Annotated in this window: 43 protein-coding genes and 4 pseudogenes; 36 read left to right on the top strand and 11 right to left on the bottom strand. The window is 41.5% G+C overall.

Annotated features, from left to right (window positions below; translation table 11 throughout):
• Nucleotides 1–379 precede the first annotated feature (379 nt).
• Nucleotides 380–973: a TetR/AcrR family transcriptional regulator gene (locus ACFSCZ_RS11660; RefSeq protein WP_380774102.1), complete on the bottom strand. Its 594-nt coding sequence runs from the start codon at nt 971–973 to the stop codon at nt 380–382.
• Between the two features lie 85 nt (nt 974–1,058).
• Between ACFSCZ_RS11660 and ACFSCZ_RS11655 the strand changes: the two genes are divergently transcribed.
• From ACFSCZ_RS11655 to blaOXA, 5 genes and pseudogenes are all read left to right on the top strand, one after another.
• Complete coding sequence (locus tag ACFSCZ_RS11655) at nt 1,059–1,766, top strand: GAP family protein (protein WP_380774101.1); 708 nt, start codon at nt 1,059–1,061, stop codon at nt 1,764–1,766.
• Nucleotides 1,767–1,806: 40 nt separating this feature from the next.
• A complete protein-coding gene (locus ACFSCZ_RS11650; protein ID WP_380774100.1) occupies nt 1,807–2,019 on the top strand; it encodes a hypothetical protein in 213 nt (70 codons plus the stop codon).
• Nucleotides 2,012–3,309: pseudogene (locus tag ACFSCZ_RS11645) on the top strand (ISL3 family transposase). The gene ACFSCZ_RS11650 and the pseudogene ACFSCZ_RS11645 overlap by 8 nt, the downstream one beginning before the upstream one ends.
• Before the next feature lie 508 nt (nt 3,310–3,817).
• The gene (locus ACFSCZ_RS11640) at nt 3,818–4,192 is read left to right on the top strand and encodes a hypothetical protein (protein WP_380774099.1); all 375 of its coding nucleotides are present in this window, start codon (nt 3,818–3,820) and stop codon (nt 4,190–4,192) included.
• Between the two features lie 140 nt (nt 4,193–4,332).
• Nucleotides 4,333–5,128: pseudogene (gene blaOXA, locus ACFSCZ_RS11635) on the top strand (class D beta-lactamase).
• A gap of 395 nt (nt 5,129–5,523) precedes the next feature.
• Here blaOXA and ACFSCZ_RS11630 read toward each other — a convergent pair.
• A complete protein-coding gene (locus ACFSCZ_RS11630) occupies nt 5,524–5,805 on the bottom strand; it encodes a CPBP family glutamic-type intramembrane protease (RefSeq protein ID WP_380774098.1) in 282 nt (93 codons plus the stop codon).
• 384 nt (nt 5,806–6,189) lie between these two features.
• Between ACFSCZ_RS11630 and ACFSCZ_RS11625 the strand changes: the two genes are divergently transcribed.
• A complete protein-coding gene (locus ACFSCZ_RS11625; RefSeq protein ID WP_380774097.1) occupies nt 6,190–6,942 on the top strand; it encodes an alpha/beta fold hydrolase in 753 nt (250 codons plus the stop codon).
• A gap of 302 nt (nt 6,943–7,244) precedes the next feature.
• On the opposite strand, the gene ACFSCZ_RS11620 is transcribed toward ACFSCZ_RS11625, so the two are convergent.
• Both ACFSCZ_RS11620 and ACFSCZ_RS11615 read right to left on the bottom strand, forming a co-directional pair.
• Nucleotides 7,245–7,397, bottom strand: coding sequence for an IS3 family transposase (locus ACFSCZ_RS11620; RefSeq protein WP_380774096.1), 153 nt, complete (start codon nt 7,395–7,397; stop codon nt 7,245–7,247).
• A gap of 3 nt (nt 7,398–7,400) precedes the next feature.
• Nucleotides 7,401–7,748: a transposase gene (locus ACFSCZ_RS11615; protein ID WP_380774107.1), complete on the bottom strand. Its 348-nt coding sequence runs from the start codon at nt 7,746–7,748 to the stop codon at nt 7,401–7,403.
• A gap of 112 nt (nt 7,749–7,860) precedes the next feature.
• Here ACFSCZ_RS11615 and ACFSCZ_RS11610 point away from each other — a divergent pair, with 112 nt between their 5' ends.
• From ACFSCZ_RS11610 to ACFSCZ_RS11565, 10 genes and pseudogenes are all read left to right on the top strand, one after another.
• Nucleotides 7,861–8,301 (top strand): DUF3231 family protein, encoded by a 441-nt coding sequence (locus ACFSCZ_RS11610; protein ID WP_380774095.1) that lies wholly within the window; start codon nt 7,861–7,863, stop codon nt 8,299–8,301.
• Nucleotides 8,302–8,344: 43 nt separating this feature from the next.
• Complete coding sequence (locus ACFSCZ_RS11605) at nt 8,345–8,761, top strand: DUF3231 family protein (protein ID WP_380774106.1); 417 nt, start codon at nt 8,345–8,347, stop codon at nt 8,759–8,761.
• 40 nt (nt 8,762–8,801) lie between these two features.
• Nucleotides 8,802–9,764 (top strand): agmatinase, encoded by a 963-nt coding sequence (speB, locus tag ACFSCZ_RS11600; RefSeq protein ID WP_380774094.1) that lies wholly within the window; start codon nt 8,802–8,804, stop codon nt 9,762–9,764.
• Nucleotides 9,765–9,922: 158 nt separating this feature from the next.
• Nucleotides 9,923–11,296 (top strand): Na+/H+ antiporter NhaC family protein, encoded by a 1,374-nt coding sequence (locus ACFSCZ_RS11595; protein WP_380774093.1) that lies wholly within the window; start codon nt 9,923–9,925, stop codon nt 11,294–11,296.
• Between the two features lie 195 nt (nt 11,297–11,491).
• On the top strand, nt 11,492–12,772 hold the full coding sequence (locus ACFSCZ_RS11590) for an amidase (protein ID WP_380774105.1): 1,281 nt from the start codon (nt 11,492–11,494) through the stop codon (nt 12,770–12,772).
• Nucleotides 12,773–12,900: 128 nt separating this feature from the next.
• Complete coding sequence (locus ACFSCZ_RS11585; protein WP_380774092.1) at nt 12,901–13,002, top strand: hypothetical protein; 102 nt, start codon at nt 12,901–12,903, stop codon at nt 13,000–13,002.
• Between the two features lie 56 nt (nt 13,003–13,058).
• Nucleotides 13,059–13,262, top strand: a complete 204-nt coding sequence (locus ACFSCZ_RS11580) for a hypothetical protein (protein WP_380774091.1) — start codon at nt 13,059–13,061, stop codon at nt 13,260–13,262.
• Nucleotides 13,263–13,279: 17 nt separating this feature from the next.
• Nucleotides 13,280–13,477: an ATP-binding protein gene (locus ACFSCZ_RS11575; protein WP_380774090.1), complete on the top strand. Its 198-nt coding sequence runs from the start codon at nt 13,280–13,282 to the stop codon at nt 13,475–13,477.
• Nucleotides 13,478–13,916: 439 nt separating this feature from the next.
• Nucleotides 13,917–14,123 carry a hypothetical protein gene (locus tag ACFSCZ_RS11570; protein ID WP_380774089.1) on the top strand — a complete coding sequence of 69 codons (207 nt, stop codon included), beginning with the start codon at nt 13,917–13,919 and terminating at the stop codon, nt 14,121–14,123.
• Nucleotides 14,124–14,480: 357 nt separating this feature from the next.
• Nucleotides 14,481–14,603: pseudogene (locus ACFSCZ_RS11565) on the top strand (site-specific integrase); the annotation flags it as partial.
• 527 nt (nt 14,604–15,130) lie between these two features.
• Here ACFSCZ_RS11565 and ACFSCZ_RS11560 read toward each other — a convergent pair.
• Nucleotides 15,131–16,542 (bottom strand): annotated as a pseudogene (locus ACFSCZ_RS11560) (MFS transporter).
• A 275-nt stretch (nt 16,543–16,817) separates the two neighbouring features.
• On the opposite strand from ACFSCZ_RS11560, the gene ACFSCZ_RS11555 reads away from it, so the two are divergent.
• The 8 genes from ACFSCZ_RS11555 (at nt 16,818) to ACFSCZ_RS20165 (ending at nt 27,472) form a co-directional block, all read left to right on the top strand.
• Nucleotides 16,818–17,921: an aromatic ring-hydroxylating oxygenase subunit alpha gene (locus ACFSCZ_RS11555; protein WP_380774088.1), complete on the top strand. Its 1,104-nt coding sequence runs from the start codon at nt 16,818–16,820 to the stop codon at nt 17,919–17,921.
• Between the two features lie 496 nt (nt 17,922–18,417).
• Nucleotides 18,418–21,615: a sigma factor-like helix-turn-helix DNA-binding protein gene (locus ACFSCZ_RS11550; protein WP_380774087.1), complete on the top strand. Its 3,198-nt coding sequence runs from the start codon at nt 18,418–18,420 to the stop codon at nt 21,613–21,615.
• A 2-nt stretch (nt 21,616–21,617) separates the two neighbouring features.
• Nucleotides 21,618–23,651, top strand: coding sequence for a DEAD/DEAH box helicase family protein (locus tag ACFSCZ_RS11545; RefSeq protein ID WP_380774086.1), 2,034 nt, complete (start codon nt 21,618–21,620; stop codon nt 23,649–23,651).
• Nucleotides 23,648–23,821, top strand: a complete 174-nt coding sequence (locus tag ACFSCZ_RS11540) for a hypothetical protein (RefSeq protein ID WP_380774085.1) — start codon at nt 23,648–23,650, stop codon at nt 23,819–23,821. The genes ACFSCZ_RS11545 and ACFSCZ_RS11540 overlap by 4 nt, the downstream gene beginning before the upstream one ends.
• The gene (locus ACFSCZ_RS11535) at nt 23,818–25,845 is read left to right on the top strand and encodes an AAA family ATPase (RefSeq protein ID WP_380774084.1); all 2,028 of its coding nucleotides are present in this window, start codon (nt 23,818–23,820) and stop codon (nt 25,843–25,845) included. Before ACFSCZ_RS11540 ends, ACFSCZ_RS11535 begins: the two co-directional genes overlap by 4 nt.
• 3 nt (nt 25,846–25,848) lie before the next feature.
• Complete coding sequence (locus ACFSCZ_RS11530; RefSeq protein WP_380774083.1) at nt 25,849–26,301, top strand: hypothetical protein; 453 nt, start codon at nt 25,849–25,851, stop codon at nt 26,299–26,301.
• 215 nt (nt 26,302–26,516) lie between these two features.
• Nucleotides 26,517–27,164, top strand: coding sequence for a DUF1643 domain-containing protein (locus tag ACFSCZ_RS11525; RefSeq protein ID WP_380774082.1), 648 nt, complete (start codon nt 26,517–26,519; stop codon nt 27,162–27,164).
• Nucleotides 27,165–27,262: 98 nt separating this feature from the next.
• Nucleotides 27,263–27,472, top strand: coding sequence for a hypothetical protein (locus ACFSCZ_RS20165; protein WP_465270188.1), 210 nt, complete (start codon nt 27,263–27,265; stop codon nt 27,470–27,472).
• Nucleotides 27,473–27,475: 3 nt separating this feature from the next.
• Here the strand turns inward: ACFSCZ_RS20165 and ACFSCZ_RS11515 are convergent, their stop codons facing one another.
• On the bottom strand, nt 27,476–27,727 hold the full coding sequence (locus ACFSCZ_RS11515) for a hypothetical protein (protein ID WP_380774081.1): 252 nt from the start codon (nt 27,725–27,727) through the stop codon (nt 27,476–27,478).
• 194 nt (nt 27,728–27,921) lie between these two features.
• Between ACFSCZ_RS11515 and ACFSCZ_RS11510 the strand changes: the two genes are divergently transcribed.
• Both ACFSCZ_RS11510 and ACFSCZ_RS11505 read left to right on the top strand, forming a co-directional pair.
• The gene (locus ACFSCZ_RS11510) at nt 27,922–28,107 is read left to right on the top strand and encodes an RpnC/YadD family protein (RefSeq protein ID WP_380774080.1); all 186 of its coding nucleotides are present in this window, start codon (nt 27,922–27,924) and stop codon (nt 28,105–28,107) included.
• 120 nt (nt 28,108–28,227) lie between these two features.
• Nucleotides 28,228–28,572 carry a hypothetical protein gene (locus tag ACFSCZ_RS11505; RefSeq protein WP_380774079.1) on the top strand — a complete coding sequence of 115 codons (345 nt, stop codon included), beginning with the start codon at nt 28,228–28,230 and terminating at the stop codon, nt 28,570–28,572.
• Between the two features lie 263 nt (nt 28,573–28,835).
• Here ACFSCZ_RS11505 and ACFSCZ_RS11500 read toward each other — a convergent pair whose 3' ends face one another.
• The 4 genes from ACFSCZ_RS11500 to ACFSCZ_RS11485 form a co-directional block, all read right to left on the bottom strand.
• Nucleotides 28,836–30,026 (bottom strand): aminotransferase class V-fold PLP-dependent enzyme, encoded by a 1,191-nt coding sequence (locus tag ACFSCZ_RS11500; RefSeq protein WP_380774078.1) that lies wholly within the window; start codon nt 30,024–30,026, stop codon nt 28,836–28,838.
• A gap of 11 nt (nt 30,027–30,037) precedes the next feature.
• Complete coding sequence (locus ACFSCZ_RS11495) at nt 30,038–31,507, bottom strand: Na+/H+ antiporter NhaC family protein (protein WP_380774077.1); 1,470 nt, start codon at nt 31,505–31,507, stop codon at nt 30,038–30,040.
• Between the two features lie 22 nt (nt 31,508–31,529).
• The gene (locus ACFSCZ_RS11490; RefSeq protein ID WP_380774076.1) at nt 31,530–32,654 is read right to left on the bottom strand and encodes an aminotransferase class V-fold PLP-dependent enzyme; all 1,125 of its coding nucleotides are present in this window, start codon (nt 32,652–32,654) and stop codon (nt 31,530–31,532) included.
• Nucleotides 32,655–32,915: 261 nt separating this feature from the next.
• A complete protein-coding gene (locus ACFSCZ_RS11485; protein WP_380774075.1) occupies nt 32,916–33,206 on the bottom strand; it encodes a hypothetical protein in 291 nt (96 codons plus the stop codon).
• A 130-nt stretch (nt 33,207–33,336) separates the two neighbouring features.
• On the opposite strand from ACFSCZ_RS11485, the gene ACFSCZ_RS11480 reads away from it, so the two are divergent.
• The 8 genes from ACFSCZ_RS11480 to ACFSCZ_RS11445 all read left to right on the top strand — a co-directional run bounded on the left by ACFSCZ_RS11480 (nt 33,337) and on the right by ACFSCZ_RS11445 (nt 43,212).
• Nucleotides 33,337–34,188 (top strand): glycerophosphodiester phosphodiesterase, encoded by an 852-nt coding sequence (locus ACFSCZ_RS11480; RefSeq protein WP_380774074.1) that lies wholly within the window; start codon nt 33,337–33,339, stop codon nt 34,186–34,188.
• A 397-nt stretch (nt 34,189–34,585) separates the two neighbouring features.
• The gene (locus tag ACFSCZ_RS11475; protein ID WP_380774073.1) at nt 34,586–34,801 is read left to right on the top strand and encodes a hypothetical protein; all 216 of its coding nucleotides are present in this window, start codon (nt 34,586–34,588) and stop codon (nt 34,799–34,801) included.
• A gap of 1,363 nt (nt 34,802–36,164) precedes the next feature.
• A complete protein-coding gene (gene dapF, locus ACFSCZ_RS11470; protein ID WP_380774072.1) occupies nt 36,165–37,022 on the top strand; it encodes a diaminopimelate epimerase in 858 nt (285 codons plus the stop codon).
• Nucleotides 37,023–37,025: 3 nt separating this feature from the next.
• Nucleotides 37,026–38,345 (top strand): diaminopimelate decarboxylase, encoded by a 1,320-nt coding sequence (gene lysA, locus ACFSCZ_RS11465; protein WP_380774071.1) that lies wholly within the window; start codon nt 37,026–37,028, stop codon nt 38,343–38,345.
• A gap of 59 nt (nt 38,346–38,404) precedes the next feature.
• Nucleotides 38,405–38,575: a hypothetical protein gene (locus ACFSCZ_RS11460; protein WP_380774070.1), complete on the top strand. Its 171-nt coding sequence runs from the start codon at nt 38,405–38,407 to the stop codon at nt 38,573–38,575.
• A 161-nt stretch (nt 38,576–38,736) separates the two neighbouring features.
• Entirely contained in the window at nt 38,737–39,756 is a 1,020-nt protein-coding gene (cuyA, locus tag ACFSCZ_RS11455) for a D-cysteate sulfo-lyase (RefSeq protein ID WP_380774103.1), read from the top strand.
• 199 nt (nt 39,757–39,955) lie between these two features.
• Nucleotides 39,956–41,212, top strand: a complete 1,257-nt coding sequence (locus ACFSCZ_RS11450) for a dicarboxylate/amino acid:cation symporter (RefSeq protein ID WP_380774069.1) — start codon at nt 39,956–39,958, stop codon at nt 41,210–41,212.
• A 611-nt stretch (nt 41,213–41,823) separates the two neighbouring features.
• Entirely contained in the window at nt 41,824–43,212 is a 1,389-nt protein-coding gene (locus tag ACFSCZ_RS11445; protein WP_380774068.1) for an amino acid permease, read from the top strand.
• Nucleotides 43,213–43,538: 326 nt separating this feature from the next.
• On the opposite strand, the gene ACFSCZ_RS11440 is transcribed toward ACFSCZ_RS11445, so the two are convergent.
• A complete protein-coding gene (locus tag ACFSCZ_RS11440) occupies nt 43,539–44,414 on the bottom strand; it encodes a dimethylarginine dimethylaminohydrolase family protein (protein WP_380774067.1) in 876 nt (291 codons plus the stop codon).
• A gap of 753 nt (nt 44,415–45,167) precedes the next feature.
• Here ACFSCZ_RS11440 and ACFSCZ_RS11435 point away from each other — a divergent pair.
• Both ACFSCZ_RS11435 and ACFSCZ_RS11430 read left to right on the top strand, forming a co-directional pair.
• Nucleotides 45,168–45,911, top strand: coding sequence for a conserved phage C-terminal domain-containing protein (locus tag ACFSCZ_RS11435; protein WP_380774066.1), 744 nt, complete (start codon nt 45,168–45,170; stop codon nt 45,909–45,911).
• 295 nt (nt 45,912–46,206) lie between these two features.
• A complete protein-coding gene (locus tag ACFSCZ_RS11430; RefSeq protein ID WP_380774065.1) occupies nt 46,207–47,514 on the top strand; it encodes a M28 family peptidase in 1,308 nt (435 codons plus the stop codon).
• Nucleotides 47,515–47,642: the final 128 nt, after the last annotated feature.

Raw genomic sequence — 47,642 nt, 5'->3', positions numbered from 1 at the left:
GCATCTATTGCTTTTTACGGGCGACAGCTTCCGTTACAAAGAGTCATTATTACATTCATAAGGCCGTTGGCGAGTGGCATGCATTTTTAAATGCCATTTCATACATTTTTTACTTGCCAAATACAGCTTACGACTTATGCGATCGTATAATTTGGTTTAGGGATTGGTGACCTACCTATAGATGGTGTTGACCTTTGAAATTTGTTCACAAGGAAATTAAATGATAAAAGTAATGGCTAGTATCAAAAATCGTGACTGGAGACAGTGGTGACACTGTTTCTTTTTTTGGCTCTTCCGATTTTATGGTGGGATTCTACTTTTTTTCATTGTCAGTCATTCCACAGGGTTTATTTAAAAAACAAGTGTTTAACTTAATATATTATTGATTGCAAAGTTCATTTAAGTGGTGAGTAATAATTTGTTCCGTTTTTTCAATTGTGAATATATCCGGTCTTAATAGAGCATGTATGGATAAACCTTCAATGACTACTGAAAGCCTTAATTTTTCTATTTCAATATTTATGTCTTTATTTACATAGCCTGCTTTTATCAATATTTCAAGCAGTGCTTCCATTAAAATATATTCTCCTTCAGTTAGTTCATCTTTTTTCGTGTTCAAAGCTACACTTGTAAGTGAGCGAATGGCGAAAACTAGCCAAACGCAAGTTTCAGTTTGTTTATCCCGATCCACAGGAACTAATTCTAACAACGTTTCCTGTACTGCAATCAGAGGGTTTTTTGACCATGATTTATTCTCCGACCGTTCTTTCCCACGAGCAAGAAAATATTCCATGATAAATAATAGTAATTCATCTTGGTTTGAGAAATAATGTCTTAGTGCTCCGGTAGACATTCCAGCTTCAGATGCAATTCTTCGGATAGATGCTTTTTCAATGCCTTCCGTTTCAATAATTTTCCAAGCTGTTTCAACGATAATTTTCCTTTTGTGATCATGATCAACAATTTTTGGCACTCAAATCACCTCTTGTTTTTATTTAGCACACTGTGTTATTATGATTTTATCACAGTGTGTGAAATAAATGAAGGGGGATGTTTAGGTGCTTGAAATCATTGAATCATTAGTTCCTACCAACATAGATTTCACAACAGCACTTCTCATTATTGTGCTCTGTGCTTTCATTGATATCTTAAGCCCCGGAGTATTGGCGATCACAGCTTATATCTTACTAATACAAAAAGAAAAATTGAAATCGCGTTTGATTGTGTTTTTATTATCGACGCAACTTTGCTATTTTATCATAGGAATTTTGGTTTACCTAGGAGTGGGGCCGATTCTTGGTTTTATAGAAAGTATGACCAAGAATCAAATTTCAAGTTGGTTTTATACGATTATTGGTGCCGCCCTTGTACTAATTAGCTTTTATAAGCCTGAGAAAGGAATGGAATCACGATTTATGGAATGGTTACCAAGTCAAGTATCTTTAAGGGCGATGATTATACTCGGTATCATTGTGTTTACGATCGAGTTTGCCACCGCTTTACCGTATTTTTACTCGATCTTACTAATGGATGGTTTAGCGTTTAATACGGGGGTGTCCATAAGTATTTTACTTGGCTATAACGTGATTATGGTACTTCCTTCATTCTTACTATTGATCATTTTTATACTATTTAGAAGATGGTTACAAAACAAGCTTGAAAAACTAAGAAAAAAATTAGTAAAAGCTCCATTGTCTTCTGTATTAATGGCATTCACAGTTATTGGGGCGGTTTTATTCAATATTAGCATTAGGGGAATTTTATAGTGATTTCATCAGTTAATTTTTTGAAAGGGGATGTAGTGTTGTGAAAGAGATTGCAAGCGGTGTAAGTCTACTTCTATTCATTCAAGGAATTGGGGGTATCATAAACCGATTAACAAATGGCGGACCAAGTTGGTTTCTGGTAAATTACATCGAAGCTTTGCAAGGGAATGAAATTATAGCCAGTATTGTTTTAGTTATACTGGGAGCAATTATTGGTGTAGGTTCTCTCAAAATAAAAGGTATAGATGACTAACCTATTGTCTTTTTAAGACTTCAAAGTTACTGAACCACCACAAGAAAATGAAAGCGATATGTTGTTTAAAGTGGAAGCAATCAATCCATCAGAAAGTTGTCCTGAATGTGGTTTTGACAAGTTATATAAGCACAACTCACGATAGCAATTGATTATGGATTTGCCCATTCGTTTAAAGCGAGTGGGCTTACAATTGAATCGTGGACGTTATTTGTGTTGTGAATGTGATTCTACTTCTGGGAACGCCTTACATCCATTGACGAAAAGCGTAGTATGACCAAAAGGCTTGTAGAAGCTATCGAAGAACAATCCATGTCAAACACAAACACCTTTGTAGAAGTTGCAGAAAACGTTGGTGTTGACGAGGAGACCGTCAGGAACGTCTTTTAGGACTACGTATCATTTAAAGAGCGAGAGTACCAGTTTGAGACTCCTAAATGGCTTGGGATAGATGAAATACACATTGTCCGTAAACCTTACCTTGTATTGACTAACGTTTAACGTAGGACTAACTATGACATCAAGCCCAACTGTAACAAGGAAACAGTCATTCAACGCCTTTCAGAGATCAGTGACAGGACCTATATTGAATACGTCACAATGGATATGTGGAAGCCTTACAAAGATGCTGTTAATACCGTCTTACCACACACGAAAGTGGTTGTAGATAAGTTCCATGTTGTCCGCATGGCTAACCAAGCCTTAGACGATGTTAGAAAGGCTATCAAAGCTAAAATGACAGCTTTGGAAAGACGTACCCTTTTGCGTGAGAGGCTTATCCACCTAAAGCGTAAACACGAATTTAATGCGTGAAGCATTTCTCTTAGATACTTGGTTAGGTAATCTGCCTGATCTAAAAGAAGCCCATGAACTCAAAGAAGAATTTTACTGGATATGGGATGCCGATGATCCTGAAGAAGGCAGAGACCGTTACAGAAAGTGGAGAATACAAGTAACTCCAAAGACACTTATTAAGACCTTATGAGAGCTGTAGACAACTGGCAAGAGGGAATATTCAACTACTTCGATAAAAAACTTACAAACGCTTATACAGAATTAATAAACAGTATTATTAGGCAGGTTACTCTTTTGAAGTGTTACGAGCCAAAATACTGTTTAATGAGAACCTCCATAAAAAAACGTAAGCCACGATTTAATTCAAGTGCTTTCAGCAAGGCTATATTATACGACACTTTCAATTAACATGAAGTAACAGCCCACGTCATAACAGGTAACTATGGTGTCCATTTTCCCGCACTAATTAAGAAATTGGAAAAGGGTGACTTGTAAGCCCTTTTCCACCATAAAGTCCGAATACCCCTTTTTTTATACATTAAAGAAGAATAAAGGATACTTGTTAAATAGGAGTGTTCATGAATGCTCGAAACAATCTACTTAAGCAAAACGTTTAAAGAGAAGAAAGCCGTTGATGGACTTTGATATATATTGGACATAATGAATCGATCGTTTGCTTGGACCGAATGGAGCAGGTAAGTCAACATCAATTTCCAATTGCCTCGTTAGTAAAACCAACGTCAGGGGATGTTCTATTGAATGGGAAAAGCACGAGATGGATTAATGATAAGAAACAAATGGAATACATTCATTCACTGTTTATGCGAGAACTCTTTTTTAGGGACTACGAAAAATACAGAAATTCAGCGGGCATGATGATAAACAAGTGGCAGGGCAAGCGATATTCAATAATTGGGAAAATAACAAAAATAAGCAAATTGACTCATGTAAGGACTATTAATTAATGTTATTATTTCCCATAAATGTAAAAAGGAGGAGCAAGATGAAAAAAAATAAGTTTTTTATTTCCTTGTTACTAGGTGTAATTATGGCCGTTTCTGTGAGTGTAGAGGCTAATGCTGCAAATAATTATAAACATGTATATTTATCTGGTTCTGGTCCAGTATATTCGAATTGGTTGAATCCAAAAGATCATTTCAAACTATATATATATAATAGTAATAACCTCAATGTTGGATATGATGTATTTGATAGTAAAGGAAGAATTGTTGCTAATGGTACAATAAAAGATGCTGGTACCATTACTCGTTCCGTCACAGATAATGGACTCAAATATAGAGTTCGCCTACGTTGTCAAGAACCTTGGTGGAACAAGACAAAATGTAATGCTTTTGCATATATTAGGGATTATTATTAATCCGTAAACATTGACATATAGGGTCCCGAAAATGCGGATTTACAACGATAAACCCTATTTATATATTAAACCCTATTAATACAAAGCTCTCTGTCTTAATGTTGTAAATCCTCTTTTAAAAGGAAGAGGCAAAAATGAAGATGACTAAGGCTGCTGTCATATTATTATTCTTAGTTGCACTGACTTTTGGTGGGGCCACCATGGCGACGGAAGCGCAACAGGGAAAAACAAAGGAATTGAATATTGAAAAGTTATTTAACGGGAAAGAGGGTACGATGGTTCTTAAAAATCTAAAAAACGATAAAGTTTATGTGTATAACAAGGAAAGAAGCACAAAAAGGTTTACGCCTGAATCGACCTTCAAAGTACCTACTGCCTTAATTGGTCTGCAAACGTCAGCTGTAAGGGATGAATATGAAGTCAAGCGCTGGGATGGAGTAGTAAGAGAGTTCGAATGCTGGAACCGTGATCACTCATTGGCATCTGCTATGAGAGGGTCTGCAATTTGGTTTTATCAGGATATGACACGAGATATCGGGGAAACAAGGATACAAGAAAATATTAGAAAAATGGGATATGGAAATCAGGATATTTCGGGCGAATCGATACCTTTTGGCTGGACAGCAGCCTGAAAATTTCTGTGCTTGAGCAAATAAACTTCATGGAAAAGTTAGTCAAGGAAGAGCTCCCATTTGTAGAAAAACATCAAAAAACGGTTAAACGGATGATGATACAGGATGAACAGGACGACTACACGCTTATGGAAAAACTGGAACAAGGCTTTCGGATCTAGGACTGGGATGGTACGTTGGCTTTATTAATACAAAAAAGGATACTTGGGTTTTTGCAGTGAATATCAACGGCTCTGGAACCGAAGCAAAAAATATTACACATGAAACATTAAAGCGGATGGACATTATCAAAGTGGTGAAATAGGACCTTCTTGAGCAATTGAATCATTTGTAAGGTACATTAAACTTCCTTTTTAACCGAATAAGTTTAATAAATGGTTTTATGAAGGTTACCACCCGCCTCATGAAATGGAGCATGTCCTTCCGGATGGTTCTATGGAATTGGTTTTCAATCTTGAAGAAGACATGATTAACGTATACGACTCAAAATAATCATGATCGGTTTAAAAGTTTTCGTAAGAGCTTAATCCCTGGTCCACATTTAGACTTTATAGTTATCGATACAGCATGACAGGCTGAATAACTCTTAGATTTGCAACTTTATTGTCATTTTTTTAGCACAATATAAAATCCATAAAAAACTTTATCTAAACCCCATCTTGAAACCGAAACGGGGTTATATGGGTATGTGCATTGAAATTAAATCATTATTATTGTCGCTTTACAGGTTGAATGGAATTCGTTGATTTCATTCAATAGGCGACCTATTAAAAACCAGAAAATCCAATCAAAGAAAAGATGGACGCAATAAGCTATAAAGATGTTTCTGCTTAAACTGTAAGCACATTTATAGCAGGGGATGCCAATAGCAAAAACAGATTGTGACCAATATTCATAGGTGGGTGAATGAAGTAGCCCGAACAGTATAGATGCGATCACCATTGGCAAGAGGACAGTCCCCAATTTTCTTTGTAAAGTCATAGGGCATCTACATTTCTGCGATAGGTCAATTTCAATCGGAAATGTGCAAACTCTTCAGTAACAATAAAGTAATCGGCACTGTCATTGGACAAATTAGGCTCATCAATCCATCTTTAAAAACATCCTTTAAATAGCGTACAGGCATCAATAGATTCATAAAAATAGTTTAGCTTGTTGCTCTGCAATGGGCCGTTCAATCTTGGTCACATCCCATTTATTATCTACAGGTCTATATTGTTGTTTATTTACAAAAAGGTCATTTAATTCATATGTCTTTATTCCGCAATCGGGCCAGTTTGGGGAATAAGGGAAGGAATCTTAGAAATGAAACGAAGATAGTCATGAGCAGTGCCCACTTTTTTCAGGGAAAGGAGATTGAAATAGATGGATCTTCATTACGAAATTAAAGGAAACGGAAAACCGGTTATATTACTTCATAGTGGAGCTATGGATTCACGTGACTGGGAATTCATCACACCACATCTTTCAAAGTCGTTCAAAGTAATCACTCCTGATGTCCGGGGTGCAGGGAGGTCACCCGTTCCGAATGAACCCATTGATTATGTTGAGGATCTTAGAAAACTCTTGGATCATCTTAAAATTAAGAAAGGTGCCCTCGTTGGACATTCCCTAGGTGGACAAATTGCAACTGATTTTACTCTGACCTATCCGAAAAGGGTTTCTCAACTGGTATTGGTCGCTCCAGGCCTGTCGGGGTTTAAATTTTCTTCCGAACATGCGGAATTAGAGAGCCGAGTTTCTAAAGCTGCACCAGATGTCGAGAAAATGACTAATATAACATTAAGCGAGCCTTCCTGGACCGTTTCTTTCGGAAAAGCATACGATTTATTGCGTGAAATGATGATACATAATATTCAAAAGACTTTTGATTGGAAAACATTCGAAACTGTTTCCTCTAGTTCAGCGATGGAAAGATTGGGAGAAATTAAAACGAAGACACTTTTTATCATAGGCGAGAAGGACTCAGAAGATCTCTTTAAAATCGCACAATTATATAAGGAAGTTCCCAATATTAACTTTGTACGTATACCTGGTGCTAATCACATCATCACTTTGACCCATCCTAAGGACGTTTCCGACCACATCAGTCATTTTTTGAGCTTACCAGAATGGTAATCAGAAATGAGAGTCTTGTCACTTGTTCTGTTTCTTTAATGGAAAAGTAGGAGATTACTATAACGAAAGAATAAGGTTTTCCACTAGAAACTCTATATGATGAAAAAACATAGAATAGATTTATACTGACCCCATTGGCTTGGGCTGGCTTTACTAAGAGGGCTTGAAATGGACCCTAACAAATCGCTTCAATAAAGGCAAATTTTAACTAGATTATTATCAAATATTTGGGACTGTAAACTAAACTGTGTAAGTGAGAGAGCGTACGGCTTCGTGGTTACCCCCAAAAGTTAAAATTTTTATTATGCAGCTGATTGGCTGGATTGAGCTCTGTATTCAACTGGACTTAATCCAGCCAATTTTTCTTTTGGTCGTACATGGTTATACCAGTAGATATATTCCTCAATCCTCTTTTTTAATTCTTCATAGCTTACTAATTCTTCAACGTAATACATTTCTTATTTTAAAATGCCAAAGAAATTCTCTATTGAAGGATTGTCCGCACAGGTTGCTTTACGAGACATGCTTTGGAATACTTTATTTTTGTTTAATGTCTTCACCCATTCTTTGTGCTGGTAATGCGACGCTTGATCAGAATGAATGGTGGTACGGTAGGTTGCGCAATTCTTTATTATCTCTATCGTTTCCCTCAAAGGTTCCATGACAAGCTCTAACGTTGGACGCTTCTTGGTTTCAAACGCAATAATTTCCCCGTTATAAAGGTCAAGAGTCGGATTTAAATATAACTTCTCTTCGCCTAGACATTTGAATTCTGTAATGTCGGTTACTAACTTTTGAAGAGGAATAAAAAAATAGTGAGGTGTAAAAGTGGATACAGTACATACAGCTAAATTAACTTCTGCTGAGATTGCTGCATTATGGACACAATGAAACAGCCAGTATTTGCTTTCATAAACTATGATGGAACAAATAGTGGATAGGGATATATTAGATTTATCTGAATACGCAATGTCTCTAAGTATAAAACATGTAGAAAAAGCAAAAGAGTTCTTTAGGAGTGAAGGTTATCCCATTCCTATAGGATTTAAGGATAATGACTATACACCAAATTCCCCGCAACTTTTTTATGATGTTTTTTGTTTAAATTATTTAAACATCATGTCTTTACATTGTTGTCATGGATATAGCGGAGCAATTACGACAAGTTCACGATTGGATGTTCGTAATTATTTTACTGAATGTCTGGCTAGTTCGGTTGAATTATGCAATCGTACTAAGAATGTATTACAAGAAAAAGGTCTATTTCATCGCCCTCCAAACATAACTCCACCCGAAAGAGCAGAATATGTAGTGGACAATAATTTTTTAGTGGATGGCTTGGAGAGACAAGAGCTTTAAGTTGTATTGAAATAACAGATATTTATTTTAATCTAAAAAAAGCATATTCGCAAAAGCTTTAGTAGTCGCATCAAATCAAGTTGCAAAATCCGATAAAGTAAAGAATTTCTTACAAAAAGCAATTAAGATAAAAGAGGACCATGTAAAAATGTTTTCTGAGCTATTAACCACAGGTAATCTTCCAGTACCGCCTTTATTTGAAGATGGGATAACTAATTCTACGGTCTCACCTTTTTCGGAAAAGCTATTGGTGTACCAAATTGGATTTTTATTCTCAAACGCAATGGTTTATTACGGTACAGCTTGGGCATCATCACCAAGACGAGATTTAACATCATTGTATATGATGGTTGTTATGAAAGATTTAAAAATAGGAAATGATTGGATTAAACTAACGATAAAGAATGGCAGGCTTGAGCAACCACCATTAGCAGCAGATAGCAGTAAGTTGGCAAAGTAAATTTACTGAAAGCGCTTTAGTTAAAAAGGAGGACATAGATATGTACAGACCAAAAGACTCATCTCAATCCCCACGCTTTGTCGGCAACCGGACTTTTATGAGACTGGAGCAGGTAAGGACCACGGATGACATAGATTTCGCTGTTATTGGTGTACCGTTCGACACGGCCGCATCCAACCGTACAGGGCAGCGTTTCGGCCCTCAGCACATTCGTGATTTCTCTGTCTTGCTTCGTCCGTATAACCCTGACATGTGCATCGATATTTTTGAATACTGCTCTGGTGTCGATTATGGCGATATTAATGTAATACCGGGAAATGTCCTCCGGACATACGACAGCATGATCGAAGGATTGACTCCGCTGCTCGAGAAAAACGTCATCCCTATAATCATGGGCGGAGACCATTCAATTACCCTGGGTAACCTCCGTGCTTTCCATAAAAGATACGGGAAGATCGCGCTTGTTCATTTTGATTCGCATGGCGACACATGGGATCATTATTACGGAGAAAAATATATGCACGGCACACCTTTTAGGCGGGCTGCTGAAGAAGGCCTGCTTGATATGGAACATTCCATCCAGGTGGGCATGAGGGGACCGCTGTATGGTCCCGGTGATATTGACGACGCACGTGAACTCGGATTTGAAGTCATCCCCATGAAAGAAGTCCGTCAAATCGGATTAGACCCGGTGATGAAAAAAATTCATGAGCGGGTACAAGACCGGCCGGTATTTGTTACGTATGACATCGATTTCGTAGACCCAGCGTATGCTCCGGGTACAGGTACCCCGGAAGTGGGCGGGCCGACAAGTTATGAAGCACTGGAATATGTACGCGGATTGGACGGCTTAGATGTTGTTGGCTTTGACTTGGTCGAAGTTTTGCCGACATATGATGCAAATGAAATTACCGCAGTACTTGCTTCGTCCGTTATGTATGAAATGATCACACTCATCGCTCTGAAAAAGAGGCGGCAGCATGAAAAAGGCTCGGGTGAATAAACACAGAACCGGGAGGAGTGGATAGCAAGGGTTTCAAACGATTATTATCACTGTCTATCCAGAAGTGAAAGCGTTATGATTGACAATCAGCGTCATTGAACCTTTTGAATAAAAGAGGATTCAGGAGAAGTATAGCTAATGTTAGGAGGTACAATGTGATGGATGAAACATTTGGCATATTATCTTTGTTGCCTATAGCAGTTGTAGTCATTTTTGCCTTGATTACAAAAAGGGTTATTGAACCATTGATTTTAGGTACGATTGTCGGGGCTGTTTTGCTTTATGGGTTTTCATTTTTTCCCAACTGGGTAGGCGATTTATTGGCAACCATGAGTGACCCGGATGTTGTTTGGACAATGGTCATACCAGCCTTGTTCGGGGTATTGATCGCTATGTTCGGGAATTCAAATTCGGGTACAGCTTTTCGCGAATTAGCCATAAAGTATGTAAAAAGCAGAGAAAATAGTTTGTTCGCCACCTATATCTTTGGAATCATCATATTCATGGATGAATATATGAACGCGTTACTGATAGGTGGGACGATGCGGAACTTGACGGATAAGTTCAAAGTGCCGAGGGAGGTCCTGGCATATGTCACGAACTCTGTTGGTACACCGGTGTCTGTACTCGTCCCATTTTCCAGCTGGGCTGTATTTTTAATGGGACTTTATGGGGCAAGTGAACTACTGGGGGGCAATGGGTTTACTTCTTATGTATCAAGTATACCTTTTATGATTTATCCTATGGTGACGTTAATCATTCTTCTTTTATTTATTTTTAATAAAGTGCCAAAGACAAGGTATGTAAAAGAGGCAATGAGACGAGCTGAAGGAGGAAATGTGTTCCCTGATGGAAGCAATGTTGCTGCTAATGATTTCAATGAAGAACTGAAAAAGGATGAAGCGAATACAAAAAAGCCAAGATTGATCAACTTTATCCTGCCTATCATTACCTTAGTAGCGGGAACCGTCATTTTTGATATGGATCTGATTATCGGTGTTATCATTGCAATCGCCACATGCTTCATACTATACCGTTTTAATGGCACGATGACTTACTCGGAATTATTTGAGACAAGCATTAAAGGAATCCAAGATATGGTGGAATTGATCATACTTATTGTAGCCATATTCTTACTGGTCAGGGTGAATGAGAATCTGGGAACGATTGAATTTGTTATTCACTCAGTAAAACCGATCATTACACCTATATTATTACCAGGTATAACGTTATTAGTTGTAGCCTTTTTAGGGTTTACTACCGGCAATTATTGGGGAACAATGGGAATTGTTCTGCCAATTATTCTTCCACTTGCACAAATAAGTGATGTTAACCTATCTTTAGTGCTTGGTGCAATGGTGTCCGGTGGGGTGTTTGGTAGTCATGTATGTTTCTTTGGTGATGCTGTAACATTAACAAGTGCATCTACCCAGGTAAGTAATATGGCGCAAATCAGAGTGTCACTTCCATATGCCTTAGCAGGGCTATTGATTTCTTTCGTTATTTTCCTGGGACTTGGCTTTATTGTGTAATACTGTTTGATTTTCTGCAAAGGATTGCATGAATTACATTGGATTGGATTTAGCTTTGTAAGGGAGGGCCCACAGCAATGATTTATTTTGTAGGATAATGGAACTGTAAAGAGGAGGAATTGAGAAAAATATGCATGAATTAAGCCTTGTACAAGTCGCATCTTTGATTAGAAAAAAAGTAGTTTCACCTGTTGAATTAACAACCAAAATATTAAAAAAATTGAAGAGAAGAACGGAGAAAATAACGCTTTCATCAGTGTAAGTAGCAAAATTGCATTAGAAGAAGCAAAAAATGCTGAGAAAGAAATTTTGAGTGGTAACTACAGAGGACCCTTACATGGCATCCCGTTGGCTTTGAAAGATAATATTTCAGTAAAAAGTTTATTTTGTACGAATGGTTCCATCATAGATAAAAACAATATGGCGCATAACGATGCTTTTTTAGTAAAACAACTGCGCCATGAAGGTGCTATTATCGTTGGTAAAACAAATCTAGACGAATACGCGAATCACGTAATAGGTATGAACAGGCATTATGGAATAATAAAAAATCCAATAAATAATAACCATACTGCCGGCGGCTCAAGTGGGGGAAGTGCGGTTTCCGTAGCCTTGAATTTATCTTATGGTGCAATTGGAACTGATACATCCGGCTCTGTTCGTATTCCGGCTGCTTGTTGTGGCATTGTTGGATTAAAACCAACCTACAATCTGATCCCTACAGAAGGTGTGACCCCTTTATCATGGTCTTTAGATCATGTAGGTATCTTAGCCAAGGATTGTAATGACGTATCCATATTATTACGGTCCCTTCTTGTGGGCTCAAAAGAAACATCAACCAACTTAGATCCACCCATGGATATTAGTCAATTGACAATCGGGGTTCCTGAAAACTATTTCTTCGAAATGGTGGATGAAATGGTAGAAAAGAAAATTAGAGAAGTTATTAATATATTTATAAGTCAGGGTGCGAGAGTAAAATATATAAATATCCCAAACGTAGAACAAGCGTTGATGGCACAAGAAGATATTATTGGGGCAGAAGGAGCTTTTCTCCATAAATTTCAATTGGAAGATCATAAAGGAAAATATGAAGAAGGAAATTACGAGTATTTTAAACATGGATTAACGATTACAAGAAGCAAATATGAGGAATCATTGATTATCCGGCAAAGATTAAATAGAGATTTTCAACAAATATTTAATAGCGTTGATATCCTTCTTACTCCTACTCTTCCAATAACAGCTCCAAAGCTTACTGCTGAAAAGGTAACTTGGGGAAATTATGAAGAAGATATTTTAACTGCTTTATCCCGTTTTACAGGGCCTTTTAACGTTACTGGTTTGCCTGCTTTAAGTGTTCCACTAGGAATTGATATGGATGGTTTACCAATAGGTCTGCAGATCGTAGGCAATATGTACAGTGAGAATAAAATAGTCTCTGTCGGAAAATGGATTATGGATCAAATGCGATGACAAATTAAAGATCAAGTCTTATTTTAGTTAACGGAGCATAAGAAAGCGGAAGAAACGATGGCCCGGACAGAAAAGTTATCCGTTGTTGGCCAGCTTGCAGCTGGTTCGCCCATGAAATCAGAAACCCCTTGACCGCGTTCAAAGGGTTCACGCAGTTGTTAAGCCAGGAGGGAAAGAACCGCTATCTGGAAGTCGTTTTGGATGAATTGAAGAGAATTGAAGAAATTTAAAAAGCGATTTATTGATCCTCGCCAAACCTCAGCCCTTGAAGCGGGAAAGGATTGATTTGAAATCATTGCAATCTAAAGCCCTACTTCATCAGGTAGACATTCAGACCGACATCAATCTAACCGACCCTTATATAGAAGGGGAAGCCAATCAATTAAAACAGGTTTTGATTAATATCCTTAAAAATGCAGTGGAATCTATGCCGGATGGCGGTAAGGTCCATGTTTTAGCTGAAAATATAAGGGGGGTAAGGTTGCCATAAAAATCCAGGATCATGGAATGGGCATTCCCGAAGAACGAATCAAAAGATTGGGTGAGCCGTTTTTCACCACAAAAGAAAAAGGAACGGGATTGGGATTGATGATCTCCTACCGCATTATCAAAGATCATGGCGGAGACTTGGAGATTGACAGCAAGCTTAAGGAAGGAACGACTATCCGTATTTTTCTCCCGGTAAAAAGTACATGTCCATCTTAGCATCCACTAATTGGGAAGGGAGGAAGTCTTTCCCTCAGCAAGTTCTTAGTGTTCCTCCCCTCAGCCATTATTTGTTTGTCTTTGGCATTACAGTGGGCTTCGCATCAGTGACCTTCTTCTTTTTCATTGGTGGAGGCCCGTAATGTGGAACACATACGATTGAAAGAAAAAAAGCCCGTAAAGCTAGGCGCATCAAAATGTCTGCTATCTTAAAAAACGATATCGAAAAATACACCTGATCGATGGCTGATTCCAATTATTTATTTCCGTCAAGAAAAGGGGATCGTCCGATTGGCCGGGGGCAAGCGTGGCAGATTTTAAATGAAGCAGCTGCAGCATGTAATATTCCGGGACCGATTGGAACGCACAAATGTTGAGTAACAGTTAATAAATTTTAACGATCAAATTGTGATCGTTAAATCATGACAGGAGATTAAAAATGAAAACCTTTTTATCCGGCTTTAGATTAACAGCATTAAAAGCGCATTATCCTGAATTAGAGAAGGGGGAACGCAATCCCTATACAGAAATAGGGAATCCATACGTGAAGGACATAGAAATTAAAATTGAAGATGAAGTTGAACATGTAAAAGAAATTTTAGAGTTTTTGCAGCAACAGGGAAATGATGTTTCAGAAATGAGATAGTATGGGCTGAAGGAACAAATTATTTTGGGTTTTTCAGGTCACTAAGAAATAAAACTTTACTTAGAGGCTTCATATCAGAATGTATTTGTGCCTTTATAATAGGGTTCTCACATCAATCATTAAGCGTTTAAGTTCATAGCAAACAAGCTCTATTGGCATCAAAGTTAGCCCTCCTTTTGTTATTATTATGAAACGAATTTGTAACAAAGGTAAGGCTTTCGTCAAAAATCCTTTTATACAAAAAATCACTTTTTATCGACAAAAGGTATTCCAGCTATCTCTGGAGGAAAACAAGAATGATAAAAACAAGGGCAAAATGCTGTTGAACCAATCCGCAGTAAAGAGGATATTAAAAACATGAAAGAATATCTTTTGCATCAATCGTACCGGGATTACTTCCCGTTTGTCTTTGGCATGAATAGCGGGCTTCGCATCAGTGACATTCTGCCTTTGCGTGATGTCCGGAATGTGGATCACATATCGGATGATATGATTGACGATGTGCTGAACGACTTTTCCTTGTAAACCTTAAAGGCTTAAGCCTTTCTTTTTCGCTTAAGCGAAATGGTAGTTAAAAAAGTAATGGTAAGTGCTTTGTGACATAATGTTGTTTAAAACGCAGCCGTTTTATTCAATTAAAGGGCCATTATATGTAAAGCAACAGCCCTGGTTGACTGTACCCTTCAAACCATTAATTGTAACTAAATTAGGCCATATCCATCCTCCCATATTAGTAGATATTGCCTATTTTATTCACATATCTCTTAATTTGGGTGCAAATATTCATAAATTGATTCATTCCCCTATAGATCCAAAAACTCCTTTTTTGAAATAATATAACAAAGTATGTATTTCCAGCAATATTGAGCTTTCATCAATGACAATAGGCCTATTAACATCTGTACAAAATATAATGGCCTGTGATTACCAAATAAAGTGAAATCATATATTCCTATGCGGCAACATGAAGGGATGAATTGGCAATCTAAGTTTGGTATTTCAGTTCTTTATTTATCCTTACCTGATTCCTCAATTTTCTTCTCAATCCTATGCTTTTCTTCGCCCCACCATAGAACATTATCCGTATCCTCAATAACATCTTTGATTTCATGTTTTTCAGCAACTGCGGGCGGAGAACCACGGAGTGGTTTTCCGGATGTGTTTTTCAAGAATAAAAGTCACAACTACAATTCCAATGAGAGAAGCGAATATTAAGTAATATGCTGGTATCAGCCGGACCGCGGTAATATTAATCAACCAGGAAATCAGTAAAGGGGCCGTGCCCCCGAATAACGATGCAGAAATATTGTATGCAACAGCCAAACCTCGGTACCTGACTTCTGTAAAAAATAGAGCTGGCAATTGTGAAGTCATGGTACCTTTTATGTGCTAAGTGCGCCCCTAAAATCAACAAACCAAAGAATACTAGCCAATTATTATTACTTCCAATGAGTAAAAACGATGGAACGGACAACAAAATAATGCCAATCAAACTTACTTGAATAATCCGTTTATTCCCGACTCGGTCACCTAAATACCCTATGGTTAATACAATCGGAATCATAATAAACATCACAATCAAAATTAACAGGAGTCCTTTGGTTTCTCCATATCCTAAAACCGCCGTTAAATGTGATGGCATATAGGTTAAGACTGTATAATCAATCACATTATAAAAGAAAACTAAGACTAAACACATTAACAGCGATCGTCGATGAAATTGAAATAGTTCTTTCATGGAGACATGCGGCTTTCTTTCCATGTCCTCCAGTTTCCCTTCCATCGCTGCGAAGGCGGGTGATTCCTCAAGATGGTTCCGAAGATACAAACCTATTATTCCAATTGGACCAGCAATCAGAAATGGCACTCTCCAGCCCCAATCATACATTGTTTCTGTTCCCAAAACATAGGTGAGTGCTGTAACCAACCCTGCCCCAGCAATATATCCGGCTAGTGTCCCCACTTCCAACCCACTTGCCATAAACCCGCGTTTTTTATCTGAGGTGGATTCAGCAATAAAAGTCATTGCGCCAGCATATTCTCCGCCTGTAGAAAACCCCTGCACCAATCTCGCACACAGCAATAGAATCGGAGCGGCTATCCCAATAGATGCATAACTTGGAATTAGGCCTATACTAAATGTAGCAACGGCCATCATAATTAATGTGACAGCTAATATCTTCTTTCGCCCTAATCGATCACCTAACATACCAAAGAACATCCCGCCAATTGGCCGAACAAGGAAGGCAACCGCAAATGTTCCGAAACTAAATACCAACTGTGCAGAATCACTTACACCCGAGTAAAACACTTTCCCTATGATAGCAACCAAATAAGAATAAATCCCGAAATCAAACCATTCCATGGCATTTCCCAGTGCAGTAGCAACCACAGTTCTTTTCGCTATATCCGAGTCTATAACAGTTACGGATTGATTTACAGAAAAATGTCAACTTAAACCATTGTGGTAGGTAATGAGTCTGTGGTATAGCTCCGACTGACAATATGAACTGAGTATTGGCAAGCCATTCCTGGAAAGGATGCGACTTGCCTTTATTTACGGCCATTTAGTAGAAAATTCCCAATAAATTTAATTGTACAATAGATGAACAATTTAATCCATTGAATCTGTGATAATATGAAAACAAATCAGAAAGACATAGAAAAATCATGGATGGATGTGGAGGGAAGAACATGAAAAAGCAGGATTGGGATTACTTGGTACAAGAAGACCGTGTTCACCGTTCTGTCTATACGGATCCTGAAATATATGAAATGGAAATGAAAAAGGTTTTTGGTGATACATGGGTCTATTTAGCACATGAAAGTGAGATTCCACAGGTGAATGATTTTAAAACTGCATATTTGGGTCCCCGCCCGGTCATAGTGACCCGTGACAAAAATGGAGTGCTACGGGCTCTATTCAACCGCTGTACTCACCGTGGAGCAACCATCTGCCGGCTTGAGAAAGGGAACGCAAGGAATTTCGCCTGTCCGTATCATGGTTGGAACTTTTCCAATGAAGGGAAGTTGAATGGTGTTCCATGGGGACAGGGTTATGGAAAAGCTTTTGATAAAAGCGAATTAAATTTGAAACAGGTTCCAAGGGTCGAAAGCTATCGCGGATTCATTTTTGGAACATTGAATGAAGTGGATGCGCCTAGTTTGGAAGATTATCTCGGGAATGCCCGGGATCTGCTGGATCAATGGATTGACCGGTATGGAGGAAATCTGGTTGTAAGAAACAGTGCTCATCGCATGACTTTGAACGGGAACTGGAAGTTTGTTTTTGATAATGCGGGAGACGGCTATCATGTATCGTTCTCACATCGTTCTTTACTTGCGGTCGGGGAGCGTTATGAGGAGAAAGAGGATAAAGATATGACTTATTTTGGTAAAAACCCGGATGGATCTCCCATGTACGTTCAATATTTGGGAAACGGCCATGTGTTCCTGGATCAGCGTCCTATGTACTTGGAAGTCGGTGATATGTGGAAACAACAGCGCCCCCAGCCTGGCCGCGAGTCTTATGAGGAAATGATCAGGGAACGTTTTAAGGATGAGGCCGATAAATATTTGGATTGGTCAGTAGGAGCACAAATGAATCTATCTATCTTCCCCAATTTGCTGATCATCGGAAATCAAATTCAAGTAATAGAACCGATTTCAGTAGATAAGACAAGGTTAACCTGGTATGCAACCATGGTTGATACTTTGCCTGATGAAGTGAATACCTTACGAATGCGGTCACAAGAAGATTTTCCGGCTTTTGGCGAACCCGATAATGAAACGACGTGAGGCCCGCCGAGGATTGGCAACCATGTGTATCGGTGTTGGACAGGGAATTTCACTGGCTGTAGAAAGTATGTAGGAAAGGAGAAACTTAAATGCCATAAGATAAACAAATTAAATCAAATCCACTTTATAATCACGATCTATTTTTACCGCCCTTTAACAGCGCCGCAGAATGAGGATATGTCCCTGTGCCATGTACACATCCTATCTCCCTAAAAAAGGAGACTCAGAAATGGTCAGTGATTCATACGATTTTTACGAGAGAGGAAAAAGTACATTCCTCTCTTTTTTGCTGGGCTTTGTTCGTTATCTAATTGCTGACAACAAGAAAAGTTGCGTTACGCTTGCAAACATATAGAACAGTCCACCATCCCCCTTCACCCGCTAAGAATAGATAAATTTTGACAATTTCCATGAACCTATAATGGATTTTGCATCTTGTGGTACTATTAAGTTAACAGCTTATGCTTAAAGAAGCAGGACGTTAGAAGGTGGAAAGATGCAAGATTATATCGAAATGCCACGAACAATTCAGGAACTAAGCGAGATACATAGTGTAAAGCTGGATGCTCTCCTTCACGATCAATTGTCCATCCATTATTTGCGTGATTTATATAAAAGCGACCGGGACGCTTTTTTTCTTATGGTTGATGAATTGTCGCTGAGAGGTTTTCAGTTTAAGACTGAGAAGCCGAATAATATTTTGCCGGCAGACAGTCCGCCCCCTATTCCTTATATCGCTGTAGAAGCAGATGAACAGCGCTTCCGAAAGATTAATTTTGCCTTATTGGGTATTCCTGGTTTTATAGAAAGGTTTCAAGTGGAGACGGATTTGTTTTTTCACAAAATTCCTCTTGAGGGCTTTCAGCGGTTAAATGCCGGGATCCGTGTAGAAGAGTTGGAGGAAATATTTAGGGAGGCCGGTTTTATGATCAAGCATGGTTCAGAACAACAAGCGGAAATCGAGAATAGCCAAGAACGTGCGGAACATGGGCGATATGCCATTGAGGATCTTTTCCATGAAAACAAATTCAGGCTGTTTCGGAGGTTCTGCAAGCAAAATGGAATTACTGTCCTTGATGACATTACTTCAGCTGTCATAGAAGAGTTCAGCTTCTTTCCACAGGTCGGTGTGGGGAAGGTTCAGGCAGTGAAGGACCGCTTGGAGGAAATCGGTCAAAACCTACAGGGAATAGAAGAAAACATTCCAACGGGCCCCGTTTTAGAAATCGCCAATCCATTGGCTTTGGACTATAGTGTTTCAGAGCTGTTTAATGAAAATAAATTTAATAAATTCCGTAACTTTTGTATCCAACACCAAATTGAGACCGTGGGCCAAATTGAACATACACATATAGAGATGTTCACCCAATTTCCCGGAGTCGGCAAAAAACGAGTTGATGATGTACAGCAAAAATTAAAAGAGTATGAGAATACATATGAAGATATCTTTCCTACCTGTTTTGAATCAGGCGGTATATTTCCGTATATTCAAACCTCGGCCATTGCCGATCTTCTGGATGTATATGACATAGAGTCCGATTGGGACAGCACCCTGACGATCGGAGAAATAGAAGGAAAGCCGTTTGAAGGTGTGGAGGAAATTCCAGGTGATACGCTGTTAACATTGTCTGTGAAATTAAAAGCACAACAGCATCCCAAAGACATTCTGGAAAACATCGGGAGCCAGTTATCCGACAGGGAAGCGACCGTCCTAAACTCAAGATTTATTGAAAATCTGACCTTGGAAGAGACAGCCGGCATCTTAAGTGTGACACGGGAAAGAGTCAGGCAGATTGAAGGAAAGACGATTAGAAAAATATTTACACACCTGAAGGAAAATCAGTTTGTAGAGGGGATCAAACTGATTTTTCCGAAGAAGAAATTTTTGTCTTCCCATGAGATGGAAATGCTCGTCAGCGACGGGTACGATTTTCTCGTTCCCATCTTTAAACATAAAGACAGTCTCTTATTCTATCTTCCGATGCTGGATGTGTTTTACTGGGATCCTCAGCTGGAGTCCGGTATTGACAAGCTGTATGAGTTAATCAATGAATTGCCGGACGTTTTCTATCTTCACGAACATGAAGAAACGCTGATGGAGGGATTGGAGGCCGCCGGTTTTGAACATCCGACAGCCGAGCAAATCCATTTGATGCTGAAAAACAGCCTGTTTCATCAGTATGGCACGCTGTACTCAAGATATAAGCTGGCAGCAACAGATGTGCTGGAGCAGATTTTCCGAAAGCATGTAAAAGAACCGCTGAGGCTGGATGAAGAAGGCTATGAAAAACTCAAGCGGATTGCCGAAAAGCATTTGGATTACGAGTTCGATGGAAATCTCCGCTCCATCGATGCAAGGCTGAGGAGTACAAGAAATGTGATCCTTGTGGATCGGCTGACGTTTCAATGGTTTGACGGAGAAGCATTTGACGCATCTATCCTCCATCAGGTCGAGGAATATTTGGATAAGCGTTTTGAAGAAACCTCGGTCATTAATGTAGAAGAAGTGTTCCAAGCCTTTCAATCCCAGCTGGAAACCTATGATATCTGCAATAAGCATCATCTGTATTCCATTATTAAATATTTCCTGGGAGAAAAATACAGCATCGGCCAAGGGAACACGCTCAATATCTTTAAAGACGAAAGCGGAAAAATGAGCCTGCATGAAGCGATCATCGATGTGATCGAAAGAGCCGGAGGCCTTTGCACAAAAGACCACCTGGAAGAAACTCTGAGATGGCAAAGATACAAAATTGATTTGGCGATCTCCAGTTCCAGCCGGCTGATTCCGTGGGGAGAGAATCAGGTTATTTTATATGAGCATATCGGTTTGACGGAAGAAGAAGAGAACAGGCTCCGTACCCTGCTTGCGAAGTCGATGCCAAAAGGCTATACCACTGCAGGTCTGCTGTATAAGGAATTGATGTTTGATCCGTCCTTGTCGGTTTTGATCAGCCAAAGAGGCATAGATGACCATGCGAAACTGGCCGGGATTATGAAGGTGCTGGATCCTGAGCTTCGCGGCCATACGAATTTTATCTATAAAGCGGACAGTCCGTATACCACCTTTGACCAGGTGATATTGGATGAGTTTAAGCAAGAATCATCGCGCCAGGAAATCAGAGAGTTTGCCATGAAACATGGCTACTCATATGTCATGGCTGCCGGGCTTCTCGCCAGCCTGATGGAGAGCGGCCAGCTGCTGGAAATTGACTATGACACGCTGTACCCGGCAGCGGAGCTGAAGATCGAAGAAGACGTCATTCGGCAATTGAAGGATTTTATCGGGGAACAAATGGAAGGAACCGCCTATATTTGTCTGGAGAATGTAAAAGGATACAGAAGAAAACTTCCGGTGATCGATTATCGCTGGAATCCTTACCTGATGAAAAGCCTGCTTGTGAGAAATGGCTACAGGCAAATTCACAAAGTCAACCGCGACTATCGGTATGATAAGGCGATCCTAGTGAAGGAAGATTCAGAGATTCAAACATTTGAAGAGCTCGTTCATTGGATATTGACGAATGAATTTGATGGGAACATGCACGAAGTGTTTGTCTATGATTTTCTGATGAAAAAAGGACTGCTGGCGGAGCAGGCCTATGATCATGAAAAAATCTTGCCGCATGAGCTGAAAACAGGCTCATTGGTGAGTGTCAATGAGATCGGAATTGTCTCCGTAAGGCAGGGATAAATATGTCATTTCGAGAGTTGGATATAAAATATAAATATCGTTCGGACCATGACCAGATCCATCGCGATTTTTACGAAAAATGCCTGGCGCACGCCATCCGGTATGACCGGGCAGTCGGGTATTTCACGAGCGGCAGTTTGTCGGTAATTGCCAAAGGACTGGAAGTGTTCCTGGAGAGGGAAGGAAGAATCAGAATGATCGCCAACCCTCATTTAACAAAAGAAGATGTCGAAGCGGTCCGTCTCGGCTACAAGGCGAAGCACGATGTGATCGTCCAGTCCATTCTCAGAGAACTGGAAGTCAGTGAAGATTCTATCCGGAACGATGCGCTGAACGTACTGGCGTGGCTGATTTACACAGAGAAGCTGGAGCTGAAAATTGCTTTTACAAATAACAACAGCCTCTATCACGAAAAGTTTGGTATCTTCTATGACGAAGAAGGAAAGCAAATTGCATTTTCGGGTTCGGCGAATGAAACACTCGGCGGTATCCGTGACAACTTTGAAAAAATCGATGTGTTTTGGAGAGACACCGAACAAGAGCGGATTGAGGATATGGTTCATGACTTTGAAAACCTGTGGAATGACGCGACAAACGGACTGACCGTCATTCCGATTCCGGATATCATTAAAGAAAAAATTGTCGGCTATAAACGGGAGGTGACCGGCATACCATCGTCTGGATTGAAAGGTATTAAGCCCCGCCCGTATCAGCAGGAAGCCATTGATGCGGTGAAAAATAACAACTGGCACGGCATTTTGGAAATGGCGACAGGTACGGGAAAAACGATCACTAGCCTGCTCATTTCCAAGGAATTTTACAAGGAGAAAGGAAGAATCTTCCTGGTCATTCTTGTTCCTTTTACCCATTTGGCCGACCAGTGGGCGAAAAACTGTCAAGACATGGGCTACCGGAGCATCACCTATTGTTTTGGCAGCAAAAGCTCCTGGGTGAACAAGCTGCAGGGGGATGTGAGGGATTATAATCTTGGACTCATTAAAGACCATGTGGCGATTACCACCTATAAAACAGCAGCTTCCCCTGAATTCAACCAAATGATGTCAAAATTAAGGGGGAAGGATTTTCTGATTGCGGATGAATGCCACTATTTTGGCGTGAAAAGCCTGAGGGATAATTTACTCGGCGGCATGGAGGCCAAAATTGGGCTGTCCGCCACGCCGGAACGCTGGTGGGATGAAGAAGGCTCCCAGTATATTGAAGACTTTTTCGGTCCGCCGGTGTATGAGTATGATATGAAAAGCGCGATTGCCAACGGTGCGCTGACGGAATATATTTATAATCCTTTAATAACAGGGTTGACAGATGAGGAAATCGAGCGATATGAAAAACTGACAAGAAGGCTGATTTACCTGTACGGAGATGAAAAAGGAAACAGGGATGAAATCAGCGAAGTGAACCGGAAGAGAAGCCTGATTATCAGCAAGGCAGAAAGCAAGAAAGAGCTGCTTTTTTCCATGTTTGAGAAAAAAACACGTGAAGAAGTATCGCATACTTTGGTCTACTGTGCGCCCGGCGAGGTGGATATCATTACTTCCAGGCTGGCGGGCATAGGATACCGGGTCCACCGCTTTGACTCCAACGTTCCGCTGGAGGAGCGGATGAAAATCTTGGATGCCTTTGATATGGGCTCTATTCAAATATTGGTGGCCATTAAATGCTTGGATGAAGGAGTGGACGTTCCGAGTACGAAAGCTGCCTATTTTTTGGCGAGCACGTCCAATCCGCGTGAATTTGTCCAGCGCAGGGGCCGGATTTTAAGAAAGCATCCGGGGAAAAACCTGGCGGTCATTTATGATTTTATCGTGCTGCCGGCAGGCGCATCCGATCCCATGTACCAATCGATTGCATCCAAAGAACTTCCGAGGTTTGCTGAATTTTCCAGATTTGCGATAAACAACTTTAATGCAAGAGAAATCGTTGGAAATGAACTGAAATTTTATTCGCTTGAATATTTGATGGACAAACTTCCATGGGAGGTCTATCGCGAGTTTCAGAAAATGGAGGCTGCAGAATGAAAACAAACAGCAATTTGGATCAAAAAATTGAGGAATTCCCAGAAGACCTGGCTTATCTTGCCAAACTTCTCCTCAGAGAAGTCGAGCTCGGCAGGCGTTCCAATGCCCAAATTGAAGAGTTGATGAGACAGGAAATCAGGGAACTGGTATTGGAGGACATCGAAGAATGAAACTGTTAAAGATCTCGATGAACAACTTCAGGCAATTTTACGGAGAACAGACGATTGAATTTGCCCATGGGGAAGAAAACATCACGATCGTCTTTGGTGAAAACGGAAAAGGAAAAACAGGAATATTCCGTGCCTTGATGTTTGCCCTATATGGCGCCAGGCACATCCAGCAGGATAACGAGAAGGACGACATCCACCTTGTCAATTTCCTGGCGCTTGATGAACATCTGAACATGCCTGTTGAAGGACACGTCACGATCGTGTTTGAATCAGGCGGAAAAACCTATGAACTGAAACGGACGATCGTCGGATTCAAGGCCAACGGAACAGTGGAAGAACGAATTCAGGGAGCGGAAATGCACCTGATTGACGAACAGGGCAACTACAGTGCAAAGCCGATCACCGATCAGGAAGAGATTAACCAGGTGGTTAACAACATGCTTCATGAAAATATTAAAGATTTCTTCCTGTTTGATGCGGAAAAAATTGAGACGCTCGCCAAGACCGATGCGAAAGTCAAGCAGGAAGTTAAAACCGGGATCGTCAAGCTGCTGCAAATAGACAAAATTGACAAGTCCATTAAGCTGCTGCAAAAGCTGCATAATGCCGAGAAGAAGCGTGTGCTGCAAAATTCCCAGAACCTGGACTTGAACCGCAAGCAAAATGAAATTGAAGCATTGACCACAGACATCAGCAACATGGAAGAAATGATTGTGTTAAAGGAAAACAACAAAGATTCCTGTGAGAAAGAAATTGAAGATATTAAAGATAAGCTGGCAGAAAACGAAGAAGTGCGCAAAATTCAGGAAAAGTACGACAATGAGAAAGAAAAGCGCAACCTGGAGAAAAGACTGGCAAGCTCCAAGAAAGAAGAAATCAAAGGCCAGCTTGTCCGCCATGGCTATCACCTGATCATGAAGGATTCTTATGTTTCCGTGAAAAATTACCTTGATCAAATTTTAGTCGATCAACAAGACCTGATTCCGCTGGAAGTGATTGAAAAATCCTTGAGGGAGCATCGGTGTGCCTGCTGTAACAGCGACTTGACCGAGCATCCCGAATATCTGCAGCATATTGAACACTTAAAGAGCAATTACAAGCGTTCAGAGCTGACACCGCTCATTTCCATGATCACATCCAATATTCATGATGCCACCATCGCGGAAGAAGAAGTTATTGAAACGATTAACAAAAACTTGGCGGAATACCGTGAAATTAAAAACAATGTGGAAGAGCTGAACAAGCAGCTCCAGCGCTATAACGAAGACATGATCGGCAAAGCACAAGAGCAGGAGAACTTAAAGCATTTGGAATCCACGTTGAAAAACAAGGAGCAGATGCTGCAAAGCCTGGGTGTGGAAATCGAAGGCCTCAAGCACCAAATCAGGGAAAAGGAAAAGCAAAAAGAAGCGCTGGAGAAAGAATTCAGCCGCCTGATGAGAGCCAACGAAAGCCTGCTTATCGACTCCAAGGTGCTTCAATACATCGAGGATTTAAAATCTCATCTGGAGATTGTCTTTACGGAATACAGCGATGAGATGAGACACCGGCTCACTGCTGAAGCAACCGCTATTTTTAAAGAGCTGATTGACCGCAAGGACAAAGACTTGATCAATCGGATTGATATAAATGAAAAATACGAGATTGATATTATCGGCTGGGATCAAATCAACATTACGCAGGATATTTCCCAGGGGCAGAGGCAAGTCGTCGCTTTATCCTTTATCACCGCCCTTGCCAAGCTGGCATCCGGAGGTTCCGAAGACATCAACTTCCCGCTCTTTATGGATACGCCGTTCGGCCGGATCAGCGGAAACAACCGGGACCACTTAATCGACAATATTCCGAACTTGACGTCGCAATGGATTCTGCTGCTGACGGATACTGAGCTGTCCAGAACCGAAGAAATGCGCTTCAAGAAAACCGGAAAACTTGGAAAGTGGTACAAGCTTGAACAAATCACCAAAGGCCATTCAGAGATCGTGCCGATGGAAATCAACGAAGCAATGGCAACGAGGGGGTAAACTATGGACTTCTTAATGGACCAAGCGCTTTTATATACAAGCAAGAAATACGAAGAAATTTATATTTATTTCAACAACAAGCTCGACATCAAATACCAGGACCTGTTCCTGCTCTGTGCCAGCATCGGGTTTAAAAACAACCGGAAGACTCCACGTGAAGGGCGCGGCCGGGAGTTCCGTACGAACTACCTGAACTCCCAGCAGAAAACAGCAGCCTACTCTATCATTTTAAGTGACCCGGAACTTGGCAGAAACATTGAAGCCTTTGAAACAAGCGAATTTAAACTAAAGGCAAGAAAAAGGCTGGAGGAGTATGCCGAGGGCGGAATGGACCTGTTGGTGGAAGAAGTTTTCGGCCATCGCTGGGACGGAAATACGCTCGATCCGACATACAGTGAATATGAAGTGGATGTAATCGGGTATATTTACGCGGATGCGCATGAGGTGCCGTTTTAGAAAGCTGTTTTTTAATAGATGTAAATTAAGCCCGGCAGCCCGTTAATTCGGCTCCGGGCTCCATTTTGTAGACATGGACAAATGGGTCTACAGAATTTTTGCCCCTGAGAGAAAGTGGAAGGGGTGGAGGGTGGATCCGGAGAGGTCGCCAAGGATTGTTCAAGCAGCCCAAAACCGCTGAACATCAAACTTTTTACAGAAAGGAGAGGAGGCCCGTGGCATTTATTCCGGCAGAGGTGTTGAGGCAATCCTTTGAAGTCTACGGTAAGTTTTATAAATATGATTTGAATGGACAAATCATGAACATGCGGTCTCATGTGCAAATCGTCAGGAAAGAGATACAGGCGGAGAAACCGGACTGTACGGTCATCATGATCAATCCGGGAAGCTGGAATCCGTCAGCTCAAGATTCCTGTCAGGAAAAAGGCGGGTTGATACGGGCGAAAGACAACCAGACCCAGCACCAGCTGATGCGGCTGATGGATCGGATGGGGTACAACCGATTGGATGTCATTAACCTTTCTGATATTTGCGAAGGAAACCTCAAGAAGTTCTTTAATCGGATGGATAATTTCCAATCTTTGGAAGGCGATCGTCATTCTATTTTTACGAAAGAAAGAGAAGCGGAGCTCCTGGAACACATTGATCACGAGATCCCGATCATTGCAGGCTGGGGAACCGACGCCCGCATACAGAGATTAGCCCAACAGGCTTTAAGGATACTTGGTGAGCGCAAACTCTATGGAATCAAACACGAAAAGCATCCTTATTATTACCACCCCAAACCTCCCGTGATCAAAGACAGGATCCGCTGGCTTAACCGTATGGAGGCGCAGTTAAAGGGGGAGGCAGTTTTGGTATAAAAGCAGCTAGAAAGCTGCTTGACACAAAACATATTGACGGAATCTTACGGTTATTATATAAAAGGAACATATGTTCTAATTGTGAAGGAGGAATGAATTTGATTCGCCATGAACGAATGTTCAAGATGTTGCTTGAAGCATTCTTCGAAGAATTTGTGATGCTTTTTCCCCGAAGCAGCCGAAGCCATCGACTTCACAACGACCATATTTTTGATTTAGTGGAGGGAGAAAAAAGGGTCGTTGATCTATTGGTTAAAACAAGGATACGTGGAGAGGAGTCCTTGATGCTGAGCCATATGGAGACGTAATCATCATACCAGCAAAACTTCAATGAACGAATGTTCATCTATCACAATCGCCTCTACGAAAAACACCGCTTGTCCATCCTGCCGATTGCGCTGTTCACCTATGAGGGAAACAAAACAGAGCCCGAGGAATTTTCTATTCATTTTCCATTTAAAAAAGTGGGTGCCTTCCATTATATTGTGATCGAATTGAAAAACTTCCATGGCGTCAATACATACTGCAGGACAACCCAATTGCTGCAGCATGATTAAGCACATAGGGGTATACTGATAATGAGAAAATACAAGTCAAAAAAGAGTTTTTGCGCATGTTTCTTCGCCTTCAGCTCGACCCGGCAAAAATGCAGTTGTTGCCCAGCTTTTTTGAAACCTATTTGGAACTTACCAATAAAGAAGAGCAAACCTTGATGGAGTAAATCCGTATGACAAACCCAAAAGAGGAGGAAAAACTGATGGAACTTATGACCTCCTGGGAAAAGAAAGGTTGGAAGGAAGGTATTAGTGAAGGAAAAAGGGAAGGTATAAAAAAAGGACTTCAAAAAGCAGCAAAAAGCATGCAGGAAAAAGGTGTAGACGAAGAGTTTATCTTTGAAGTAACGGGTCTTTCCAGAGAAGAGCTGGAGGAGATAAAGAAATAACCACGGAGGAACACTGAAACCACCCTGTTATTGATAAGTGCCTGTTTAACATGCCAGGGTGAAGACACTGGTTGAACATATGTATGATATAAAGATCCTAATTCCTAAGGAGGTGAGAACATGGAGCAATCAGGGGTTCAGGAAATTTTAAGAGCATTGGCCATGCATTCAGAGCATATGGACCAAAAGCTTGACGGTTTAGAATCGCGTCTAAATGGCCGAATTGATGGGATTGAAGGCCGCATGGACAAGTTGGAAGGTCGGATGGATAAGTTAGAAGGTCGGATGGATAAGTTAGAGAACCGGATGGATAAGATGGAGGCCAAGTTTGAAGAGCGTTTCGACCGTCTTGAAAAAAAGTTCGACGGGTTTAGGGTGGAACTTACCGAAACGCAGGAAACTGTAGATTACTTGGCGACGAAAAGCGCCCAGCACGAACGAAAACTGCGGAATTTTACCTCTTAGCCCCTCAGAAAAGGAAATTACCTATTTACTCTTCAAACAAAAAATCTTCAAAGATAAACCTATTCCCTTATAGAGGCAGGCGCCAAAGCGTCTGCCTGTTTCTATAATATTTTCTTGTTTTTCACCCGCGTAAGCCCAAAGATAGGCCCATCAAGATGATGTGATCTATACGTACGTAAAAATGGATCTGGAGGTCATCTACGATCACGGGGGCCCTGGTACCTATACGCCGATAGAACATCAAAAACTCCCGCCTGCCCTCCTCAGTGCTTTGGTAGAGCCATCTCCCTGATCCCGGCGAGGATGCTGTTTAATTCTGTTGCGAAATATTCGACGTCCTTTTTTGTGGTCGTATAATGAAATCCGAACCGTACCCCTCCGATCGATTCGACGGATCTAAGGCTCACCTTAAAACCTCTTTTGGCAAGATTCTCTGCCAAAATCCTTTCAAACTCCACACCTAATAGGGAGGTGATCGTAAGAATAGAGGACCAATTTTTTTCGTTTTTTGGCATCAGACGGAATTCATTACCCAGATGGACCCGTTGTTGAAATAACTCACGCAGCTCCAGCACATGATTCTCCGCATTGGAAATGCCGAATTTCTCCCAATTGTCCATTGCTTCGCCAATCATCATCGCACCGATAGCATTCACCATCCCGCCTGGTTCAAAGACGCAGGCACCATCTTGTAATGGCTGGTCCAGCAATTGTGAACGCTGATGATTCCGTGATTCCAGATAGGCAACCCAGCCCCCGTCAGGTTCCTCAAGGTTGAAGTAGCCTTTAAAGGGCGGCTCAATGACTTGGAGCAGTCGATCGCTCATGTACATAAACCCCAAGCCAAAGGGGCTGTTCAGCCATTTATGTCCTCCAACAATATAAGCATCTATTTGATCCTGCTTCATATCTCTCCATAAAACCCCAGCTTCCTGAATTCCGTCAATAATCCAAAATTCATTCTCTTTTTTCTGATATCCACCCAATAGATCTTGAAACGAAAAACGGTAGCCGCTCACTTCCTGAACGGAACTCATGGAGAGAATGTTGTTGGCGCCCTTAGTTAATTCCCGGTAAATACCAGTTGGATCCACCTTGCCATCTTTGGTTACCACGAAATCAATCTGATTCGCGTGACCGCTCCACACGAGCGAACTGGAGATAAATTCAATGTCAGGCACAAGGACATTCGTTTTGATCCCGGAGGACTTTATTGCTGAGGCGATAAGCCCCAGCCCCTCCGTTGTATTATTGATAAAAGCAATATTTTTTGAAGATACACCATATATTTCGGCTATCTTCTCCCGGACGTCTTCTACGCATTGAACCAATTCTATCGCATAATCCTCTGCTGCTCCTTTAATATTTACGGGAAGTTTCTCGATAAAACTCGATATTTTTTTAAGTGAATCGCTATCAGGCACTCCCATGGAAGGGTAATTGAGATAGAGCATATACTCCCCCCTTAATTCGTTTTTGTCATAGGAGGAATCGTATCCTGGGGATCCCCATAAATGTCTCTGTATTCCGCTTCATACTCTTCTTCACTCATGGTTTCCAATCCCCAGCCGCTGACTGCAGCGAAGACGATCACAAGAACCATGGCAATACAATAAAATACATAAGGAGCGACGCCGACGGGGTTGAAATTGGGGTGGGCGGCCATATCCACCATGCCCCCAACAAACGCAAAAGGAATGAGTAAACCGACGCTATACGGCAAGAACCCGATGATGGAGGTAGAACAGGCATCCAACAGATTTCCGCGTCTCCATGGCTGAATTTTAAACTTATGCCCGAGCCTTCTGACAAAGTCTCCCAGCATAACCATGGAAGGAGTTCCAGCAGTTGTGAGCGCATTCAAAAGGAGAGTGGAGAAAACGATGACGATCTCGGCACGTTTAGGTGTGGTGGCGATGCTTTCTGCTTTCTCGATCAGCCAATCAAGAAATCCGCCGGCCTGCAAGGTGCCAATCATCCCCATGATAAAAATGGTAAAGATGGCAATCCCCGACATGCCGAAAATACCATCCAGAATAATTCCGCCTGCAGAAAACTCTTCGCGGTTAATGCTCAAAATATTGCTGAATCCAATTAAACCGCATACCAATCCCAGCACGATCCCGATGGCATTCGAATACAATAAGCTCTCTACCAGGTCTTTTCCTCTGATCATGAAGAAGAGAAGGATGATGGGCACGAGAAGCATGATAAGTCCCAGCGGGTTGATTTCATCTGGAGGAGTCACCGTCGAACTTCCGGATTGAATCAGGGCAAAGATGATATAAAGTCCAATCGTAATCACCCCGGCTGCCGCTGCATATTTTAAACGGCTGCGAACGACTTTACTGATTTCTGTTCCTTGGGAATACGCCGAAACAATGGTCGTGTCTGATATGGGAGCAAGGTTATCTCCGACGTACGCCCCTCCGATAATCGCCCCGATAATAAGAACGGGATCTCCGCCCAGCGTGTAGCCGACAGGAAACAAAATCGGGCTTGCGGCAATAAGTGTACCTACGGAAGTTCCTGTGGCCATCGACATAATCGCAGCAATAATAAAAGCAAGTAAAGGGAACCAGGCAATGGACATTCCGGTTTGAAGGAACCCCCACACAATCCCTTCCACGAGTCCAGTAGACTGCAAAAGCTGAGCCATAATACCCGCCAGGAACCAAGCAAGCAGCATAATCGCAAGCATCCTTGAGGTAATCCCGGTAATCAATGCCTCGATATAGGTCTTTTTATTCTTTGCCAGTAATAATCCTATGAAAATACCGAATAAAGCCATCGGCCAAAATGCTTCCGGAAGCGCAGCACCTGTCACACCCAGCCATAGAATCCCGACAAACATGACCCCGAAAGGGACCAGCAGAACGGGCACCCCTCCATAAAATTCAAGCTTGCTCTCAACCTTGGAATCAGTCAAAGCCATACAGATCCATCCTCCCTTATTGTCATATTTTTGCTAATTCACTCAGGGCCGTACGAACATCTTGTTCCGTATTGTAATAATGCGGGGCAATCCGGATCACATCGTTTCTTGCAGATACGATGATCCCTTTTTCCAGTAATTGCTTCTCCACTGCTGAGGCGTTCTCAACATAGATGGCCGTGTTCGAGCCTTTTGCTTTCACATCCTTCGGGCTTTTTAGGACCAACCCGTAATGTTCTGCAGCGTCTATCGCCACCTGCGACAAGGTCTCCAAATAAGATTCAACCTGCTTGATATCCAGCTGACTCAATATCTTTAATGCGGCTTCTGCTGCAAACCCATTGATCATGGGAAACGTTCCTGAATCAAATCGTTTGGTATGTTCACCGTATTGAAGATTCTTGATATCAAAAGCAAATGGATTTTCCTGCCCAAACCATCCTGTGATCCGAGGTTGCAGCTGCCGGGAGATTTTCTTGTCTATATATAGATAGGCAAACCCGGGGATCCCCAATCCATACTTTTGCATGCCGGTACAAAGCATATCGATCCCCATTTCTTTCACGTTAATGGGAGTTTGTCCAAACGACTGATACGCATCAACAAACAAATAAGCCCCTTTTCTGTGGACAGCCTCTGCCACAGCCTTAATATCCTGTTTGTTTCCGTTATAAAAGGAGACATGGGAGGTGGAGACCAATAACGTTTGCTCATCCACTGCTTGCTCATAATGATCCGCCTCCAGCGGATTGTTCTCATCACTCTTGATAAAATCGATGTGAAACCGGTCTCTGTGTGAAAGCCAAACATGCCCGATGGTGGGGAAATCAAATTCTGTAATCAGCACTTTTTTTCTGCTTCGATTGTCTATACTTGCGGCAATACTGGAAGCTCCGTGAGAAACACTGGAAACGATGGCTATTTCACTCGGGGAAGCATGGATCATACGGGCGAAAAGGTTCCTGGCATGTTCACAGGCCGCCATCCAGCCTTCCCAGTCCATTCCTTGTTCTTCCCATGTTTGTACATAGCGCGCGATCGCACCCTTGACGTCCCTGTGAAGGGCACTTTGGGAACAGCTGGACAATTGGATTTTCCTTTGCAAGATAGGAAACTCACTTCTCGTATTTTCCAGGGTTGCTAACATATAATCTTCCTTTCTGTTAGAAATCATCTCGGACGATTTATCGTTTTCAGAACAACTGCAGGGAATACATTTTCAAACAAGAAAGACAGGATCATCCCCGCATTCAGAATGTATGAAGTAAGAGTGTCTTCATTGTATAGTCCATTCTGATTTTAATCTGTAACATACTTTACAAAATTAAAAAAAGAGGAGAATAAAGTGGCTGTGGCCCGGCGTGGGTGGGGAAAATCGGTGCAGGCAATGATTCATCCTGTGCTATTTCTAAAAACGGAGATGTCTATGATCAGGAGGATCATCGAGTTGGACGGCCAGGCTGAGGTGTCGAAACCAAAGGAACTCCCCGCGTAATTCCATGAGTAGGATGCAGAGAACAATTAATCTGCTTGTGTTGTAATCAAAAGCTACTTCTCTCAGCCAATGTATCCTGAAGGTATACTCAATGGGATCCTGACATTGCTGCTTGATGATGATCGAACCTGTTTGAAGTCCCCATGGGACTCCTTCAAGGATGCCTTCCGGTGTTCTGTGGTCATTACAGGTGACTAATGCCAAAGTCTATTCCTCCCAGCCGCATGTATACCATTTTTTTACAGTTTATTAATGAGCTTTTTACCGTCTATCCATATACGCTTCATATCTCTCTTTGGTAATAGAGTTAACACATTGATAAAGGAGTGGTTGTATGAAGCATCTTTTTTCTTTATTGGCTTTGGTGGGGATAGGAGCAGCTATGGGTACCCAGCCTGCTCTTGCCATGGAGGGCAGCGAAACTTCCAGGCAGCAGCAACAAAAAATGATGAATATCGCACATCGCGGAGCATCCGGACATTCACCGGAGAACACCATGGCAGCTTTCCAAAAAGGGTTCGAAATGAAGGCAGACTATATAGAAATGGATGTACAGATGACAAAAGATGGGGAACTTGTCATTATTCATGACACCACCGTAGATCGTACAACAGATGGAACCGGGAATGTAGGGGAGTTGACTTTTGAGGAAATGAGACAACTTGATGCCGGCAGCTGGTTTCATGACAACTATGCCGGCGAGAAAGTTCCTTCTTTTGTTGAAGTATTAGATGCATTTCGTGGTAAAACTGGTATTTTAATAGAGATTAAAGCACCGGAGCTTTACCCGGGAATAGAAGAAAAAGTTGCCGAAGCATTGAAAGAACGAAATATGCATCAACCAAATCATCAAAAAATTATTATCCAGTCCTTTAACCATGAATCAATGAAAAAATCAAAAGAGCTGTTGCCGCAGGTACCCCATGGTGTACTGGCCGGACGCGGCTGGGCAAAAGTTACAGACGAACAGTTAGCGGAATTCGCATCCTATGCAGATTATTTCAATCCCAATATGACCATTGTGACGCCTGAATTGGTTGACCGGGTTCATAAAGCGGGTATGATGATGTTTCCATATACATCCAGAACCCAGGAACAGGCGGACCACTTATTTCAATTGAATGTGGATGGAATTGTTACAGACTTTCCAGAGCATGTCTATTACCATCCCGTACATAATCATTAAGGCAGAGGGACAGCGGCAAATTGATTGGGGAGATGCTGATCAAGGGGAAACAGGAGCCAAGGCGTTCTATTATTTTAGTAAAGAGAACACTTCACGCTCATGCATGCCGACTTCTTTGGATGAATCCGGAAGAATCTGTTTTATATTAAGTGCCAAAAATTTCAAAGAGCGTCTATCCTCCTACAGGACAGCTCCTTTTTATAACTAAAGAGCAAGAACGCCAAAGGAGAAACAGTCTGCTAAATCATGCAGAATCATATACATTCTATTCATTCACGCTAATAAGTAAATGAATAACAGGATGAGTAAATTTTTCAAAAAATTAACATTCCCTTTATTTGGAATTAATGAAAATGAATTATATTTGTGGAGAACACTAAAGTGAGGTGGTTGGGATATGGATATGAAGAAGTTAACTTTGGGTGTGTCTACTGCGATACTTTCCACCGGCCTATTGTTTGGGTGCAGTGCCGAAGAGGAGCCACAGGACCCTGCAACTGAAGAATCAACAGAACAGCAAGATCAAACAGAAGATGCATCAGGCGGTACAGACGAGACAGAACTTGAAGAAGATGCCGAAAATGAAGATGGAACAGACTCCGAGGAGTATTAGGACTCAAGATGGAACAGGAACTGAGGATGAAACAACAGAAGGCTGTAAATGGGGGAGATTTATTCCCCGGATGACCGCATTGCATCGATTGAAGGGCAAAGAAATTATCCGGTCCCTGGGAAGTTCATGAGAAGTGGAACGGCTAATTGCCTATTAAAATGCAAAAATCTTAACAAAAGCAAATTAATAATGAAGGGCCCTCTAACATGGGCCTAAAGCAAATCAGGCGCAGGATAAAACTTCGCCTGATTTTGCATATAACGGAAACTTGTTTACCGGGGGTTATGTACCTATTCATAGATTCCAAACAGATGTACAGGATCCGGTGGAAGCTCCGCGTCATGAAACAGTTTTGGCACCGCCTTCGCCAAAACCCATGATAGCCACACCTGCTATCCAACCTGAAGCAGTTTAGGCCCTGCTGCCCATAGTCTCTACCCTGCCCGTAGAGCATTAAAACGTCTCTCCTGAATCAATTCTGAACTTTTTACGTGCGTGATCATGAGCGCTTTCCCGGCTGTTACATGGACAGAAGTGCCGCAGCTCAGAGAAAAACAGGTAGGATAAGCCGATGTGATAACAAGCCCGCCGGCTAAATTTTTCCATCAGCACAGGCACAAAAAGTAGTACTATCTGCCTAAATCACACTAAAATAGCACATTGCCGGTTTTTCGGCATGGAATCGACAAAAATTCGGCATGTTTCTTGGAAAATGTCGTTTGAGCCATAACCCCCAGTCCCAAGCGGCAGATCTGGTGGTTGTCCGGCACGATAAAGATAGATTCGACAACGGATGCTGTTTCATCGGAGGTAAAGTCATAATTTCACGGTGTTCGAGGAAAGTCCGCACCAACGCTAACGGACCGTCTGTAACCTGTAGTCAGGTTTTATACTTTCATATTGGATTACCGCTTCTCCGAAAGAAAAGGTGATTTCGCAGTTTTTCAGTTATGACAATTGCTGCTTCGGGCATTCCGGGAACCCCAGAAAAACATCCGCGGAATAAGCATATCCCGCCATTGATAGGCCTGGATGGCATTAGAGATGATAGTCAGTGAGAATGACAGATGGGTGCTTTCCCTCGACAAACTGCCGGATCACAAAACAAATAAAAGAAAAGTATACTGCTGAATTTTCGGCAGTTTTTGCTTTGTTTGTATATTAAACTACTCCTGTCAGGAAAGCAGTATTGTACCAAAACACCAGTACATACGGGTTTTTTATCAAAAAACATAGAGCTGGCATGAAACTTGCAAATAGTAAAATTTACCTGTGCTTTGAAAAAAGTTGTTGTAAACGGTACCACCTCTGCCTGTAAAATAAGAGAGGAACACACCATGAGAGTAAAAGGAGGGATTCACGTTTGAGAAAAGTTCCATTTAAAAAAATGCATGGCTGCGGGAATGATTTTATTATCATTGATAATCGGGAACCGATCATGAACAATTTGGAGCTTTCCCGTTTTGTTCAAACTGTTTGTACCAGAAGGTTCCATATTGGTGCGGATGGTCTCATGTTATTGGAAACATCCCATATAGCAGATTTTAAAATGAGATATTTTAATTCAGACGGCAGTGAAGGGGAAATGTGCGGAAACGGAGCACGCTGTATTGTAAAGTATGCCTATTTAATGGGTGCAGCTAGTGACGTCATGGCATTTGAAACTTTAAATGGGGTGTACGAAGGAAAAATCCTGGGTGAGAATGTCCAAATTAAATTTCCGTCCATCCCGATAAAAGATTTCCATCTTCATCAACCTTTTCCTTCGGATGAAAATGATTTCTATCATTTTGCCTGGGTAGGCGTTCCCCATACGGTAGTGATGGAAAAGGCTATTGATCACATTCAGGACGAAGATTTTATGAAGTGGGCCCGAAAGATCAGGTACAATCCGGCCATCAGTCCAAGCGGAACGAATGTAAATGTAGTTGAGATCTGTGATGAACATCAAATCAAGATGCGAACTTATGAACGCGGAGTAGAAGATGAGACGTTTGCCTGCGGTTCGGGTGCAACCGCTTCGGCCATCATTTCAGGCTTGTTGGACAAAGTATCGTCTCCTGTGAAAGTTCATACCAAAGGAGGCGTTTTGACGATCAGCTTCCGTATTACAGAAGACGAGGTTCAAGATATATGCTTGGAGGGGAATGCGGTTGTTGTTGCGGAGGGAGAACTTATGTCAGAAGCACCGGTGAATGTATCAAGCAGGGAGGAAGGATAAAAAATGTATTTACACGGGACATCCAGAATCAATCAACAGGGTCACTTAGAAATCGGCGGTTGTGATGCAGTAGAATTGACGAAACAATATGGTACGCCTTTATACGTATACGATGAGGAATTGATTAGAAATAAATGCAGATCCTACGTGGAAGCTTTTAAAGAAACAGGCCTTCAGTTCCAAGTAGCATACGCGAGCAAAGCCTTCTGTACGATGAAAATGAGCCAGGTGATCATGGAAGAAGGCCTATCTTTGGACGTGGTTTCCGGTGGTGAGCTGTATACAGCGATACAGGCCGGCTTTCCGCCTGAACGTATTCATTTTCATGGGAATAATAAGAGTATCGAAGAAATTCAAATGGCATTGGATGTAAACATCGGCTGTTTTGTCGTGGATAATTTTTATGAACTGGAACTATTGAATGAATTGGCCGGAGACAAAGGAGTCATCGCCAATATTTTGTTAAGAGTGACACCGGGTGTAGAGGCTCATACACACGATTATATTTCAACAGGACAGCAGGATACCAAATTCGGATTTGACATGGGAAGCGGGATGGCCTTTGAAGCTGTCAACCATTCCTTGCTATTAAACCATATCAACTTACTTGGGCTGCATTCGCATATTGGATCACAGATATTTGATACAACCGGTTTTAAAGCGGCTGCAGAAAGACTCTCCCATTTTCTGATCGAAATAAGAGACCGCCTGCAATATACGGCATCCGTGTTGAATCTTGGAGGAGGATTTGGAATCCGCTATGAGGAAGAAGATCAGCCATTGCCTGTAAAAGCGTATATTCATGCCATTGCTTCTGCGGTAAAACAGTTATTGGGAGAAAGGTCATATCCTTTACCGGAGGTCTGGATTGAACCGGGAAGAAGCATCGCAGGGGAAGCAGGAACGACTCTATACACGGTCGGGTCCGTAAAAGATTTGCCAACCATCAGAAAATACGTTTCCGTAGATGGAGGAATGACAGACAATCTTCGTCCTGCACTCTACCAGGCCAAATATGAAGCGCTTCTGGCTAATCGGGCCGACGAACCGGCCGCTGAGGTGGTGACGATTGCGGGCAAATGTTGTGAGAGCGGTGACTTGCTGATTAAAGATTATACACTCCCCGCCGTTCAACCGGGAGACATTCTTGCTGTGTCGTGCACAGGCGCTTACGGGTTTGCCATGGCAAACAATTATAACCGGATTCCAAGACCGGCAGTGGTCTTTGTCAGGAACGGGCAATCTGACATTGCGGTGGAACGCGAAACCTATGAAGATATTATTCAAAGAGACCGCTTGCCGTCTCATTGTACGACAATATAATTAATGGGTTTTTTTAAAAAAAACCAGATTCAGATATACCATAAATACGGTCGGTCAAGATGTCTATGCATATCCCGAAAGCAGTGATTCCTGGGAAGGCAGCTCCGGGGATCGTCTCCAATCGGGAAGATCGGACCAATGGATCTGGTTATGAAAAATTTGGCGTAGTAACATCTATTTTAGAAATGCTTGTCTTGCATATAAAAAGTTCTGTCAATTTAAAAGGTTAATAAAAGAGAGAAACCTATGGGAATGTCCTTAAAAAGGATGGAAACGAGACAGAGGCAGTAATTTTTGCAGCTTATAAGTCAAGCATGGAACCATGAGGAGTATGGAAGCTGCCTGTTCGCACCGGGCGGTTCAGCCATACAAAAAAGGCAGGGATATTCAAATGTTATTAGCAAACATACCAAGAAGAAAATACACACCGGGACCAACACCCATTGAAAAATTGGACCGGCTTACGGACGTACTGGGCGGGCCTGATATTTTTATCAAAAGAGATGATATGTCGGGACTTACCGGGGGCGGCAACAAAACACGGAAATTGGAATTTTTAATGGCAGATGCGATCGCCAAAGGGGCAGACACGATTATCACTAGCGGTGCGCTTCAATCGAACCATTGCCGCCTGACATTGGCAGCCGCCGTGAAAGAGGGACTAAAATGCCGGCTTGTATTAGAAGAGGGTGCAGATACAGCCTATGATCCAAACGCAAATGGAAATAATTTTCTATATAAATTGCTTGGAGCCGAAGAGATCACAGTTGTAAACAATGGATCAGACTTACAGGCCGAAATGGAAGCATTAAGTGAAAAGCTGAGGGAATCAGGAAGAAACCCCTACGTCATTCCTGTCGGCGGATCCAATGAGCTGGGTACTGTTGGTTATGTAGCTTGTGCACAGGAAATTGTTCAACAATTATTTGAACAAAGGCTCGTGATGGACCATATTGTTGTAGCCAGCGGGAGCGGAGGGACGCAAGCAGGTTTAATTGTCGGGTTACATGGAAACCATGCGCCCATTCAGGTGACCGGGATCAATGTTTCCCGATCAAATGAATTACAGATTCCCAAAATCTATCAACTGGCACAAGACACAGCCAAATTTCTGAACGTGCCGGCTGATATTCCCGGCGAAAGCGTGCAATGCAACGACCAGTTTGTCGGCGGAGGTTACACAGTTCCGACAGAAGGCATGATTGAAGCCGTACAAATGCTGGCCCGTACAGAAGGGATCCTTTTAGATGCCGTCTATACCGGGAAAGTCATGGCCGGACTGATTGAATTGATTCGAAATGGAACGTTCAAGAAGGACGAAAATGTTCTGTTCCTGCATACAGGCGGTTCTCCTTCCCTATATGCAAACCATACGTTATTCAATGAAGACCTGTTTGTTTTGCAGGACTGAATGTGACGGCAGAAGAAAAAATAAAAGCCGTTTTGTTAATATCGGATTCCGAATAGTAATTGGTTTCGTTTCAGCTGAAATATAGCAATGACTGGCTGTCAGCAGCAATCTAAAAATGACAAGAGCCACGGAGACCAATGACAGGCAACATAAGCGTGGAATAAAACAAGCAGTTAAACAAACATAGGGGGTAACAACTGTGGCAAAAAAATTAAAAGCGTATCGATTTCCATTAATTCTGCTTTCCTCCATTATTATCGGTTCCATCATCGGACTGATTTTTGGTGAAAAGGCAGGCGTCATTCGCCCGCTGGGAGACCTATTTTTAAATTTACTTTTCATGGTCGTTGTACCGCTTGTATTCTTCTCTATTTCTTCGGCTGTAGCCAACATGGACAGCATGCGCCGATTGGGTAAAATCATGGGATCGATGATTACCGTTTTCATTATTACTGGAATCATTGCAGCGGTTACGATGCTTGCTGCAACGATAATTTTTCCGGTGGGATCCGGTGTGGATATCCCTATGGAAACTCCGGAAAATGTAGAAACGGTCACTCTTTCAGATCAAATTGTAAACACTTTCACCGTTCCGGATTTTGTTGATTTGTTCTCGCGTAATAACATGCTCGCTCTCATTGTGTTTTCTGTTCTGATTGGTATCGCAACAGGTTTAACCGGTGAAACCGGCAAACCATTTGCCAGATTTCTGGAAAGTGGATCGGAAATATTTATGAGGATCATTCAAATCATTATGTACTATGCACCCATCGGATTAGGAGCTTACTTCGCCGCGTTGATAGGAGATATGGGTGCGGAGTTGATTGGCGATTATGCCCAAGCCTTCCTCCTATATTATCCAGTGGCCATTCTTTATTTTTTGATCGGATTTACCCTGTATGCCTTTATTGCGGGAGGAAAAAAGGGAGTTACCCGTTTTTGGAAAAATATCCTGACCCCGGCAGCAACGGCATTGGGTACGGGAAGCAGTTTTGCCACCTTACCGGTCAACTTGCAGGCTGCCAAAAACATCGGCGTTCCGAAAGATATCCGGGAAACCGTATTACCTCTTGGAGCCACCATTCATATGGATGGATCCTGTCTATCAGCCATCCTTAAAATTGCTTTTGTTTTTGGTGTGTTTAACATGGATTATTCCGGAATCGATACGTTTCTCACAGCTATTGCTATTGCCATATTGTCCGGGGTTGTCATGAGCGGGATTCCAGGCGGAGGTTTTATTGGAGAAATGGTTATCGTGACTTTTTATGGTTTGCCGATACAAGCATTGCCGATTATTTCAGCCATCGGTGTCGTCGTAGATCCGCCTGCAACCATGGTCAACTCTACTGGAGATACCGTAGCAAGTATGCTTGTCACAAGACAGTTAGAAGGAAAAGAGTGGATGGATCAAGTACACGTGGAAGAAGCGCCTCGGCAGAGAATAAGTATGTAAGGAAATAAGTAAGGTGAAAGGTCGTTAAAGTAAAATATCATTCTTTCAGCAAAATTTTTGAAAAAGCAGCAGATGGGTAGGGGTAAAAAGCTTATCTCTCTGTCTGCTTTTTTCTTTTGATTTATGTGGGTTTGTTCAGTTTGCAGCCACGGAAGCATCTGATAAAATTCGGTAAAAAATGTTGGATTTAAAATTATTTGTACTAAAGGTAAAAACGAATCACAAAAATTGTTATATTAGAATACAGTAAAATTCAATTTCTTATCCTCCAATCCTATGAATGCAAAGCCCTACATATTAGGATTTTAGAGATCTCCAATTACCATTAAGACCCAAAAAGTGACATTTATTTCAAAAAGGCATGGATAATTATGGTATTATTAGTTAAAATTAATAGATGAAACGTCCATAAAATATTATAAAATATAAAACAAGCAGTCCTGTTAGTAAAAAGAGAAAAAGAGAAGTCACGGCAGAGTCCATTTCAAAACTAAACAGCAGAAGTTTTATTGATATAATGAAATCGTTTACTTGGAACTGTCAATTTATTCAAAGGCACATACGGGATAGCCGGAACATGGCCATATCCCAAAATAGGAGATGTCAATCACATGCAACAAGAAAATCTATCAAGAGGTTTAAAAAACAGACACGTACAGTTAATTGCCATAGGTGGGGCAATCGGAACGGGATTGTTTCTTGGAGCGGGGAAATCGATACATCTGGCAGGGCCGTCTATTTTATTTGCTTACCTGATTACAGGCGCCATATGTTTTTTAATTATGAGATCACTGGGAGAGATCCTTTTAAGCAACTTAAACTATCATTCTTTTGTTGATTTCGTTCAAGACTATTTTGGTGATACCGCAGCCTTTATCACTGGGTGGACTTACTGGTTCAGCTGGGTGATGATTGCGATGGCTGACTTGACAGCTGTTGGAATTTATATACAGTATTGGTTCCCAAGTGTGCCCCAGTGGATGCCGGGTCTCATTACACTCATTTTGCTGCTGGTGATGAACCTGGCCACCGTCAAACTTTTTGGGGAAATGGAATTTTGGTTTGCCATCATTAAAGTCATTGCCATTTTATCGTTAATCGTGATCGGCACTTTTCTGATTTTGAAAGGCTTTTCTACTGATGCTGGACCGTCCAGTTTTACAAATCTATGGAGTCACGGCGGGATGTTTCCGAATGGGATGACCGGTTTTATCCTTTCATTTCAGATGGTCATGTTTGCGTTTGCAGGCATTGAACTTGTAGGACTCACTGCAGGCGAAACAGAAAATCCGGAAAAGGTGATTCCGAGAGCAATCAATAATATCCCACTCAGAATCATTATTTTCTATATTGGCGCACTGCTCGTCATTATGAGCATCTATCCGTGGACGGCTGTTAAACCAAATGAAAGCCCTTTTGTTCAAGTATTTGCGGCGGTGGGGATTGCAGCAGCTGCCGGGATTATCAATTTTGTCGTTCTTACATCGGCTGCATCGGCGGGCAACAGTGCCATTTTCAGTACAAGCCGGATGCTCTACTCACTTGCCAAAAATGAACAGGCGCCTCAAGCCTTTAAAAAAGTAACATCCCATAAAGTGCCTTTCAATGCACTGTTCTTTTCAGCTGGAGTTGTACTGATGGTTGTTGTTTTGAACTACATCATGCCTGAAGGAGTATTTACGTTAATCACAAGTGTTGCCACTTTTTGTTTCATCTTTATTTGGGGAATTACCGTCCTGGCTCATTTAAAATATCGCAAAACAAGGCCGGAATTAGCCAAAACGAGTAAATTTAAAATGCCGCTTTTCCCATTTGCCAATTACCTCATCCTTGCTTTTTTTGCATTTATTTTGGTCGTGCTTGCACTTGGAGAAGACACCCGTATCGCATTGTTTGTCACTCCGGGGTGGTTTATTCTTTTGTTTGCCATCTATAAAATCCGGGCAATGAAAGCGGAGGATAAAGAGCAGTGGGAAGAGGAAAAATTTGCCGAGAATTAAGTGGACGTTTTTTTAAAAAAGAACGGTTACGTTCTAAAGAAGAAAATTTAAAAAGACTTACCAATTGGGGATGCAAATCATATACGATTTAGCATCCCTTTTGTGTGCCCAGCAGGGGTGGGACAGACCTGCTGGACGAAAGAGCGGATAAGGCGGGGTACTGGTTGAACAGTTGAAGAAAAGGCAGGGAAATTAGATTTTATGTGAGGCTTTACAATTTTGCATATGCCGCTTTGGGCCTTATTACAAATAGGTGGTGGTTTTTATATAGCGAGATTATATTTCTAATGACTATATAAACAACCCTTTAGAGGGTGTTTATATGGTCATTGTATATTTGTATTTAACGTTTCCCGTAAGACAGGAAGGGTGCAACAACGGAAGGAGCCACCAGACTTTATGATTTCGGTGATATCCACTTCAATAACCTGGAATCCCCGGTTATAAAGTTGTTTGTTTACCTTTTCATTGACCGGCAGACTAAATATTCGCTTGTTGCCAATACTTAATACATTTGTGCCCAATTGAAATTGTTCCTCTTCCGAAACTTCAATTAATTCATAGCGTGAAGCAAGAAATTCAATGTCTTTTTTCGTTAAAGCATTTGGATAAACGAGGGCTACTTCTGGTGAAACAACATTAAATATACAATCCAAATGCAGGTATTTTTCTTTAAATGGGATGGGAATGACATTGAATTGATTCAAAAGACGTTGTAAATGTTCAGCAGCTTTTTGATCAGTTCGATTGCTAAGCCCCACGAAAATTGTTTCCCGATCAATCAAAACATCTCCACCCTCAATTCGTTCCGCGCCTAAATTATAGTAAGGGCTTTCTTCATCCTCCAGCCATTGTTTTAAAACGTTTTCCTCCCCTGAACGAACATCTGTCGCCATCTTAGCAACAAAGATTGTTTGTCCTAGTGTAAAACCAATATCCCGAGTAAATACTTGTTCAGGATATTTTTTATGATATGGCAATAAAATAACTTCGACACCATGTTTCTTTAGCGTTTTGACAAATTCACCGTGCTGCTCGAGCGCACGTTCAATATGGATACCTTCATTTATAAAATACTTCTGCGTTTCATTAATTACTTCGCGGATCGTCATATATTGAGGCTGACAAAGGATTACTCGTTTTAAAACGTCGTATTCACTCGCACAAAAAGTCTTGCTGTTTGTATTCGGGCTTTCCGTCATTTTTTTTCTCCCTCCTGTCTTGGCTTTTTAACCTAGGTTTTCCTAAACCGTCGTTTAATATTTATATGTGGGGATAAGTCTTATTTAAAGATGAAAACAGCAAGAAAAGCGGCATAAAGCTGGGAACAACCGGCTTTGATTTATAACATGTTTTACAGCTGCTTTAGTTGGTGCGGTGAACCATACCATAAGTAAATAATTTTAGAGTTTTTTAATAGAGAAGGTATCAAAAATAAAACCTAGTAACTCCTCTTGGGTTTGTCAAATAAAGAGTGTAAGTCCATTTTACTAAATTTATTTTAAAACCCTATCTTTAAGTCGTCATGAAGGAGCAGCTGGTTACCAATATAGATACTCTTATTTACAAATATAGACTCTTATTCTTACGGTAAAGAAGTTGTTCGAGGAGTTGAAGAAATAGCAGGGAGTTTAGCGCTAGCTATTATGGGGATAGGGGTTCCGTGCCCTAATCCCCATTTTGCTTTATACAAGGTGACAATCGATGAAAAGACGGTCTCTCATTGAAGATTTGAATTGCTTTAGCCTGCATCATAATAGCCTTTGTTCATGCAGTTTGATATTTTCCTTTTCAATGAAACATCACTCAGCCCTTAAACAGCAATGAGCAAGTTTTTCATTTTTTCTCCATCAGGGTGTCCCATTTCCAACAATCCCCCTATATAAGAGTTGAGAGGAGCGGTAGATGCAGAAGGCTATCCGTACTTCGCCGCTCAAAAAAAAGGAGGAAGTGAAATGAGCAATTTGTTAATTCAGGAGCATCCCGTCATGATCATTCCGTCGTTGGCTGTGAAAGTAGGAGTAAATGAAGCAGTGGTGCTGCAGCAGATGCATTATTGGGTGAAGAGAAGCACATATAACAGGGACGGGCGAAAGTGGGTGTACAACACGTACAGCCAGTGGCAGGAGCAGCTTCCATTCTGGTCGGAGAGCTCGCTGAGACGCACAATTAATTCGCTGGAGAAAAAGGGTTTGGTACTGTCGGCAATGTTCAATCAGGCCAAGATGGATCAGACGAAATGGTACACGCTGGACTATGAAAAGTTGGATGAGGTAATTGGAGAGGATCAAGATGGACAACCCCCTGTCGAGGGTGAGCTGGTGAGTGGGTCAATCTTAGCGCCTGAGCCGCTCAGTTTGACCAGACCAATACCAGAGACTACTACAGAGACTACTACAGAGAAAATACATATACCCTTTTCCGAGGTCGTTGACTACTTGAATGCCAAAACAGGTTCCTCCTACAAGCCGAGCACGAGGAAGACACGGGAACTGATCCGTGCACGTTGGAATGAGGGGTTTACTCTGGAGGACATGAAAAAGGTAATTGACTTGAAGACGAAGGAATGGCTGCATGATCCGCATTGGAGGAATTATTTGCGTCCAGAAACACTGTTTGGAACCAAATTCGAGTCGTACCTGAACCAGAAGCCGGTAAAAAAAGTGTGGCGGGAGGAGGAGTTTAACCTTGATGACTAAGCGGGAGAACTTTTTACCGATATATGTTGCATACAAAACCCCTTCCGTTTATTAGCATTCGCAACAAAGGATTATCCTTTATTTGGGATGACACTTCACTTAGTTAAATTAGTTATAGCAGTAAGCATTGAAATATCGAAATCCTTACTAAATCCCTTCCCTTATTTCAAAATTACTAAAAAAATTGTTGACATAAGAAATAGTATAATTTATATTATAACTAACGACCGGTAGGAAGGTAGTTTTCAAAATTCGTTTGTAACAAGTAAAAGGGCAACTTTAAGGAGGAGACATAATGGACCAAAATATTGCATTTAATCATTTGAAAGTATTTGCCGACATCGGTACTAGGATCGCCGGAACAGAGCCGACAAAAAGAGCTGCTGATTATATTGAAAAGGCTTTCTCGCACGTGGGTCTGGAAACGAACAGGCACCATTTTGATATTCCTATGTACAGCTTGAAAAAGCCTTCAACTTTACAGGTTAAAATTAATGGAAAATGGCAGGGGTTGGTTCATAAAGCGGCTTGGTTTGCCGGTGATACACCGTTGGATGGGGTTGAAGCTCCGTTGGTTTATGCTCAAGACGGAAGTGAAGCCGTTCTTAAAAGAATCGAGCCAGAGGGAAAAGTTTTATTAATAGCCAGGGATTCTTACTACAATTATCCGGATGATGATATATATCGCCGTCTTGTTAAATATAAGCCTGCAGCAGTATTATTTACGACATCGGCGGGTTGGGGAGGAAGCGAGCCGCCTGATGTTTATTATAACTTTAAAACAGTCGATACAGAGGGAGAGGCTCCTCCAACTGCTGTTGTTTTATACTCCGATGCCTTAGAACTGCTAGAGCATAATCACGATATATTAGTACAATACAATGCGCAATATAACAGAAGCGAAGGTGCTTGTGCAAATGTGATTGGGACGCTTGCGGGAACAGATTCAACGGGTGAAGCAATTGTTATCTGTGCTCATTTTGACAGTGTGCCCGGGGGACCCGGAATCGGCGATGATGCAGGTGGTATCGTTACGATGATGACTCTTGCTGAACATTATGCCAATTTAGCACGTAAGGGTATTAGGCAGAAAAGAACTATGCATTTTATTGCATGGTCCGGACACGAGGTTGGATTGCATGGAAGTAGGGAGTTTTTACGGGACAATCCTGACATCTTTAACAATACTAAATTTGTATTAAACTATGACATTGTTGGAAACCGCATTTCCACAAACACTTTAATGGTATCTGCAAGTCATCAAGTAACGCAGGAAATTACGGAAGTTTGCGAATCGCTGGGCTATGATTGGCAAATTGATGCAGGTGTTTGGGGACTGGATACTACAAATTTTTGCTCAAAGGAAATTCCAGGTGTAAATCTTGTACAAACGCTGACCAATTGGAATCATACGACTCGTGATAATATCAAAAGCTGTCATCCGGATTCATTCATTGACCCGATTATTTTCGGAAAAGGGCTGCTAGATTGGGTTGCTAATGCAGAATCCATCCAGCAGGGATATCCGGAAGATATGAATGAGGTTGCAAGAAGTTATAGTGAAAAATATGGATGGGGTCTTTACCAAGAGATCAATGTCTAGAATGGGTAATGTCAAAAGTTCTATGAAAACTCACTAGATTTCTATCAGTGGTTGGGTGGTTAACTCACGCAATCGCCCTTGACAAACACGCCAATGGTTTAGGTTGTGAATAACAAGGGCGAAGGGAA

It is taken from the genome of Siminovitchia sediminis (genome assembly GCF_042680885.1).
Taxonomy (GTDB): Bacteria; Bacillota; Bacilli; order Bacillales; family Bacillaceae_C; genus Siminovitchia; species Siminovitchia sediminis.
The sequence above is the reverse complement of the archived record's forward strand: the minus strand, read 5'-3'. Positions and strand labels throughout refer to the sequence as shown.

Coding starts and splice junctions, on each gene's coding strand:
- ACFSCZ_RS11505 (WP_380774079.1), top strand. CDS start 28,228: ATGGAGCAATCAGGGGTTCAGGAAATTTTAAGAGCATTGGCCATGCAT.
- ACFSCZ_RS11550 (WP_380774087.1), top strand. CDS start 18,418: ATGCAAGATTATATCGAAATGCCACGAACAATTCAGGAACTAAGCGAG.
- ACFSCZ_RS11555 (WP_380774088.1), top strand. CDS start 16,818: ATGAAAAAGCAGGATTGGGATTACTTGGTACAAGAAGACCGTGTTCAC.
- ACFSCZ_RS11490 (WP_380774076.1), bottom strand. CDS start 32,654: ATGTTAGCAACCCTGGAAAATACGAGAAGTGAGTTTCCTATCTTGCAA.
- ACFSCZ_RS11625 (WP_380774097.1), top strand. CDS start 6,190: ATGGATCTTCATTACGAAATTAAAGGAAACGGAAAACCGGTTATATTA.
- ACFSCZ_RS11530 (WP_380774083.1), top strand. CDS start 25,849: ATGGACTTCTTAATGGACCAAGCGCTTTTATATACAAGCAAGAAATAC.
- ACFSCZ_RS11620 (WP_380774096.1), bottom strand. CDS start 7,397: ATGTATTACGTTGAAGAATTAGTAAGCTATGAAGAATTAAAAAAGAGG.
- speB (WP_380774094.1), top strand. CDS start 8,802: ATGTACAGACCAAAAGACTCATCTCAATCCCCACGCTTTGTCGGCAAC.
- ACFSCZ_RS11480 (WP_380774074.1), top strand. CDS start 33,337: ATGAAGCATCTTTTTTCTTTATTGGCTTTGGTGGGGATAGGAGCAGCT.
- ACFSCZ_RS11460 (WP_380774070.1), top strand. CDS start 38,405: ATGTCTATGCATATCCCGAAAGCAGTGATTCCTGGGAAGGCAGCTCCG.
- ACFSCZ_RS11495 (WP_380774077.1), bottom strand. CDS start 31,507: ATGGCTTTGACTGATTCCAAGGTTGAGAGCAAGCTTGAATTTTATGGA.
- ACFSCZ_RS11595 (WP_380774093.1), top strand. CDS start 9,923: ATGGATGAAACATTTGGCATATTATCTTTGTTGCCTATAGCAGTTGTA.
- ACFSCZ_RS11435 (WP_380774066.1), top strand. CDS start 45,168: ATGAGCAATTTGTTAATTCAGGAGCATCCCGTCATGATCATTCCGTCG.
- ACFSCZ_RS11545 (WP_380774086.1), top strand. CDS start 21,618: ATGTCATTTCGAGAGTTGGATATAAAATATAAATATCGTTCGGACCAT.
- ACFSCZ_RS11440 (WP_380774067.1), bottom strand. CDS start 44,414: ATGACGGAAAGCCCGAATACAAACAGCAAGACTTTTTGTGCGAGTGAA.
- ACFSCZ_RS11430 (WP_380774065.1), top strand. CDS start 46,207: ATGGACCAAAATATTGCATTTAATCATTTGAAAGTATTTGCCGACATC.
- lysA (WP_380774071.1), top strand. CDS start 37,026: ATGTATTTACACGGGACATCCAGAATCAATCAACAGGGTCACTTAGAA.
- ACFSCZ_RS11570 (WP_380774089.1), top strand. CDS start 13,917: ATGAAAACCTTTTTATCCGGCTTTAGATTAACAGCATTAAAAGCGCAT.
- ACFSCZ_RS11515 (WP_380774081.1), bottom strand. CDS start 27,727: ATGTGCTTAATCATGCTGCAGCAATTGGGTTGTCCTGCAGTATGTATT.
- ACFSCZ_RS11445 (WP_380774068.1), top strand. CDS start 41,824: ATGCAACAAGAAAATCTATCAAGAGGTTTAAAAAACAGACACGTACAG.
- ACFSCZ_RS11535 (WP_380774084.1), top strand. CDS start 23,818: ATGAAACTGTTAAAGATCTCGATGAACAACTTCAGGCAATTTTACGGA.
- ACFSCZ_RS11510 (WP_380774080.1), top strand. CDS start 27,922: ATGGAACTTATGACCTCCTGGGAAAAGAAAGGTTGGAAGGAAGGTATT.
- cuyA (WP_380774103.1), top strand. CDS start 38,737: ATGTTATTAGCAAACATACCAAGAAGAAAATACACACCGGGACCAACA.
- ACFSCZ_RS11630 (WP_380774098.1), bottom strand. CDS start 5,805: ATGACTTTACAAAGAAAATTGGGGACTGTCCTCTTGCCAATGGTGATC.
- ACFSCZ_RS11610 (WP_380774095.1), top strand. CDS start 7,861: ATGATGGAACAAATAGTGGATAGGGATATATTAGATTTATCTGAATAC.
- ACFSCZ_RS11475 (WP_380774073.1), top strand. CDS start 34,586: ATGGATATGAAGAAGTTAACTTTGGGTGTGTCTACTGCGATACTTTCC.
- ACFSCZ_RS11640 (WP_380774099.1), top strand. CDS start 3,818: ATGAAAAAAAATAAGTTTTTTATTTCCTTGTTACTAGGTGTAATTATG.
- ACFSCZ_RS11575 (WP_380774090.1), top strand. CDS start 13,280: ATGGGCATTCCCGAAGAACGAATCAAAAGATTGGGTGAGCCGTTTTTC.
- ACFSCZ_RS11540 (WP_380774085.1), top strand. CDS start 23,648: ATGAAAACAAACAGCAATTTGGATCAAAAAATTGAGGAATTCCCAGAA.
- ACFSCZ_RS11500 (WP_380774078.1), bottom strand. CDS start 30,026: ATGCTCTATCTCAATTACCCTTCCATGGGAGTGCCTGATAGCGATTCA.